Origin of the sequence: Streptomyces chengmaiensis, from assembly GCF_029846775.1 — a bacterium.
In the GTDB taxonomy this organism is placed as follows: Bacteria; Actinomycetota; Actinomycetes; order Streptomycetales; family Streptomycetaceae; genus Streptomyces; species Streptomyces chengmaiensis.
The window spans coordinates 1-57,127 of the sequence record NZ_JARWBG010000046.1 but is presented as its reverse complement, the minus strand read 5'-3'; the positions used below and the strand labels follow the sequence as shown (position 1 = coordinate 57,127).

The following is a 57,127-nucleotide window of genomic DNA, read 5'->3' as shown; positions in this document are numbered from 1 at the left end:
ACAGGCTCCGCCGAGGGCTCCCGGATCTACGCTTGGGCGTCGACAGGATCGGCGACCGCGCCGATGAGGCAGTCGACCACGTCCGAAAGGCTGGACCTGCGACGGTGGGCGGCCCGCTGCCGTTCCGCACCCGCGCCGTTCCCGCGCAGCCACTCCCACGCGACGTCGGCCTGCTCCCTGTCGCCGCTGCGCTCAAGTGCCGGGCGGACATACGCGTACAGCCGGTCGGCCAGGTCGGCGGCCGGCACCAGCCGGTCCGTGCGCACGTCCAGCGCCTGGCCGCGCAGCCCGTCCCGCGCGGCCCGCCAGTACGCGGCGCGCACCACCTCCGGGGCGGGGTTCGGCACCGGCTCCCCCCTCTCCGTCTCGCGCAGGGCGGTCGCCACCAGGGCGCGCACCAGCGACGCATACAGAACCGTGTCCCGGGCGCTCATCAGCGCGTCGGCGGTCCGCACTTCGAGGGTGGGCACATGGACGGAGGGGCGCACGTCCCAGTAGAGGCCCTGCCGGTCCATCACGGCCCCGCCTGCGAGCAGCCTGCCCACCAGTTCCTCGAAGTGCCCCACGGACTCGAAGTGGGGCGGTGGCCCCGAAACCGGCCAGCGGGCCCAGATCAGGGTGCGCCAGCTTGCGTAGCCGGTGTACCGCCCGGCCCAGAACGGGGAGTTGGCGCCGAGGGCGACGAGCACGGGCAGCCACGGTCGCAGCCGGTTGCTCACCTCGATCGCGAGCCTCCGGTCGGCAAGGCCGATGTGCACATGACAGCCAGCCGTGCCCTGGTCGTCGTTCAGCCCCCGGAAGATCTCCAGGTTGCGCGCATACCGCGCGCCCGGAGTGAGCGGCGGCGGCACGATGTCGCCGAGCACCGGCGACCCGGACGACACCACCGCCAGCCCGTGCGCCGCCGCCGCGCCCGCCGCGACGGCGCGCATCTCCCGTATCTGGTTGCCGAGTTGCCGCATCGTCGCGCACGGCGTGGTCCTCGCCTCGATATGGAAGCGGGTGAGCTCGTCCCCGACCCGGTCCTCCCCCAACTCCTTGGCGGCGGAGGCGATCACACTCTCGGCACAGGGCCGTACGGCACGCGACACGGGGTCGACGATGAGGTATTCCTCTTCCAAACCCACCGTGAGCAGTTCGTCACTGCGCATGCCTGGGAGAGTCTCACACCGGACCCCGGCAACGTGCGGCTGCTGTCGGCCAATTGCGTGGCTCAAGCACTTGGGTGCGGCATGCCGGCGAGCGGCCTCTCGAAGCAGAGGGAGCTCGGGGAGTCGGCGTACGCCCCGAAGCCGGGAATCCGGGCATAGCCGCAGCGCGTGTAGAAGCGGACGGCGTCGGGCTGTGCGTCCCCGGTCTCCAGACGCAGACTCGTCCATCCCCGCCCGCAGGCCCAGTCCTCAAGCGCGGCGAGGATGCCCTGTGCGACACCCGAGCCGCGCCGGTCGGGCACCACGTACATGCGCTTGACCTCGCCGACCCCTTCCCCCAGGGAGCGAAGCCCCCCGCATCCGACGGCCGCGCCGTCGCCGTCGTAGGCCACGAAGAACACGGCGATGTCGGCCGCCGAGGGCGCGGCGCCGGGCTCGCTGTCCGGGGTTCCGTACCGCTCGGCGATCTCCGCTCTCTGACGCGCACGCAGCGCGACGGCATCCGCGTCCCCCCACGGGACCTGCTTGATCATCACGCCGGTGACTCTGCCACCCGTCTGTTTCGCGCGGATGAACCGCCGTCGGACCCCGGCTGTGCTTCGGATGCAGGACATCACGCTCGACGGCCGCCCGGGCGTCCGGCACCGACTCCGGCTGGCCGCCGCGGGCTGAGTCAGCAGGCCGCCCAGGGAACGCGGCAGACGTGGGGCGCGGGAAGCGCGCCGCCTTGCCCCAAAGCGACCCCTTAAGCGGCATGATCAGGACAAGTTCGGGGTGGAATCAGCCCTGCCGCCCTTCGCATCCGCCTCACGCGTCTCAAGCGTGCTCTCGTAAAGCCGCATGCAGATAAGGCATGCACCATCCCACTGAGAGGGACCAGAGCATGCGAAGGAGTCTTGCCGCTCTCGCAAAGTCTCACCACGGCGTTAGCGACACTCAGCCGGCCCTGTCTACACCAAGATCCCAGTTTGCTCGACGGTGACAGCCAAGATGTCCGACTTCATCTACTACCGGTCACAGTATGTCTTCCCCTGCAACTAAACGACGCCGGGCAAGGCCCCGGAAACAATCGGTCCTGTGGATCACGATCACTGCGGTTGCGGTGGTGACCGCACTCGCTGCCACGTTGGTGCTCCTTGCCGGTTCCGGCCCCGAACGTGAAGCTGTGGGCCAACCGGATGCATCCCCCGCCGCCACGGCCCCCAGCGCCACCCCTCCCCGAACTGAGGCGACACTGTCACCTCAGCCGTCCACATCCACGCCACAGCCCGCAAAACCGCCACAGAGTCCTCAGACGCAGCAGGCTCAAGCCCAGAAACAGGACGAGATAAGCAGGCAACGGGCGGAGGCCGAGGCAGTACCCGATGCGATTCCGATCACCCCGGCTCCTCGCGAATCGGGCCCGGTCGAAGGCAGTGAGGACTTCGGCAAGGCAGTGCTCACCGACGGCGACCTGACGGTTTACCAGCCCAGGGCTCGCGCGTCCTCGACAGTGCTGCCGATGAAAGTCACCAACAGCGGCACAGAGTGGGCTGCTTACGACATCGCCGTCCGCATCACGGGGCCTGACGGCTTCGACGAGATCGTGACTCTCAACAACGGCGAACCCTTCGGAGTGTTCCCCGGAACATCGTGGCCGTCCGAAGTAACCGTCGACAGCGACGGCAAGCCGCTTCCGAAGGAACCGGCGATATCCATCGTCAAGAACAACAGACAGGAGCGACGGAGCTGGGTTCACCCGTGAGGTCGTTCGGCCTTGCAGGTTAGGGCTGCTGGAATCCCCAGGCAGACGAGATCACGGTAGAAGTTCAGGCTCCTTGAAGTACGGACCCGAACAGTTCAAGCCGAGGACGAGTGTGAAGTTACCGAGAGATCGCATGCGTTCGCCGGTCACCGTCGTCCTGGCCACCGCGCTCGCGATACCCCTGTCCATGCCCGCGCAGGCGGCGGATCCGCAGCCGCCGAATGGGGCCGCGCAGTTTCACTTCCGCCCGGCGCTCGGCGCGCCGACTCCGGCTGACCGCCGCGGGCTGAGTCAGCAGGCCGCCCAGGGGACGCGGCACGCGCGGCACGCGTCCCCTTCGGGGCACAGGGCCAGAAGGACGCCCTTGCGCAGGGAGCGCCAGACGCGCAGGGAGCAGGTGAAGCTCAGCCGCAACTCGACCGGTCTGCGGGCACCCGGGTCCTGGCCGGGCTGCTCGTACGCCCACTGCTCGGCGAGGTAGTCGCAGCTGTCGTCGTCCGGCGGGACGGGCGTCTCGGACCAGCGGATGACGCGGGCGTGGCGGGCGCGCGCCACGGACTTGACGGACTCTCTGACCCAGGCCATACCGTCCTCGTCCGCATACAGCTCAAGCAGGAGCTTCCGTTTCCTCATCCGGCACACCGTAGGCGTCCTGGACACTGCCCGTACACCCAAATTTGTACGGGTGCTGTCCAGCCAAGCCCTCGTGTGGACTCCGAACGCGAGCGGGGCGGGACCGCCGCTCGCAGCTCTTTGGTCAGCAGCTAATAAATGCGCTTCCTGACTCCTTGTAGACGGTCCGGCCGGTCGAACGGTCCTTCACCATTCCCAGCGAGTGGTACAGGCCAGACTTGGTGCAGTCGATGCTCACCGGAATCGCACCACCGGTTACGATCGACGGTGGATACCTGCATTCGCCTTTCACCGGAACCCAGCCCGGAGCGGGGAAAGGCACCCAGACCTCCAGCCAGACGCAGACCTTCGATGCGTTCGAGTAGCCCACCTTCCCGTAGATCTTCCCGCGGGACTTAGTGGGCAGATACGGGCGGGGTTCGTTCGTGGCCATGGCGATGGCGTCCGTTTCGGCAACCGCGCCCTTGTCCGACGCGGCAGCGGTTCCCGTACTGAGGAACGAGGCCGTGAGCCCGGCGGCCATGAGGACTGCGAACGATTTCCGACAGTTCATGTGAACCTTTCGTACGGAGGGTGTCAGGGGCGTTTCCTCCGACCCTTATGGGACGGATGGCATAGCGCCCCAGGCGCTTCTTGCGTCTTCGGCTGCCCATGCGCAGCCCGTGGCGGAGAAGTTAGCGAGCAGGAAATCAAGCGAGAAGGGTCAGCGTGCACAGCGACCGGGGGCGACGGTCTCGTTCTGCACACTGACGGCCCGACAGCACCGGGAGGGCGCGCGGCCGGACACGGCCCGTACACCGAATCTGCACGGGAGAGAGGTGGGTCGGATTCCCTAGCCCACCACAACCGAAACACAACAAAAGGGATTCCAGCCCCACGATTGGCTGAGATTCTTCTCGGATTTGAAAACAGTGATCCTTTAGCGTCCCAACAGGAAGCACCCAAAACGCGAAGGAATCCAAGGTGACGTTTCGTTCGAAGGTGGCAGCGCTCGCATCATGCGCGGCCCTGTTGATGTCAGCGGCAGGAACGGCAGCCGCCACTTCTCCCGACCCCGCTCCGGCACGAGCTCAGTACCAGACGTGCGGGCAAACCACCAACGGGACCCTTTGTCTCCACTCACCGGACTTTTCAAAGACGGGGGATTACACGACTGAGTACTGCCGCCACAGAGGTAAAGGAAGCATCACCGTACGCTTCGGCTACCAGATAAGAGGCAGCGACTATGTGTGGGATGGATACGACTACCAGTTCGTATCCGCAGGCTACTGCGCAGCCTTCACGAGGACCCTCAACAGCGTAAAGTCGGGAGGCCAGATACGTGGCATCATGAAGTCCGACGGGAAAGTCTACGTAACGAAGTGGAAGGGTCTCTAACCGTCAGCTGCTTCATCTGAGGACGTCCACATGCTGCTTACCGCTGCCCATATGCCCCTTTACGCCATGCTAGCCATGCTGCTTTTGCTTGCGATATTCACCGCAGTAGGCCACTGGGTGGCCGTGGCGCGCCCGGATGGCGTTCGCCGGGTGACGTGGGTCGCAGGGGCCATGTGGCTGATCAGCGTGCTTGCCGTCACGCTCACGGGCGTTGGGCCGGACGTTGGCCAGGCCTCCCCTTGGTTCTCCGACGGCATCGCCACCCTCTCCGCCCCCGCCTCACAAGCGTCGGAGACGGAGAAGCAGATGGTGCTGATGCAGTGGATGCTCAACGCTCTGCTCTTCACTCCCCTGGCCCCCGTTCTGTCGTTGGCACGGAAACGCCCCATCGCCGCTTGGCGGATGATGGCCGCAGCGCTGGCCATCTCGGTGGGCGTGGAGACGCTTCAGTGGGTACTCGCTGCCTCACGCGTGCCGGACGCGGAGGACGTGGTGTGCAATGTGCTTGGCGCGGCTGTCGGGATTGTCCTGGTGGCGGCCGTGCGCCGTGTGGTTGCCACCTACCGACGACCACGGCACGCAAGCACCACCCGCTGACAGGCGCGCGGTGTGCATGTTGCTGACGCCGCGCTCACCGTCCGGCCCGCACGTGAGGCGGCCCATCGGCTCAACTGGTCCCGCTGGCGACGCCGCCACCAGGCCCGCTCCCAAGCCAGCCGCTACCAGCGACAAGCTACAGCTGGAGTACCAGGCATGCCGGACACGGCCCGTACACCGAATTCACTTATCGGCTGAAGATCTCGGAGTTGGGTACAAAGCGGGACCTGTCCTGCGGGTCTGTGATGTCGTCGAGGTCCGTGAAGTAGATCGACCTCGACGTGCCTGCCACCACATCGAGGAGAAACCGGCTGCACAAGGCCGGATGAGCCTCCCAGAGGGGGCCGCGGCCCTCGTTGAGGAGGACGGTCCACTCTTCCGGTTCGAGGCCGGGTCGGACCAGCCAGTAGAGGAAGTGGCCAGAACCTTCCACGTACCCCCAGGGCACCAGCCGGACGTTGTCTTGCTCAAGTTCAGACGGCTTGGCCTCGCCCGCGCTCCAGAGTTCGGCGAGGATCTCCTCCCGCTCCGCAGCCTGGGCGACGAGGTCGTACATCTCATCTGGGCAACCCGGCTCCAGCAGCCGGATCGTCCCCGCGAAGAGGCCGCCTCCGTACATCTGGACGAGACGCCTGTAGTCGGCCGGCAAGGCGGTGCCCAGCGCCTCCTCGACGCCTGCCCACTCCACGGTTCGGCCGCCGACGGCAGGTGGCGGACAGAGGCGTGCCAGCGGCTCGGTGTGGCGCAGGCTCCGGGCCGTCCTGATGTCGCCGGGCAGGGCGCTGAGCCGTGGCGGGGTCCTGGAGGCGTCCAGCACTGCCGCGCGCATGCGGTCGCCGACCGCGGCGCGGGGCGCATCCGACCACCACGAAGGGTGTTTGACCTGGTCGATGAACCCGTCGCGCCCTTCTATGTCGACCACCGCCCCAACGGAGGCCACGGCCTTGACCACTACGTCGTGCTCCTGGTGATCGGCAAGCATGGGGTCCACCCTGTCACCGCGTAACCCGTACGCCGAATTTGTACGGGTGGTGTCCGGTCGAGCACCGTGTGTACGGGGAAGGGGGGTTGCCATGCACGGGAAGCGAAATGGCAACAGGCCCAAGAGGATCACCTCTTGGCATCTGATCGGGGCTCAGCTCGCGGTGTTCCGGGCTGCGGCGAAGATGACGCAGGGCGGGTTGGCGAATCTGCTGGGGGTGAGTGAGGAGACGGTCGCGTCGATCGAGCAGGGGCGCAGGCCGCTGAAGATGGACCTGGCGGTCAAGCTGGACCATCTGCTGGACACGAAGCAGGCGTTGCAGACGGCGGTGGAGAAGGTGCCGACCCGGGAGAAGTTCCCGGCCATCGCCCAGGACTTGGTAGATCATGAGCGGGAGGCGCTGACGCTCCTCTCGTACCAGAGCCAGGCCGTACCAGGGCTCCTTCAGACAGAGGAGTACGCACGAGCGGTGTTCGCGTCACTCTACCCACCGCTAGAGCAGGACGAGTTGGAGCAGTGGGTCGTAGGACGCTTGGACAGGCAGAAGGTCCTCACTCGTAAACCACCGTTGATGGCCAACTTCATCATGGAGGAGTCCGTCCTGCACCGGCCGATCGGCGGGCCGGAGGTATTGCGTCGGCAGATCAAGCATCTCCGCGACTGTGCCGAAATGCCTTCCCTCGGTCTTCAGGTCATGCCGACGCAACGTGAGGAACATGCCGGGCTGGACGGGTCGATGGTGCTGCTGGAGACGCCCGACCACGATCTTCTGGCCTATGTCGAGGGGCAGTCAGTGAGCTTCATCCACGATGACCTGGACAAGGTGAGTGTCCTCCATCAGAAGTATGGGATGCTGCGTTCGCAGGCCCTCTCCCCCAAGGAGAGCATGCGTCTGCTGGACGAGCTGCTGGGAGAATGATGAACCGCGACGCACGCACCCGCCCTCTCATAGCCCTTGACTGGTTCAAGTCCAGCTACAGCGGCAGCCAAGGCGGCGACTGCGTCGAAGTGGCCTATGAGTGGCGCAAGTCCAGCTACAGCGGCAGTGAGGGCGGCAACTGCGTCGAGGTTGCCGCCCACCCCGGCGCCGTTCACGTCCGGGACTCCAAGAACCCCGGCGGCCCCGTCCTCACCGTCTCCCCCGCCGCCTGGGTCTCCGCCGTCCGCGGAGTCGTCGTCCGTTGATCGAGGTCGGGGGCGAGGACGAGAAGCTCGATGCGCGGCTCAGCGATGAGCTGGACGCGTTCAACCGCCTCTTCAAGCAGCTCTGACCGGCTCGGTCAGAGAGAGACGTCAGAAACCGCCGCCCGCGTCGAAGCCGCCGAAGCCGCCTCCGCCGAAGTCTCCGCCGCCGCCCCAGTCGCCTCCACCGCCGAAGTCACCGGAGTCGAAGTCCGCGCCGGAGTAGTCGCCGCCGGTGAACTCGCCGCCGCCGTACTCGGCGGCATACGCGGGGGTGGCGAGCATATGGCCGAGCATGGTGCCCATCAGCAGGCCGGGAAGCAGCCCGCCGCCGAAGTAGCCGCCGGCCCAGGGGCCGTACGCCGGGCCCGCCTCCCAGTACGGGCGGCGGCCGGATTCGGTCTCGACCGTGCGGGCCATGGGCTCCTGCCCGTCTTCCAGACGGGCTGCGTCCGCCGCGCAGACGGGGATCTGTCGCGGGGAGCCGCCTGCCGGGCTCCACATGGCGTCCGCGGCCGCCGGGCCGTGACGGGGGTCGAAGAAGCAGGGCGGACGGCGGTCCGGGATCGACTCGCCCGTCCGCCGGGCGTCCAGGACCGCGAGCGAGTAGCGGCCGTCTTCGAGCTCCTGGGTGACCGCCTTGACGTCGTGCGGGCGCTCGGCCGCGCCCATCAGCGACTTGGCCTTGTCATACGAGTCGAGTGCGCGCTCGTAGTCGGAGCGCATCGCGTCGTCCGCGCCCTTCTCGGAGGGGTGGAAGTCCAGCCGGTCGAGCTCCTCGCCGTACGAGGTGATGTCCTCGTCCACGACGACCCGCAGCTTCTCCAGGGCCGCCCGCTCCTCCTCCGCCTTGCGGCGGCGGTTGCGGCGCACGATCGCGTACGCGCCCGCGCCGCCTGCCGCGGCGACCGTGCCGAGCACGATCAGCGAGGTGCCGCTCGGGCCCTCGGGGGCGCCGCCCGTGCCGTCCCAGCCGGCGGGTGCGGTGCCGCGAACCTGCGGCAGGGCCTGGTCGACGAAGTTGTTGAGCTGGGTGACGGCGTCGGCGCCCGGCGGGGTCTTGACCGCGGTCACCAGGTTCCGTACGGCGTCGTTGGACATCACGCTGCTGTCCGCGCCCGCGTTGAAGCCGTCGCCGAGGCGGATGGCGTACAGGCCGGTGATTCCGGTCTGGGTGCGGAGATCGCGCAGGACGGTGTCCTCGGGGAACTCCTCGCCCTCCGGCAGGACGGCCACGAAGACGGGCTTGTCCGCGTCGAGGATCTTCTCCGCCAGTGCGTCCGCCTCAGCGGTGGACAGCTGGTCGGATGCGCGTGGGTCCACATAGACCGGGCCCTGCTTCAGGGCGTCGGCCGCATCGGGGATTCCCTGGGCTCGCGCTCCGGCGCCGGCGGCCAGGACGAGCAGCACGGAGAGCGCCAGCGCCGCGAGGGCCGACAGGAGTGAAAACGGCCTCGTCTTCATACATCGACGCTACCTGAAGCGGGGCGTAAGTGACGAGGACGGATGCCAGGGACATGCGACCTGTGCCGCCGCTCCGGAGAGCGGCGGCACAGCGTCGTCATCCGGCCGGCCCGGCACCGTCACTCGGCCGGCCCGGCACCGTCGTCCGGTCGGCCCGGCACCGTCGTCCGGCCGGCCCGGCACCGTCGTCCGGTCGGCCCGGCACCGTCGCCCGGTCGGCCCGGCGTCGTCGTCCGGCCGACTCGACACCGTCACTCGGCCGGCTCGACACCCGCCCTGAGCAGGCCGTATGTATAGGCGTCCTCCAGCGCCTGCCAGGACGCCGCGATCACGTTGTCGGCCACGCCGACCGTGGACCACTCGCCGGCGCCGTCGCCCGTGGTGATCAGTACGCGGGTGGTGGACTCGGTGCCATGGCGGCCTTCGAGGATGCGGACCTTGTAGTCGATCAGCTCCAGCTTGGCGAGTTGCGGGTAGAACCTCTCCAGGCCGACGCGCATGGCGCGGTCGAGGGCGTTGACGGGGCCGTTGCCCTCGGCAGTGGCGACGATGCGTTCACCCTTGGCCCAGAGTTTGACGGTGGCCTCGTTGGCGTGGGTGCCGTCGGGGCGGTCCTCGACGATCGCGCGCCAGGACTCCGTACGGAAGTACCGGCGTGCCCGGCCCTCCACCTCCTCCCGGAGCAGCAGCTCGAAGGAGGCGTCGGCGGCCTCGTAGGTGTAGCCCCTGAGTTCGCGCTCCTTGACCCGCTCGACGACGCGGCCGACGAGTTCGCGGTCGTCGCCGAGGTCGACGCCGAGTTCCCTGCCCTTGAGCTCCACGGAGGCGCGGCCGGCCATGTCGGAGACGAGCATCCGCATGGTGTTGCCGACCAGCTCGGGGTCGATGTGCTGGTAGAGGTCGGGGTCGACCTTGATCGCGGAGGCGTGGAGGCCGGCCTTGTGGGCGAAGGCGGAGAGGCCGACGTACGGCTGGTGGGTGGAGGGGGTGAGGTTGACGACCTCGGCGATGGCGTGCGAGATGCGGGTCATCTCGGCGAGGGCGCCCTCGGGCAGGACGCGCTTGCCGTACTTCAGCTCCAGCGCGGCGACGACGGGGAAGAGGTTGGCGTTGCCGACGCGCTCGCCGTATCCGTTGGCGGTGCACTGGACGTGGGTCGCGCCCGCGTCGACGGCGGCGAGGGTGTTGGCGACGGCGCAGCCGGTGTCGTCCTGGGCGTGGATGCCGAGGCGCGCGCCGGTGTCGGCGAGGACGGTGGCGACGACGGCCTGGACCTGGGCGGGAAGCATTCCGCCGTTGGTGTCGCAGAGGATCACCACGTCCGCGCCCGCCTCGGCGGCGGTGCGCACGACGGACTTGGCGTAGGCGGGGTTGGCGCGGTAGCCGTCGAAGAAGTGCTCGCAGTCGACGAACACCCGGCGGCCCTGTTCGCGCAGGTAGGAGACGGTGTCGCGGACCATCTCCAGGTTCTCGTCGAGGGTGGTGCGCAGAGCGAGCTCGACATGGCGGTCATGGGATTTGGCGACCAGGGTGATGACCGGTGCACCGGATGCGAGCAGCGCCTTGACCTGCGGGTCCTCGGCGGCGGCAGCGCCCGGGCGGCGGGTGGCGCCGAAGGCGACGAGCTGGGCGTGCTTGAAGTCGATCTCCTGCTGGGCGCGGGCGAAGAACTCCGTGTCCCGGGGGTTGGCGCCCGGCCAGCCGCCCTCGATGAAGCCCACGCCGAACTCGTCGAGGTGCCGCGCGATGGTCAGCTTGTCGGCGACGGTCAGATTGATGCCTTCGCGCTGTGCGCCGTCGCGCAGCGTCGTGTCGAAGACATGAAAACTGTCGTCGGCGGGCTTGGCTTCACTGGTGGACATGGGTCTGACTCCTGTCGGATGTGGCTTCCGGAATTCCGGGATCCACTTGCCCCCATCATCGCGCGCGTCTCGCCATGGCCGGGGTGGGGCCCAACAACGAAAAAACCTCTCGCGGGTGCGAGAGGTCTGCGCGCGGGTCTGGGGCACGGTGCCGCATTGCCGCGAGGGGGTACTGCCGCGGTTCAGCGGTCACTGCGGACCGGCGCGCTGCTGCCGATAATCATGCCGAGAGCAAGCACGGTGGCAGTTTGCCACAGATGGGACGTACCTGGACGTGTGTCTCACGTAGTGAACAGCGTGTCCGCAAGGAACTCCCGGACGTGGGCGAGCGCCTGCTCACGGCCCGTGCCCGGTATGCCGACCGCCACATGGACGCTGAAGCCGTCCAGCAGGGCGCGCAGCCTGGTGGCGTACCGGTCGGGGTCCACGGGACGGAACTCTCCGCGCGAGACCCCTTCGGCGAGCAGCGCCACCAGGTCGCGGTGCCAGACGCCCTCGATGGCCGCCTGGCGGGCGCGGGCGTCCGCGTCGGCGTCCTGCGAGCGGTTCCAGACCTCCAGCCACAGCGTCCAGTGGGGGTCGCGGTGGCCCTCGGGGACGTAGAGGTCCACATATGCGGACAGTCGCTCGGCCGCCGGGGCCTGCCGGGACAGCAGCGCGCTGCGCTCCGCGCCGAGGCGGCCCTCGCTCCACTCCAGGGTCTGCAGCAGCAGTTCGTCCTTGGTGCCGAAGTAGTAGAGCAGATGGCCGCTGCTCATCCCGACCTCGCGGCCGAGGCCCGCCATGGTCAGTCCGTCGAGTCCGCGCTCCGCGATGGTGGCCATGGCGGCGGCGAGCACGGACTCCCGGGGCGGCGCGACATTGCGCCGGCGGTGAGTGGGAGCAGGGGTCATTCGGTCACCGCTGCGGTGCCGGGGAACACGTTCACCCGTATGTTCTACCTGATCGAGCGGGTGCTCGCGGCGGGTCCCGGCGGGTCGTCAGACCTTCGGCTGCTGCTGGGTGATGCAGTGGATGCCGCCGCCGCCCGCGAAGATCGTGCGGGCGTCGACCAGTGTGACCGTGCGGTCCGGGTAGAGGCGGCGGAAGGTGTCGGCCGCGATCTCGTCGCGCGGGTCGTCGAAGGCGCACAGCACGACGCCGCCGTTGCACACGTAGTGGTTGATGTAGGAGTAGTCGACCCACTCGCCGTCCTCCTCGACGACGGTCGGGGCCGGGATCTCGACCACCTCGACGGCGCGGCCCCGTGCGTCGGTCCGGGACTTCAGGAAGGCGACGTTCTCCCGACAGATCTCATGGTCGGGGTGGGACGGGTCGGGCTGGGTGTGGGCGACTATCACACCCGGCCCCGCGAAGGCGGCGACGATGTCGACATGGCCGAGGGTGCCGAAGTCATGCGGGGGGTAGTCGGCGGTCAGTCCGCGCTTGAGCCAGATCGCCTTGGTCGTGCCGAGTTGGGCGTGGATCTCGGTCTCGACCTGCTCCTTGGTCCAGCCCGGGTTCCGCTCCGGGCCGAGTTGGACGGTCTCCGTCAGCAGGACCGTGCCCTCGCCGTCGACATGGATGCCGCCGCCCTCGTTGACCAGCGCGGAGCTGTGGACGGAGACGCCCGCGAGGTCGGCGACCACGCGGGCGATCTTGGAGTCGTGCTCCCAGCTGGCCCACTCCTGGGCGCCCCAGCCGTTGAACACCCAGTCCACGGCCGCCAGGCGGGTGCCGTCGGAGACGAAGGTGGGGCCGATGTCGCGCATCCAGGCGTCGTCCAGCTCACGCTCGACGATGTCGACGTCCGGGCCGAGGAGGGTGCGTGCGTGTTCCGCCTGGCCGGGGCCGACGACCATCGTGACCGGCTCGAAGCGGCGTACGGCGCGGGCGACCGAGGCCCAGGCGCGGCGGGACTCGGCGAGGTCGTCGCCGGAGAAGGTGACGTTCGGGCCGGGCCAGGCCATCCAGGTGCGCTCGTGGGGCGCCCACTCGGGCGGCATACGGAAGGACATCAGCTGGGTTCCTAGAGGAAGTAGAGGCGGTTGAGAGAGATGGAGTCGGCGGGGCCGGAGCGCACGGGGTCGCCGTCGAGGGTGACCAGTCCGGTGCGGCCGTCGACGCGGACGTGCCCGATGCGGGAGTTGAGGCGCAGGTCGGCGGGGCCGATCCCGCGGGTGCCGCGGACGGCGACCCGGCGGCGACGCGTGGGCATCCGGTCCGCGCCCAGGTCCACGGCGGCCTGCGCGACGAACGCGACGCTGATGTCGGCGGGGGTCGCGCCGTGCGCTCCGAACTGCGGCCCCAGGACAAGGGGTTCGCAGGTGTCGGTGGCGGCGTTCGGATCGCCCGTCACCCCGTACGCGGGGAAGCCGGACTTCAGCACGAGCTGCGGCTTCGCGCCGAAGTACTGCGGCTTCCACAGCACGATGTCGGCCAGCTTCCCGACCTCGATGGAGCCGATCTCATGGGCGAGGCCGTGTGCGATGGCCGGGTTGATCGTCAGCTTGGCGACATAGCGCAGCACACGCGCGTTGTCGTCGTGCGTGCCGTCGCCCTCCAGCGGGCCGAGCTCCGCCTTCATCTTCCCCGCCATCGCGAAGGTGCGGCGCACCGTCTCGCCGGCCCGACCCATGCCCTGGGCGTCGGAGGAGGTGATGCCGATGGCCCCGAGGTCGTGCAGCACGTCCTCCGCGCCCATGGTTCCGGCGCGGATGCGGTCGCGGGCCATGGCGGCGTCGCCGGGCAGGTCGGTCTTGAGGTCGTGTACGGACACGATCATCCCGTAGTGCTCGGCGACCGCATCCCGGCCGAAGGGCAGGGTGGGGTTGGTGGAGGAGCCGATGACGTTCTCCACGCCCGCCATCTTGAGCACGTTGGGGACGTGTCCCCCGCCGCAGCCCTCGATGTGGAAGGCGTGGACGGTACGGCCGTCGAGGACCCGCAGGGTGTCCTCGACCGACAGGCACTCGTTGAGGCCGTCGCTGTGCAGGGCGACCTGGACGTCGTGCTCCTCGGCGACCCGCAGGGCGGTGTCCAGGGCGCGGGTGTGCGCGCCCATGTCCTCGTGGACCTTGAAGCCGGACGCGCCGCCCTCGGCGAGGGCCTCGACGAGCGGCGCCGGGTCGGACGACGACCCGCGGCCGAGGAAGCCGATGTTGACGGGCCAGGCGTCGAAGGCGTTGAAGGCGTGGCGCAGCGCCCAGGGGGAGTTGACGCCGACGCCCCAGACCGGGCCGAACTCCTGGCCGATGACCGTGGTCACGCCGGAGGCGAGCGAGGCCTCCATGATGCGCGGCGAGAGCAGATGGACATGGGTGTCCACCGCACCCGCCGTGGCGATCAGGCCCTCGCCGGGGACGATGCCGGTGCCGGTGCCGACGACGACGTCCACGCCGTCGAGGGTGTCGGGGTTTCCGGCCCGGCCGACGGCGGCGATCCGCCCGTCGCGGATGCCGATGGAGACCTTGCGGACGCCCTGGACGGCGTCGATGACCAGCACATTGCTGATCACGATGTCGCAGGTGTCGCGTACGGCGGCGGCCTTGAGGTGCAGTCCGTCGCGTGCGGTCTTGCCGAAGCCGGCGAGGAACTCCTCGCCGGGCTTCTGGGCGTCGGACTCGACGCGGACGACAAGGCCGGAGTCCCCGAGGACGACGCGGTCGCCGGCGCGGGGGCCGTGGACGGCGGCGTACTCGTACGGGTCGATGCCGGTCATCGCGGTCCTCCCCCGGGGTGATCGGGGCAGGGCCCGGCTGCCGCGGAGCGCCCGGGCGCGGTCGGGTCGTCGGCTTCGGCGTCGGCGTCGGCTTCGGGTGACGGCCGGCTGTCACCCCTGTGGTCCGGTGCAGACGGGCCGCGCCCGTCAGAGCCGGGGGCCGCAGCCGGGGCGGACCCGTGGTCGGCGGTGGAGGCCGCCGAGCCGCTCGCACCCTCGCCGGGCACCGGGCCGCCGGCCGAATCGGCGGCCGCGTGCTCACCGGGGGCGTTCTGCGCGGCGGGGCCGCGAACACCGGGAGCGGGTGCACCAGGGGCGCGTGCACCGGGGGCTTCCGGGCCTGCGGCGCTCGCACCGAGGTAGCCGCAGGCCGCTGCTCTGCGCAGGGCCTCCTCCTTCGCTCCGGGCGCGTCGAGGGGGCCGTCGACGAGGCCCGCGAAGCCGATCGCGACGCGGTCGCCGCCGATGGGCACAAGACCGATCTCGGATGTGCCGCCCGGGTCGAAGCGGGCGGAGGAGCCGGCGGGCACGCACAGCCTCATGCCGTAGGCCGCGGCGCGGTCGAAGTCGAGGCGGGGGTTCGCCTCGAAGAAGTGGAAGTGCGAGGTCACGCTGATGGGCACGGCGGCGGTGTTCCGCACGGTCAGCCGCAGTGCGGGCTGCTGCTCGGGGTGAGGCGGGGCGGGCAGCACGGCCCCGGGCGCGGCGGCGCCGAGACCCGCGGCACCGCCCGCAGCGTCACCGGGACCCGCGGCGGCGCCGAGGGGGGTGGAGACGACGGCGAGCCGGGAACCGTCGTCGAATACGGCCTCCACATGCACCTCGGTGACCACGTCCGCCACACCGGGCAGCACATCGTCGGGCCCGAGCACACTGCGGGCCGCCTCGATCGCCTCGGCGAGCCGCAGACCGTCGCGGGCCGCCTCGCAGACGGTGTCCGCGATCAGGGCGGTCGCCTCGGGGACGTTGAGCCTCAGGCCGCGGGCCCGGCGGGCTCTGGCCAGCTCCGCGGCGGTGAAGATCAGGAGCCGGTCGCGCTCCGTCGGGGTCAATCGCACCTCACCACACCTCCTTGTTTGAGCGCTACTCTAACCACCGGAGTCTTATCAAGCCAGGCACTGACTCTGAAATCCGAGACAGGGATGAGACGTATTGAGCGCCACTCAAACAGCGTCGAGCGTTAGGGGGCCCAGCCAAAGTGACCCACAAAGCCGCCACGGGATGATCTTGGTGAATTAGCGGTGCAGCTCGGCCGGGGCCGCGCGCCGACACCGGCCGCGGCCCCTGGGCAGTGCAGGGTGATCGGGCTTAGTCGATGTTGGTGTCTGTCTCCGGAGCCTTTCGGGCGTTGTTCCTGAGGTTGGCGAAGGGCAGAGCCCCTCCGTGGAGTTCTTTGAACTCGTCGATCAGATCCTGCTCAGCCTCACCCGCGTCGCCCTCGGTCGTCGGCCGCCAGGCGACGACCAGTGCGTCCGAGTCGGCCAGCTGCCAGATGTAGCGACCGCCCCAATGGCCAGCCAGCAGACCAGAGCCGTGGCGGCGGTAGTCGGCAAGCCGCTGATTCAGTCCGTCCTGACCCGCGGCCTTGCCGATGTACACGACCGTTGCCCCGTCCACCCAGGCATCGCTGAGCTTGTCGGCGGTCACGGATGGGTCGCGACCTTTGAGGTGTCCGGCAGGGCTGGTGGGGAGGAACAACGGGGGCGAGGTGTCCGTGCGGATCACCACGTAGATTCCGTGCCCGGTGGGGACGTTGCTGTCGGGCAGTTCACGGAACGGCACGAAGCCGCGGAAGCCGCGTGCGGTCAGGGTCCTCTGCGTCAGCTCTGGTGTCGGGCTCATACCAGGCATCGTGTCAGGCACATCTGACAGCCCTCGACCCAGTTCTCGTATAGCTACGGCCCGGGTGGCATGTCGCTCTCTGTGACGCTCAGGACTTCCCACCGACCCGACAGCAGAGCTGCCCGCAGCCTCCGTCGAACCCTTCGCTACTGGTCCTCCGGCATCTGTGGGCAGGGGCGATCAAGCAGTCTGCAGTGTCAGACGTACCCGGTAAGGTCCCCGCGATGCTGAGAGCCAGCGTGGGAGGAAGCATGGCGAGACGAATGCAAGACGAGGCGTTCCGGATAGAGCAGGAGCAGGGGCGCTACGCCCCTCACGTACGTCCGATCAATGAGATGGTCGACGCCTTGCGCGACCGGGACGGGCGTGGCTGGATGCCGCACGTCGCCCCCTGGCACGGGGGAGTGGAGGCGCGCGCCCTGTCGATCCTGCGGGACCCGGGCCCCAAGACGCAGGAGGGTGTCGGCTCCGGATTTCTGTGCGTGGAGAACGACGATCCGACAGCGGAGCTTCAGGTCCAGCTCTTCGAGGAGGCGGGGATCGCGCCGCGAGATGTCACTCCCTGGAACGCCTACCCCTGGTACATCAACCGCTCCCCGAAGGCGGCCGAGCTTCAGGCCGGCGTCGAGGTCCTGAAGCAGCTGCTGGGGTTGATGCCGAAGGTCGAGGTCGTGCTTCTCCAGGGCAGCGAAGCCCAGGACGCGTGGCGCCGCCTGCTCAAGACGCACCCGGGAGTTGTCCGTGACCGGAGTTTGAAGGTGGTCAGCACCTACCACCCGGGACGGCAGGCTCTCTTCGTGCGAGACCCGGATGAACGCGCCCGCCGCGCACAGCACAGAGTCGACTCCTGTCAGACCGTCGGTGACGTGCTCCGTGGGGTGGGCGGGCAGCTGTAGAGCTCGGCCGTTTGCCTCCGCGCCATCCAGTACACGGAGATCCGAGTGGTACCGCAGCAGCTGGACGGTGCGGATCACCCCTGGAGGGGTGGGGAAACGACACGGCCCGGCCCCGTGAGGGGCCGGGCCGAGGGGCGCGGGGCGCCGGGGCGCCGGGGCGTCAGCCCAGGGGGTGCATCCAGGCGTGGGGGTCGGGGGCCGTGCCCGTCTGGATGGCGAGGAGGGACTCGCGCAGGCGCATCGTGACCTCGCCCGGCTCGCCGCCGGACTGGGTCCACTCGCCGGAGGCGCACTTCACCCGGCCGACGGGGGTGATCACCGCGGCCGTGCCGCAGGCGAAGACCTCCTTGAGCGTGCCGTTCTCGGTGTCACGCCGCCAGTCGTCGATGGAGACGCGGCCCTCCTGAGGCTGGTGGCCGAGGTCCTTCGCCAGCTTCAGCAGCGAGTCGCGGGTGATGCCCGCCAGCAGGGAGCCCGTCAGCTCGGGGGTGACGATGCGGTCCTCGTACACGAAGTACAGGTTCATCCCGCCGAGTTCCTCGACCCACTTGTGCTCCAGCGCGTCGAGGTAGGCGACCTGGTCGCAGCCGTGCGCGGCCGCCTCCGCCTGGGCGAGCAGCGAGGCCGCGTAGTTGCCGCCGGTCTTCGCGGCGCCGATGCCGCCGGGGACGGCGCGCACCCGGTCCTCGGAGAGCCAGATGGAGACCGGCTTGACGCCGCCGGGGAAGTACGCGCCGGCGGGCGACGCGATCACGATGAAGAGGTACTCGTTCGCCGGCTTCACCCCGAGGCCGACCTCGGTCGCGATCATGAAGGGGCGCAGATACAGCGAGGCTTCGCCGCCGTGCGCCGGGACCCATGCCTTGTCCTGCTGGACCAGCGCGTCGCACGCGGCGATGAAGGTCTCGACGGGGAGCTCCGGCATGGCCAGCCGCGCGGCCGACCGCTGGAAGCGCTCGGCGTTGGCCTCGGGGCGGAACACCGCGACCGAGCCGTCCGGCTGCCGGTAGGCCTTCAGGCCCTCGAAGATCTCCTGCGCGTAGTGCAGCGTCATGTTCGCGGGGTCGAGCGAGAGCGGCGCGTACGGAACGAGCTCCGCATCGTGCCAGCCGCGACCCTCCGTCCACTTGATCGTCACCATGTGGTCGGTGAAGTGGCGGCCGAATCCGGGATTGGCCAGGATCGCCTCACGCTCCGCGTCGGACAGCGGATGCGCGGATGGCTTGAGCTCGATCGTGGTCGTCGTCATGAGTGCAGTCCTTCACCGTTTGGTTGTGTTGGACCGCGCTTCACGCCACCGCAGTTTGCTAGGACGTCCGAGCTTTCCCGCAGACACACGGCCCGGTTCCGATTATCGCTCGGGGTGAACACGGCGTGAATGCGGCCCAGGGATTGATGGTGACACCCGGAGGCCGCACAGGAGAAGCCGCCGGGTGCGGTTGCGACCCGGCGGCTGGGGTGGTATCAGGCGCGGGTCAGCTCGCTACGCGTACCGCGAGCGCGTCGCCGATCTGGTCCGTCGTACGGGGCCGGTCGGCCGTCCGCTCGGCGAGATCGGCCGCCACGGCCGTCTCGACTCGCGCCGCCTCCGCCTCGTAGCCGAGGTGGCGCAGCAGCAGCGCGACGGAGAGCACCGTGGCGGTGGGGTCGGCCTTGCCCTGGCCCGCGATGTCGGGTGCGGAGCCGTGGACGGGCTCGAACATGGACGGGAACTCGCCCGTCGGGTTGACGTTGCCGGAGGCGGCCAGGCCGATGCCGCCGGTGACGGCGGCGGCGAGGTCGGTGAGGATGTCGCCGAAGAGGTTGTCGGTGACGATGACGTCGAAGCGCTCCGGCTGGGTGACGAAGAAGATCGTCGCCGCGTCGACATGCAGATAGTCGGTGGTGACCTCGGGGTACTCCCGGCCGACCGTGTCGAAGATCTTCTTCCACATGTGGCCGGCGTAGACGAGGACGTTGTTCTTGTGCACCAGCGTCAGCTTCTTGCGCGGTCGGGCCTTGGCCCGCTCGAAGGCGTCGCGGACGACGCGCTCGACGCCGTACGCCGTGTTCACGCTGACCTCGGTGGCCACCTCGGCGGGCGTGCCGGTGCGCAGCGAGCCGCCGTTGCCGGTGTACGGGCCCTCGGTGCCCTCGCGGACCACGACGAAGTCGATGTCGGGACGCCCGGCGAGCGGGGTGGCGGTGTTCGGGAAGAGCTTCGAGGGACGCAGATTGATGTAGTGGTCGAAGGCGAACCGCAGCTTCAGCAGCAGTCCGCGCTCCAGGACGCCCGACGGCACGGAAGGGTCGCCGATCGCGCCGAGCAGGATGGCGTCATGGCTCTTGAGGGCGTCGAGTTCGGCGTCGGGGAGGGTCTCTCCGGTGCGGTGCCAGCGCTGGGCGCCGAGGTCGTACTCCTTGGTCTCCAGCTTCACATCCTGCGGCAGGACGGAGTCGAGGACCTTCAGGCCCTGGGCCACGACTTCCTGGCCGATGCCGTCACCGGGGATCACTGCGAGATTGATGCTGCGAGACATGGCGGCACCCTACTCCTCGTCCCACCCCATGACACATGCCGTCCGCCATTCGGACGTCAGCGCGAACTGCCGTTCCCGTCATGGGCGTTCCGTTGAATTCCGTTCACCCGGGCCCGGCGTCAGGCTGCCCTGGATCGGCTGCTTCGCAGTCCAGCGCCCGCGGGCGTGAGCGAAGCGCCCGGGCGGGAGGCAGTGACCCGGAGTGGGCCAGCGGCCGGGGCTCGGGGCAGCGGCCGGGGCGCGGGGCAGCAGCCGCGGGTGGGTCAGCGACCGGGGCGCGGGTCAGTGGCCGGTCGCACCGCCGTTGTCCCTGCGGTCGAGGGCGCGCTGCAGCGCAGCGGCGGCATTGCGGCGGTCGGACTCGCTGAGGCGGGCGGCGGTGTGGCGGACACGACGGACGGTCGTCTCGGGCATGGTGATCGACTCCTGGAGATCACGAGGGATATCGAGGCGCCGGAGGGGCGGGGGGACCGGTGCCGCAGGGGTGACCTGCTCGGGGCACGGCGCGCATCCGCCATTCGCTGGATCGAGCGAGACGTTCGGCTTCTACAAAGCTAAGTGAGGACCGCGCCGCTGTCTCCACAATTACTCGGACTTCCTACTATCTGAGACGGCGGCCGGGTTCGCAGCTCATGCGCCGGGGCGCGGGACCGGATTCTGCGGTGGCCCGGATGCTGCGGTGGCCCGGATTCAGCCGCCGTCGACTATGGCGTTCAACTCCCGCGTCAGGCGCTCCACGGCGTCCTCGGGTGTCTCCCGCTGGGCCAGGGTGTCGTGGACCACCGCCTGGATCGCGCTGCTCACCTGTTCGTACTGCGGGCTCTTCGGCCGCGGCTGGGCCGCCAGCACGCTGTCGCGCAGGGTCGGCAGATACGGGAACCGGCTCACCAGGGACGGGTCCTCGTATATGTCGGCCCGCACGGGTGCGAGCCCGCCCTCGGTGAGCATCCGACGCTGGACCTTCTCGCTGGTCAGATAGGCGAGCAGATCGGCTGCCGACGCCTTGTGCGGGGAGTTCGCGTTGATCGCCAGGTTCGAGCCGCCCAGGACGCCGACGGCCGACTCGTTCAGACCGGGCAGCGGGGCCACATCGAACTTGCCCGCCACCTTCGAGTCCTCCCCGCTGGCCAGCGGGTAGACGTAAGCCCAGTTGCGCAGGAAGAGCAGACGGCCGTCCTGGAAGGCCTTGCGGGACTCCTCCTCCTTGTAGGTGAGCGCCTCCCTGGGGATCCATCCGTCGCGCACGCCGTCGGCCAGGAAGGCCAGGGCCTTGCGCGTCTTCTCGGGGTCCACCGTCACCCGGGTGCCGTCGCCGGAGAGGAAGGAGCCGCCGGCCGACTGCACGGCCTCGGTGGCGTTGACCGTGAGCCCCTCATACGGCAGGAACTGCCCCGCGTACCCCTGGAGGCCGTACTCCGGCGCCACCGTCTTCGCCAGGCGCTCCAGCTCCGCCCAGGTGCGCGGTGGACTCTCGCCGGCCCGATCGAGAATGTCCTTGCGGTAGTAGAGCATCCCGGCGTTGGTGATGTACGGCACTGCGTACAGCTGCCCGTCCAAGGTGGCGGTCTCCACCACGGGCGGCAGGAATTCCTTGATCGGGAATCGGTCGGCGTCCAGCGGTGCGAGCCAGCCCGCTGCTGCGAACTCTCCCGTCCACGCCACATCGAGGTCGAGCACGTCGAAACGGTCGCTGCCCGATCGCAGGCTGCTGGCCATCTGCGCGCGCGCCTCGTCCGCAGCCCACGGGAATTGCAGCAGCGTGACCTTCTCGGCCGGGTGGGTACGGTTCCACTCGGCCACCACACCCCGCGTGTAGCCGGTCGGGTCCGCGCTCGCGACCAACGTGAGGGGGCCACGGCCATCCGATCCGCCCTGGTCTCCCGAGGAGCACGCGCCCACGGAGCCCGCAAACACCACCGTCGCCAGAAGGCCCCCGATCCAGGCGCGCTTCCACCGCATCAGTTCCTCCCGACCCCATGCCGCCTGCCGCCGTATCCGGTGCATGCCTATCGGTTAGGCAAGGCTGATAATGGATGTGGGAATGCGGCCGTGGGCGATACGGCTCACAGCCGGAGGTCTCCACTTAGCAAGAAGGTATTCCAGGAGGGAGGAGGCGGCCCGGTGCGTCTTCCCCTTCTGGCCCTTCTCGCCAAAGGCCCGGCTCACGGGTACGAACTCAAACAGTCCCTGGAGAAGCTTCTGGGGACAGCATATCCCGAGCCCAATATCGGACAGATCTACGTCACGCTCGGTAGGCTGGAAAAAGCCGGGATGATCGAGGGGACGGACGTCACCCAGTCGACCCGGCCGAACAAGCGGATCTACCAGCTGACACCTGCTGGACGCGACGCTGTGGCCTCATGGCTCAAGGAGCCGGCCGAGGAGCCGCGGCTGCGGGATGAGTTCTTTCTGAAACTCGCCCTCGCGCCCGACACGGAGGAACGGATTGCCCTGATCAACATGCAGCGGCGTCACTACCTCAACACCATGCGTGACCTGTCCAAGCTAGCCGCGACCGAGGACCGGGACAACCGATTCTCACAGCTGCTGATCGAGGGCGCGATGCTCCATCTGCAGGCGGACCTCGACTGGCTCGAGCGCTGCCAAGAGGACCTGGAATGAGTCACGAAGCCCCTCCCGTCCCGGAAGGCGGGAGCGCCCCCGCCGACGCCGAGCCGATCGTGCGAGCACGGGGACTGGTCAAGACGCACCAGGCCGACGGCGTCCCCGTCAAGGCCGTACGCGGCGTCGATCTGCGTGTGGAGCGCGGCGAGTTCCTTGCCATCACCGGACCCTCGGGAGCCGGCAAGTCGACGTTGCTCCATCTGCTCGGTGGCCTTGACCGGCCGGACAGCGGCCAGATCTGGCTCGGGGACAAACGGGTCGACACCTACGGTGAGGCACGCTGGGCCGTGCTGCGCCGCCGAAGCATCGGCGTCGTCTTCCAGTTCTTCAACCTGATATCCAATCTGACCGTGGCCGACAACGTCGAACTGCCGGCGCTGCTTGCCGGGCACTCGACCCGGGAGGCCCGTCAGGCACGCGCCGAACTGCTGGCGGACCTGGGCCTGGAGGGCAGGGAGCGCAGCGTGCCGGGCGAGCTGTCCGGCGGTGAGCAGCAGCGGGTCGCGCTCGCCCGCGCGCTGGTCAACCACCCTTCCCTGCTGCTGGCGGACGAACCCGCGGGCAGTCTTGACAGCAAGGGCACCCGGGAGGTCCTCCGGCTGCTCTCCCGCTACCACGAGCGCGGCCAGACCATCGTGATGGTGACCCATGACGCCCGTCTGGCCAGCGCCGCGGACCGGGTGATCCACCTGTTCGACGGCCGGATCGTCGACGAGGCCACGTTCGGCAAGGAGCCCCCACGCGCGGAGGGCGTGGCCGGCACGATCGAACTGAAGGGCTGAGCGGTATGAGGGCCCCGGTGCGCTGGGTACGCGCCGATCTCCGGGCGGTGCGCGGCGAAGCGCTGCTGCTGGTCCTCGCAACGGCCGGGATCATCGTCTCGCTGCTGCTCGCCAGCGCCTTCCTCTCCTACGCCACCAACCCCTGGCAGCGGGTCTTCACCCAGTCCTCCGGCGCCCATGTCTGGATCCACACCACGGCATCGGCCGACGCCCGATCACTGGCCGACATCGACGGCGTGAAGAGCGTGTCAGGGCCGTTCAGCACCGCGGAGGCCACAGCGGAGCTGCGCGGCGTCACGGCGGCGCTGGAGATGCGCGCCGCCGCCCCCCAGCCGCCGGACGTGGCGCGCCCGCTGATCGTCTCCGGTCGCTGGCTCGCATCCGACGACCCCGGGGGCATCGTGCTGGAGAGCTCGGTGGCCCGGGCGCTGGTGGCCGAGCCCGGCGACTCGCTGCAGCTGCGCGACTCCGACGGAACCGACCGCACCCTGCGCGTCGTGGGCACCGCCGACACCGCTGAACCGCGTTATCGCGCGGAGGAAACCCCCGGCGTGGGATGGGTGCTGCTGTCCACCCTCGTCAAGGAAGCGCCCGACCCCGAGCTCCGTGGTCAGACCATCGGGCTTCGGCTGGAGAATGCCGAGGACACCGACTTCGTCGTCCAGCGGGCGGTCACCGAGCTCGGCGCCGACCAGGTGACCAGCGTCTCCACCTGGCAGGAGGCCCAGGGCGAGGCCGAAGGCGGGAGCCGGCTCCTCGGTCTGCTCCTCGGGGTGTTCGGACTCGGCGCCCTGCTGGCCGCCGCCTTGGCGGTGGCGGGCGCCATCAGCACCCGCATCCGGGGGCATCTGCGTGATATCTCGGTGCTCAAGGCAATCGGCTTCACCCCCGCACAGCTGGTGCGGATGTATCTGGGGGAGCACCTGTCCCTGGCACTGGTCGGCGTCGTCGGCGGAACCCTCGCCATCGAGTTGCTGGGCCCGCTGCTGCCCGGCCGGGTCGGTGAGGCGATGCAGCTGTGGCAGGCGCTGCCAAGCCATGCGTGGGTGCCCGCGGCGATCTCGGCGGGCATGCTGCTGCTCATCGCCGCCACGACGGGGGCGGCCGCCTGGCGTGCCGGACGCGTACCGCCCGTGCCGGCCGCGCGGGCCGCGATCCCGAGCGGCCGCTGGACTTCCGGAAGCGTGCGCCGCGCTCTGGGGCTGCGCCTCCCGCCCGCCCTCGTGCTCGGCTGGCGCGGCGCCTTCGACCGCCCGGGGCGCGCCGTGGCGGCCATCGGACGACTCGCCGTACCACTGTTGCTGATCACTGTGACCCTGGGCGCCTCGACCACGCTGGACGCCTTCGAGCACCGGCCGCAGACGGTGGGGCTCGCCGCCTCGCTCACGGCGCGCAGCGAGGGTCTCGACCAGGCGTCCGCGCAACGGCTGCTGACAGCTCACCCCGAGGTGGCGGCGGCATACCCGGGCTCCGAAGTCGCGGCTCTGGTGCCGGGGCAGACCGGCACGATCAGGCTCCGGGGCCTCGGCGAGGAGGACCGTCCGTACCCGTTCGCCGTCGCCGAAGGACGGACACCGAGCGGTCCGGACGAGGCGGCGGCGGGGCAGGGCCTGCTCGATCTCCTCGATGCCGAGGTCGGCGACTGGGTGCGTGTGACGGTCCAGGGAAGCCCTCAGGTGCTCCATATCGTCGGGCGCAGCATCGAATCGGAGGACGGCGGGCGCGTGATCTCCACATCCCTGGACACCCTGCGGGAGAGCAACCCCGCACTGCGGCCGGGCTTCCACCACCTGGTACTCGAGGACGGCGCCGATGCCATCGCGGTGAAGGACGACCTGGCCGGGACCGCCGACGGCAGGATCGACGTCCGAGAGATCGGCGATCCAGCGGACGCACTCCCGCCGGTGCGCGGTGTGATCATCAGCGGCCTGATCGTCGTGCTGGGGCTGATCGGATTGGCCGACCTGTCGGCGACCACCGCCGCCGGGGCACAGAACCGACGCCGCGACCTGCTCGCGCTCAGGGCCATCGGGCTCACTCCACGCCAGATCATGTCGGTGATCGTGGCCGAGACGGGCTTTATCGCACTTGCGGCCGGCGTGATCGGAACGGTCGTCGGGGTACAGGTGTCGGACTGGCTGATCGATCTCCAAGGCCGTTCCAGCGGCATCGGCGCGGGCATCGCCCAGAGTCCCCCGCCGGCCACCCTGATCGTTGTCGTGGCGGCTGCGGTGACGGGCGCGGTCGCCGTCTCGGCGCTACCCGCCGCCCGGGCCGTACGGCAGCGCCTCGCGGACACGCTGAGCGACTCGCTGTGAGCCGAGGCCGCGCCGCTGCGGGGCGACCCCGTCGTCCGGACCGGGGACCGGTCTAGCTCGCGGCGCCGGCGCCCACCGCGGAAGTGACGCGCAGGCCGGCCCGGCTGCGCCAGCCGTCCCCTTCGGGGCCGAACTGGGCCCAGCTCGCCAGATGATCCACGATGCCCAGACCCCGGCCGTGTTCGTCCTCGGCGTCGCCATGGGCCCGGCAGCAGTCCGAAGCTCCGGTGTCGACCACATCGACGCATATCTCCCGGCCGGTCAGGGTCAGGCTGACGGTCATGTCCGTGCCGCCGTGCCGGGCGGCATTGCCGGCCAGCTCGCCGATGACGAGGACCACCGAGTCCCGGTCGGGCTCGCTCAGCCCCCAGCGGGACAGATGTGCCGCGGTGAACCGGCGGACCGTACGAACCCGGCGGTCCTCGGCCGGCAGGGTGATCACTACGCGGCGGGAGGCGACGACACCGGTCGTGAGCCGCTTCGCGGGCGACATCCAGGAACCTCCGTCGAGGAGGCGACGACCGCGCGACGCGGTGGGGGAGATTGTGGTCGGCGCCAGAGTCATGGCCTTGCCTCGCTGACCTCATCAGCAGTCCGGGCGAACGGCGTGGAATCCTCACGCCCGGCTTCTTCCGTCACGAGCGCCGATGCCCGATTCCCGTGACCATGTCCGGCGCGATGCCGTTGCCGTCCCTCGCCGAACCTGTTGTACATACATGTTAGGTATGTCCGGAAGTGCTGGTCAAGGGTTGAGGGAAGGAATCTGCCCAAGGAGCGCAAACGTCGTTCAACGTATGTGTGAGGCGTCGACGGGCGCGGCAGGCAGCGGGTACCGAACAGGTAGGTATGCCGGAAGTGCAGCTGTTCACCCGCAGGGGCTACAGCACATCTCCGTCCCGCCAGTCGAAGCAGATCTCCCGCGAAACGTCCGGAAGCACCCGGTTCCCCGCTCCGCGCACATATGTGCTGCCCGACTCCTCCGGCAGCGGGACGCGGCCCGCAGGGCCCAGGGCGGTGATGGGGCCCTGCCAGAGGCGCCAGCCGCGAGCGCGGTAGAGGAGGGCGCCGGTGTCGGAGGCGGAGAGGGCGCCCAGGGCGTAGGCGCCGTCGATCACCTGCTCCAGCACGTCCATCACACGGTCGCCGTACCCGCGGCGGCGGCGATCGGCGCGGACGGCCACCGCCTCGACATAGCCGGCCCGCAGCGAGCGGCCGTCGCAGATCACCCGGCGCTGGACGACGCTGCCGTGCGCCACCAGCTCCTCTCCCTCGTACAGCAGCGCGTGCACGCCGCCGAGCGCGTGGTCGAAGTCCTCGTCACCGAAGTCGCCCTCGAAAGCGCCCGTGAGCAGTGTGCGGATCTCCAGCAGATCGGCGGGGCTCAGTTCGTAGGTGTGGGCGGTACGCAGGGACTCGCTCAGGCTCGGCTCGCTCATGTCCGGCATTCTCTACGGCCCCTTGGCCCGGCGTGGCCGGAGCAGCAGACTTCGGCTGTGGCCTCGACATCTGGCTCCGTGACCGCCGACAATGCGACCGCCGACCGTGCGGACGTGCCGCGCTGGTCGACGGAGGACGGCCGGTCACGCTCGGTGGTCGAGTCCTCGCGTCAGATCCTCGACCCAGTGCGTGAACTCCTCCCGCCGGTGGGTCCTGCCGCCGCACAACGCCGCCACCTGCGCGTCCGTGAGGCGGTTGGGGCCCTCGAGCCGCAGCAGCCGGGCCAGCTCGTGCAGCACCGAGGCGAGTCGCCGCGCGTCGTCCGGGGCGATGGTCGATCCCCAGTGCGTATGGGCGATGGTTGTGGAACCGGGCATGTCGGGTACCTCCGTTCCGTCCCTCTGTCGGCCATCATCCCCCAACGCGGCCGCCCCCGTCCGGTGAGGGCCGGACGGGGGCGGAGCCTGGCGGGCTGGACGACGGAGAGTGTCAGCCCATGTGCGGGTAGGAGTAGTCGGTCGGCGGGACCAGCGTCTCCTTGATGGCACGGGTCAGCGTCCAGCGCATCAGGTTCTGCGGGGCGCCGGCCTTGTCGTTGGTGCCGGAGGCGCGGCCGCCGCCGAAGGGCTGCTGGCCGACCACGGCGCCGGTCGACTTGTCGTTGATGTAGAAGTTGCCGGCGGCGTAGCGCAGCTTGTCCATCGTGTGCCGGGCGGCGGCGCGGTCATTGGCGATGACCGAGCCGGTCAGCGCGTACGCGGACACCGACTCCATCTGCTCCAGCATCGCGTCGTACTGGTCGTCCTCGTAGACGTGGACGGCCAGGAACGGGCCGAAGTACTCGGTCGTGAAGACCTCGTTGGCCGGGTCGCCGCACTCGACGACGGTCGGGCGGACGAAGTAGCCGACCGAGTCGTCGTAGCTGCCGCCCGCGACGATCGTGCAGGTCGGGTCGGACTTCGCACGGTCGATGGCGGCCTTGTTCTTGGCGAAGGACCGGTCGTCGATGACGGCGCCGACGAAGTTGGACAGATCGGCGACATCGCCCATCTTGATGCCCTCGACCTCGGCCGCGAACTCCTCCTTGAAGCCGGAGTTCCAGATGGAGGCCGGGATGTACGCACGCGAGGTCGCCGAGCACTTCTGGCCCTGGAACTCGAAGGCGCCGCGGGTCAGCGCGGTCTTCAGCACGGCGCGGTCGGCGCTCGGGTGGGCGACCACGAAGTCCTTGCCGCCCGTCTCGCCGACGATGCGCGGGTAGGAGCGGTACTTCTCGATGTTGTTGCCGACCGTCTTCCACAGGTGCTGGAAGGTCCTGGTCGAACCGGTGAAGTGGATGCCCGCCAGGTCCGGGTGGTTCAGGGCCACCTCGGAGACGGCGAGGCCGTCGCCCGTCAGCAGGTTGACGACGCCCTTGGGCAGGCCCGCCTCCTCCAGGAGCTGCATCAGCAGCACGGCGGCGTGGGTCTGCGTCGGGGACGGCTTCCAGATCACCACGTTGCCCATCAGCGCGGGGGCGGTGGGCAGGTTGCCGGCGATCGCCGTGAAGTTGAACGGCGTGATCGCATAGACGAAGCCCTCGAGCGGGCGGTGGTCGAGACGGTTCCACACGCCCGGCGAGTTGGCCACCGGCTGCTCAGCCAGCAGCTCGCGGGCGTAGGCGACGTTGAAGCGCCAGAAGTCGATCAGCTCGCACGGGGTGTCGATCTCGGCCTGCTGTGCGGTCTTGGACTGGCCCAGCATGGTCGAGGCGGCCAGCGTCTCCCGCCACGGGCCGGAGAGCAGCTCGGCGGCGCGCAGGAAGATCGCGGCACGGTCGTCGAAGGACATCGCACGCCAGGCGGGGGCGGCGGCCAGGGCGGCGTCGATCGCGTCCTGCGCGTCCTGCTGCGTGGCCGTGGCGAACGTGCCCAGGACGGCCTTGTGGTTGTGCGGCTGGACCACGTTCACACGCTCGCCGCCGCCCATGCGCTTGACGCCGCCGATCGTCATCGGCAGCTCGATGGGGTTGTCGGCCAGCTCCTTGAGCTTGGCCTCCAGCCGGGCGCGCTCCGGGGTGCCCGGCGCGTAGGAGTGGACCGGCTCGTTGACCGGCGCGGGGACCTGGGTCACAGCGTCCATGGTTGCCGTATCTCCTTCAATCAGTAGGGCAGTCGGTCGGGCAGTGGGGGGATCAGCCGCGGCTGATCAGGGAACGCATGAAGAACGCGAGGTTGGCGGGGCGCTCCGCGAGACGGCGCATGAAGTAGCCGTACCAGTCCGTTCCGTATGCGATGTAGACCCGCATACGGTGCCCCTCGGCGGCCAGTCGGTGCTGCTCGCCCTCGCGGATGCCGTACAGCATCTGGAATTCGTACTCGTCGAGCTTCCGCCCGGCCTGGCGGGCGAGCTCCTGGGTGATCGCCACGATCCGCGGGTCATGGGACCCGATCATCGGATACCCGCTGCCCTCCATCAGAATCTTCAGGCAGCGGACGTACGCCTTGTCGACCTCGTGCTTGTCCTGGTAGGCGACGGTGGCGGACTCCTTGTACGCGCCCTTGACCAGGCGTACGCGCGAACCCGCGGCGGCCAGCCTGCGGCAGTCCTCCTCGGTGCGGAAGAGGTACGACTGGACGACCGCGCCGGTCTGCGGGAAGCGCTCGCGCAGCTCGGCGTGGATGGCGAGGGTCGAGTCGACCGTGGTGTGGTCCTCCATGTCGAGGGTGACCGTGGTGCCGATCTCCGCGGCGGCCTCCACGACCGGGGCGACGTTCTTCAGCGCCAGGTCATGGCCTCCGGGCAGCGCCTGGCCAAATGAGGACAGCTTCACCGACATCTCGGCGCACTCGGCGAGGCCGAGCGGTTTGACGGCCTCGATCAGCTGCAGATAGGCGTCGCGGGCGCGCAGCGCCTCGGCGGGGTCGGTGACGTCCTCGCCGAGGACGTCGAGGGTGACCTCCAGGCCGCGGTCGGCCATCGATTCGATGACCGGCAGGGTTTCCTGGACCGTCTCGCCCGCGATGAAACGCTTCACCACGGGCTTGGTGACCGGGGCCGCCGAGACGATTCGGCGCATGGCGTCGCTGCGCGACGCGGCGAGGATCACGGGACCCAGCACGGGCACCTCCACGGAGAGTCAGAGACTTAAGCCGCATCCAGAACAGAACACAACAGAACTGGAACGGCACGAAGAACCACCGTGAAACCTAAGGATCGCTCCGATCCCCCGCCATCGACAGGTGTCACGCATCCGTGTCCGGGATCTCAGACATCTGTCTGAGGGGGGTGCGAGAATGTCCGGGTGAAGGGCGATTACCAGGAGCTGGTCGATGAGATCTCCGCGCTGCTGGCATGCCCGGCGACCCTGGAGAACCGCGACTTCGGGCTGATCGCCTTCGGGGCACACGACAGCGACGACGACAGCACCATGGACCCGGTCAGGACGCGCTCCATCCTCACCCGCAAGTCGACGCCCGCGGTCCGCGCCTGGTTCGAGGGGTTCGGCATCACCCGGGCGACGGGCCCCGTGCGGATCCCGGCCTCGCCGGAGGCCGGCGTGTACCGGGACCGGATCTGCCTGCCGGTGCGGCACCGCGGTGTGGCGCTCGGCTATGTCTGGCTGCTGGACACCGACCCAGACCCGACGCCCGCGCAGCTCGCCGCGGCGATGGAGGTCACCGAGCGGATCGGCTCACTGCTCGCGGACGAGGAGCGGGCGGGCGCGGATGTGTCCCGTGAGCTCCGTGCCGTACTGGGGGCGGAGCGCGGCTGGCAGTACGACATGGCGCTGGCAGCGCTGCGCTCCGCGCTGGGCGGCGGGCCGGACGCGGCGGACGGACCGCACACGATGGTCTGCGTCACGCCCTGGCCGTCGGCCGACGTGCCCTCCGCGCGGTCCCTGCCGGGGACTGCCGCCCTGTGCACGATTCCCTGGCGCGGCGCCGACGGCCCGGTCGGGAACGCCCTCGCCCTGCTCATACGGCTGCGGTCCGCCGACAGCCTCACCCCCGCGCTGACCGCGGCGGACCGGCTGTCCGGTCCGGCGGCAGCGGCCGGGGGCACGGCAGCCGGGGGCGCCGCGGACCGGCTCTCCAGCCCAGTGGCGGTCGGGGTGGCGCAGGCCCGGCGGGGCCTCGCGGAGCTCAACGCCGCCTGGCACGAGGCGGTCTCCGCGGCCCGCGCGGCCCTGGCGCAGCCGCGGCTCGGGCCTGTGGCCCAGTGGTCGGCCATCGGCCCGTACCGCCTGCTGACGGCGCTGCCCGACGGCGCCGCCCACGACCCTGCCGTACGGGAGCTCCTCACACCCTCGCACACGGAACTGGCCCGCACCGCCGAGGTGTTCCTCGACTGCGCGGGCCAGGCGGGCCGGACGGCGGCGGCGCTGGGCATCCACCGGCAGACGCTGTACTACCGCCTCTCCCGGATCGAGCAGCTCACGGGGCTCGATCTGGGGGAAGGGGAGGACCGGCTGCTGCTGCACATGGCGCTGAAGGCGGCACGGCTGTAAGCGCCTGGGGCTTCGCCCCAGACCCCGCGCCTCAGTCTCCCCCGGCTGCCGCTGGGAGGTACTCCCGGCGGGGCTGACGTTCGGGGGGCTCCCTCCGGACCCCCGCTCCTCAAAAGCCGGAGGGGCTGTTTTTCCAGCCCCTCCGGGGGCATCTCCCGGACGGCGTCCGGGAGAGTCCGAGGACCGGGGGACGGGGGCGCGGAGCCCCCGAAACCGGGTGTGGGGCGGAGCCCCGGGGACGGTCAGTCCGTGAGGTTGACCGAGCGCGCCGATGCCGCGCCGATCTCCTCCGCGATCTCCGTCAGCACCGACTGCGGCACCGTGTCGTCCACCGTGAGCACAACCAGCGCCTCGCCGCCCTCCTCCGTACGGGAGACCTGCATGCCGGCGATGTTCAGGCCGGCCTCGCCCAGGATGCGGCCGACGGTGCCGACGACGCCGGGACGGTCCTCGTAGCGCAGTACGACCATGTGGTCGGCGAGTGCCAGGTCGACGTCGTAGTCGCCGACGGCGACGATCTTCTGGAAGTGCTTGGGGCCGGCGAGCGTGCCGGAGACCGAGATCTCCTCGCCGCCGGAGAGGGTGCCGCGCACGGTGACCACATTGCGGTGGTCGGGGGACTCGCTGCTCGTGGTGAGCCGGACCTCCACGCCGCGTTCCTGGGCGAACAGGGGGGCGTTGACATACGAGACGGTCTCGTCGACGACGTCCTCGAACACGCCCTTGAGGGCGGACAGCTCCAGCACCTTGACGTCGTGCTGCGTGATCTCGCCGTACACCTCGACGTCGAGCCGGACGGCGACCTCGCCCGCCAGCGCGGTGAAGATGCGGCCGAGCTTCTCGGCGAGCGGCAGACCGGGGCGGACGTCCTCGGCGATGACGCCGCCCTGGACGTTGACCGCGTCCGGCACCAGCTCGCCGGCGAGCGCGAGGCGCACCGAGCGGGCGACGGCGATGCCCGCCTTCTCCTGTGCCTCGTCGGTGGAGGCGCCCAGGTGCGGGGTGCAGACGACCTGGTCGAACTGGAACAGCGGGGAGTCGGTGCAGGGCTCCTTCGCGTACACGTCCAGGCCCGCGCCGGCGACCCGGCCCTCCTTGAGCGCCGAGGCCAGCGCCTCCTCGTCGACGATCCCGCCGCGCGCCGCGTTGACGATGCGCACGGTCGGCTTGACCTTGTGCAGCGCCTCGTCCCCGATCAGGCCGAGCGTCTCGGGCGTCTTGGGGAGATGGACGGTGATGAAGTCGGAGACCTGGAGCAGTTCGTCGAGCGAGAGCAGCTTGACGCCCATCTGGGCGGCGCGCGCGGGCTGCACATACGGGTCGTAGGCGACGATCTTCATGCCGAAGGCGGACATGCGCTGGGCGACCAGCACGCCGATGCGGCCGAGGCCGACGACGCCGAGGGTCTTCTCGCTGAGCTCGACGCCGGTGTACTTGGAACGCTTCCACTCGCCGTTCTTCAGGGCGGTGTTGGCCTGGGGGATGTTGCGCGCGGTGGCGAGCAGCAGACCGCAGGCGAGTTCGGCGGCGGTGACGATGTTGGACGTCGGGGCGTTGACGACCATGACGCCGGCCTTGGTGGCGGCGGAGACGTCGACATTGTCGAGGCCGACGCCCGCGCGGGCGACGACCCTGAGCTTGCGCGCGGCGGCGATGGCCTCGGCGTCGACCTTGGTGGCCGAGCGGACCAGGATCGCGTCGACATCGGCGATGGCAGGGATGAGCTCCGCCCGGTCCGCGCCGTTGCAGCGCCGGATCTCGAAGTCCGGGCCGAGGGCGTCGACGGTGGCGGGCGACAGCTCTTCAGCGATGAGTACGACTGGTTTCGAGCTCACGTGGTCCTCACATGTCCATGGGGGCCCCTCCCGCGCTCGAAGAGCTGCGGGGGAGGACGGCCGTCCCGACGGCCGCTGGCGGTGGAGGGGGGCTAGCCGCGTGGAAGACGCACGACGCTGTGGGCCTGACGCGTATGTGTTTCCGAAGTGTAATGGTGCCGCGGAGTGCGTCTTACGCCTCGTTGGCAGGATCACCCGTCCGTGGCCGGACAGGGTGGAGAAACGGTGGAGCGGCGAGCCGGGGGCAGGCGGCGCGAGGGGCCGGGAGTGCTCCCGGCCCCTCGTCGGAGACTTACGCCTCCTCGTTGTCCACCCAGCTCATCAGCTTGCGCAGTTCCTTGCCGGTGGTCTCCAGGAGGTGCTCGGAGTCCTGGGTCTTGTACTCGTTGTACTTCTTCAGACCGCCGTGGTACTCGTCCATCCAGTTCTTGGCGAAGGTGCCGTCCTGGATCTCGGTGAGGACCTTCTTCATCTCGGCCTTGGTCTGGTCGGTGATGACGCGGGGGCCTGTGACGTAGTCGCCCCACTCCGCGGTCTCGGAGACCGACCAGCGCATCTTCTCCAGGCCGCCCTCGTACATCAGGTCGACGATCAGCTTCAGCTCGTGGAGGCACTCGAAGTAGGCGATCTCCGGCTGGTAGCCGGCCTCGACCAGGGTCTCGAAGCCCGCCTTGACCAGGGCCGAGGCGCCGCCGCAGAGCACGGCCTGCTCTCCGAAGAGGTCGGTCTCCGTCTCCTCGGTGAAGGTGGTCTTGATGACGCCGGCGCGGGTGCCGCCGATGCCCTTGGCGTACGACAGGGCCAGCGCGAACGCGTTGCCCGAGGCGTCCTGCTCGACGGCGGCGATGCAGGGCACGCCGCGGCCCTCCTCGTACTGGCGGCGGACCAGGTGGCCGGGGCCCTTGGGGGCGACCATGCACACGTCCACGCCGGCCGGGGCCTTGATGAAGCCGAAGCGGATGTTGAAGCCGTGGCCGAAGAAGAGGGCGTCGCCGTCCTTGAGGTGCGGGGCGATGGACTCCTCGTAGACCTTCGCCTGGATCGGGTCCGGGACCAGGATCATGATCACGTCGGCCTCGGCAGCGGCCTCGGCCGGGGTGACGACGCGCAGGCCCTGCTCCTCGGCCTTGGCCTTGGACTTGGAGCCCTCGGGCAGACCGACGCGGACGTCGACGCCCGAGTCGCGCAGGGACAGCGCGTGGGCGTGGCCCTGGCTGCCGTAGCCGATCACCGCGACCTTGCGGTTCTGGATGATGGACAGATCGGCGTCGTCGTCGTAGAACAGCTCGGCCACTTTGGGTCTCTCCTTGGAGTGCTGGTGTTGCATCCCACCGTACGGCGGGGGTGCGGGAGGAAGTCTTCAGGTCTCGGCATCCGAGAGGATGGCGGCTTGACGAGAAGGTCTGTGCGGTGTGTCAGGCGCTGCGGTCCAGGGCGCGCAGCGAACGGTCGGTGATGGAGCGGGCGCCGCGCCCGATGGCGATGGTCCCCGACTGGACCAGCTCCTTGATGCCGAACTGCTCCAGCATCTTGAGCATCGCCTCGAGCTTGTCACTCGAACCGGTGGCCTCGATGGTGACGGCCTCCGGGGAGACGTCGACGGTCTTGGCGCGGAAGAGCTGGACGATCTCGATGATCTGGGAGCGGGTCTCGTTGTCGGCGCGGACCTTGACCAGGACCAGCTCGCGCTGGACCGCGGCGGACGGCTCCAGTTCGACGATCTTGAGGACGTTGACCAGCTTGTTGAGCTGCTTGGTCACCTGCTCCAGGGGCAGGTCCTCGACATTGACCACGATCGTGATGCGGGAGATGTCGGGGTGCTCGGTGACGCCGACGGCGAGCGAGTCGATGTTGAAGCCGCGGCGGGAGAACAGCGCGGCGATCCGGGCCAGGATGCCCGGCGTGTTCTCCACCAGGACGGAGAGCGTGTGCTTGGACATGTTTCGTGTCGTCTCTCTCAGGCGTGGTCTTAGTGGCCGGCTCAGTCGTCTTCGGCGTCGCCGAAGTCGGGGCGGACCCCGCGGGCGGCCATGACCTCGTCGTTGGAGGTGCCGGCGGCGACCATCGGCCAGACCTGGGCATCCTCGTGGACGATGAAGTCGACGACGACCGGGCGGTCGTTGATCGCGTTGGCCTCGGCGATGGCCTTGTCCAGGTCCTCCGGGGACTCACAGCGGATTGCGTGGCAGCCCATGGCCTCGGAGAGCTTGACGAAGTCGGGGACGCGGGTGCCGGCACTGGGCTGGGTGCCGTCCGCCTCCGGGCCGCTGTGCAGCACGGTGTTGGAGTAACGCTGGTTGTAGAAGAGGGTCTGCCACTGGCGGACCATGCCCAGCGCGCCGTTGTTGATGATCGCGACCTTGATCGGGATGTTGTTCAGCGCGCAGGTGACCAGTTCCTGATTGGTCATCTGGAAGCAGCCGTCGCCGTCGATCGCCCAGACGGCGCGGTCCGGCATGCCGGCCTTCGCGCCCATCGCGGCCGGGACCGCGTAGCCCATCGTGCCGGCGCCGCCGGAGTTCAGCCAGGTGGCCGGCTTCTCGTAGTCGATGAAGTGGGCGGCCCACATCTGGTGCTGGCCGACGCCCGCCGCGAAGACGGTGCCTTCCGGGGCCAGTTCGCCGATCCGCTGGATGACCTGCTGAGGGGCGAGCGTGCCGTCGTCGGGCTGGTCGTAGCCGAGCGGGTACGTCCTGCGCCAGCGGTCGAGGTCCTTCCACCAGGAGCCGTAGTCTCCGGTGCGGCCCTCGCTGTGCTCGGCCTGGACCGCCTGCACCAGATCGGCGATGACCTCGCGGGCGTCGCCGACGATCGGCACGTCCGCGGCGCGGTTCTTGCCGATCTCCGCCGGGTCGATGTCGGCGTGGACGACCTTGGCGTACGGAGCGAAGCTGTCCAGCTTTCCGGTGACTCGGTCGTCGAAGCGCGCGCCCAGCGCGACGATCAGATCGGCCTTCTGCAGGGCGGTGACGGCGGTGACGGAGCCGTGCATGCCGGGCATGCCGACATGCAGCGGATGCCTGTCCGGGAAGGCGCCCAGGGCCATCAGCGTGGTGGTGACGGGCGCGCCGGTCAGCTCGGCCAGCACCTTCAGCTCGGCGGTGGCGCCGGCCTTGATGACGCCGCCGCCGACGTACAGGACGGGCCGCTTGGCCTCGGTGATCAGCCTGGCCGCCTCGCGGATCTGCTTGGCGTGCGGCTTGGTGACCGGGCGGTAGCCGGGCAGGTCCAGCTGCGGCGGCCAGCTGAACGTGGTCTGCGCCTGGAGTGCGTCCTTGGCGATGTCGACGAGGACGGGGCCGGGCCGGCCGGTCGAGGCGATGTGGAAGGCCTGGGCGATGACGCGGGGGATGTCCTCGGCCTTGGTGACCAGGAAGTTGTGCTTGGTGATCGGCATGGTGATGCCGCAGATGTCCGCCTCCTGGAAGGCGTCCGTGCCGATGGCCTTGGAAGCGACCTGGCCGGTGATCGCGACCAGCGGGACGGAGTCCATGTGGGCGTCGGCGATCGGGGTCACCAGATTGGTGGCGCCGGGGCCCGAGGTGGCCATGCACACGCCGACCTTGCCGGTGGCCTGCGCATATCCGGTGGCCGCATGGCCGGCGCCCTGCTCATGGCGGACCAGGACATGACGGACCCTCGTGGAGTCCATCATCGGGTCGTACGCCGGCAGGATCGCGCCGCCGGGGATGCCGAACACGGTGTCGGCGCCCACTTCCTCGAGAGAGCGGATGAGGGACTGCGCACCCGTGACGTGTTCGACTGCGGCGGTCTGGTGTCCGCCGGTACGGGCCCGCGGCTGCGGATGATGGGCCCCGGTGGCCTGCTCGGTCATCGTCATTCTCTTCTCGAAGCTGAGGGTTTTGCGGTGGTTTGGGGAGTTCCAGTGCAACAAAAAACCCCTCGTGCCGTGAGGCAAGCGAGGGGAGCGCGCCGGTGATGGTCTGCAGTGCCCATGCGAGGGTCCTGCTCAGCCGACGCGCTTTCCAAGTACGAGAATTCGGGTGCGCATGGCACAGACCCTCTCCCCGGCGCACCTCCACTGTCAAGAGCGTGGGATGCGCGTCTCACTATTTGAGCCACCGTGCCCGCCGGGGAGTGCTGTGCCGGTGCGGGGCGCCACGCCGCCGGAGACCGCGTGGGCGGACACGGCCGGACCCGGGACCACAGGCCCGCCGACCCCTGCGGCGGCGCTCTCGGAGGCGGGGCCGGGCAGCGCGGAGGGCGTGCCGGCCAGGGCTGGAACCCCGGGCTGCGATCCCCCGGGAACTGCCCTCGCAGGGCTCGCGGGCCCGGCCGCCGAGGACTCCGCCGCCGGGGATACGGGTGCCGCAGAGGCCGTGACGGCCGGTGTCGCGGCCCCGTGGCGCACGGCCCCGGACACCGCCGGCACCACGACCGCGGCGGCGAGCGCGCCGCCGCGCAGCACGGACACGGCGGCCCCGTCCGGCACCGGGTACTCGCCCCGGACCAGGGCGCGGCGCAGGCGGTACTCGTCCAGGGCCCCCGAGAACGCCATGCCCTGGCCGTGGGTGCAGCCCATGGCGCGCAGTGCGAGCACCTGCTCGGGCACGTCCACCCCGTCGGCCACGGACTCCATGCCCAGATCGCCGGCGATGCGCAGCAGGCCCGCCGTGATCTTGTGCAGCCTGGCCGATTCGACGACGCCCTCCACCAGCCCGCGGTCGAGCTTGAGGACGTCCACGGGGAGCCTGCGCAGGGCGTTGATCGCCGCGTAGCCGCTGCCGAAGCCGTCCAGGGCGATCCGGACGCCGAGCTTGCGCAGGGCGGTGAGCCGCTGCTCCAGATCGTCGAAGGAGATCCGCGGGTCGCTGTCCGCCAGCTCGATGACCAGACCGCCGGAGGGGAGTTCGTACCGGGTGAGCAGCGCCTCGACCGAGCCGAGCGGCAGGGACCTGTCCAGCAGCCGGCGGGCCGGGATGCGGACGGACACGGGGGCGAGATGGCCCTGCCGGGCCCTTTCGGCCGCCTGCCGGACGGCCTCCTCGAGCATCCAGCGGCCGAGTTCCGCGGTGCGGTCGTGCTCGCCCCGCATGCCGTCGCCGCGCCCTCCTTCGCCCCGCATGCCTTCGCCCCGCATGCCTTCGCCGCGGCCGCCGTCGCGCGCGCCGTCGCCGCGGCCGCCGTCCTCCGCGACGCGCAGGAACTCGGCGGGGGTGAACAGGATGCCCTTGGCGGAGCGCCAGCGCGGCTGGGCCGCGACGGCGGCGACCCGGCCGGTGGACAGACTCACCACGGGCTGGTGCAGCAGGGTGAACTCGCCGTCGTGCAGGGCGCTGCGCAGACGGGTGGCCAGCTCCGTGCGGCGTACGGCCTCGGCCTGGAGCTGGGGCGCGTACAGCTCGACCCGGTTCTTGCCGGCGGCCTTGGCGCGGTACATCGCGAGGTCGGCGTTGCGCATCAGGCTGGTGGAGCTGATTCCGGGCTCCGCGAAGGCCACACCGATGGAGGCGGCCACCCGGACATCGTTGCCGTCGATGCGGTAGGGCTGGGAAAGGGTCATCCGCAGCCGGTCGGCGATCTCGCACACCTGGCGCTCGCGCGCGGCCCGGTCGCGGCCGCCGTCGCCGACGATGAGGGCGGCGAACTCGTCGCCGCCGAGCCGGGCGGCGGTGTCCGCGGCCCGGACGGAGTCGGAGAGCCGGCGGGCCGCCTGGATCAGCAGTTCGTCGCCCGCCTGGTGGCCGAGGCGGTCGTTGACCCCCTTGAAGCCGTCGAGGTCGATGTAGAGCACGGCCGTGCCGGGGTCGCCTGAGCGGCGTCCGGTCAGGGCCTGGCGGACCCGCTCGGTGAACAGGGAGCGGTTGGGCAGGTCGGTGAGCGGGTCGTGCTCGGCGTTGTGCTGCAACTGGGCCTGCAGGCGCACCCGCTCGGTGACATCGCGGCTGTTGAAGATCAGGCCGCCCTGGTGGCGGTTGACCGTGGACTCGACGTTGAGCCATTCGCCGCTGCCGGACTTGAAGCGGCACTCGATCCGGGTGGTCGGCTCCTCCGCGGGGTGCGCGGCGAGGAACCGCCGCACCTCGTGGACGACGCGCCCCAGGTCTGCCGGGTGGATGAGACTGGCCAGCTCGGAGCCGATCAGCTCGTCGGCGTCGCGCCCGTAGACGCCGGAGGCGGCGGGGCTGACGTACCGCAGCACTCCGGTGGGCGCGGCGATCATGATGACATCGCTGGACCCCTGGACCAGGGAGCGGAAGTGGTTCTCCTTCTGGGCCAGTTCATGGGTGAGGGCGATGTTGTCGAGCAGCATGATGCCCTGCCGTACGACCAGGGCGAGCACGACCGCGCAGCCGGTGAGGACGACGACCCGGTCGACGCGTCGGCCCTCGATCACGTTGTAGAGGATCCCGAGGGTGCAGACCGCCGCCGCGAGGTACGGGGTGAGGGCGGCCAGCGAGCCGGCGATCGGGCGGCTGGGCTGCCGGGGGCCCCGCTGGGCCGCGGCGCTCTCCTGAGGCTGCAGCGGGCGGCGCGGGCCCCATGGGGCGTAGGCCAGCAGCAGGGAGCCTGCGAACCAGCCCGCGTCGAGCAGTTGTCCCGAGCGATAGCTCTCCCGCAGCAGCGGCGAGGTGAACAGCGCGTCGCACAGGACGGTGAGGGCAAAGGCGGCGATGGCCGTGTTGACGGCGGAGCGGTTGGCGGCCGAGCGCTTGAAGTGCAGCGCCAGGACCATGCTGACGAGCACGATGTCCAGGAGTGGGTAGGCGAGGGAGAGTGCGGCGGGGGCCACGCTCTGCCCCTGCACCTGGGCCGTGTGCGCGAGGGCGAGGCTCCAGGACAGGGTCAGCAGCGAGCCTCCGATGAGCCAGGCGTCCAGGCTGAGGCAGACCCAGCCGGCCCTGGTGACGGGGCGCTTGGCGAGCACCAGCAGGCCGACGATGGCCGGCGGCGCGAAGCAGAGGAAGAACAGGTCGGCCACGGAAGGGCTGGGCACTTCGCGGCCGAGCACTACCTCGTACCAGCCCCAGACGCCGTTGCCGCAGGCGGCCATGGCGGAGGACAGCGCGAACAGCAGCCAGGCCGGCCGGAAGCGGCTCCGGTGTGTGCGCGCGTAGACGTAGCAGGAGCCGGCTGCGAGCAGGGCGGCGGCGCTCAGCCCGAAGTCGCCCATGATCAGAGCCAGTGTGGGCGACCCCCAGCCGAGGGCCGCGCCGACGCCGTATCCGGCGCACAGGCCGGCCAGCAGAAGCTGCAGCACGCCCCTGCCGGCGACGCCCGCCCCCGGGCCGCCGGGCACGCTCCGCCGCGCCACGAGCGCCCCCGGGGCGCTCATCGCCGGCCCCCTGTGGCGACCGGCTTCCACTGCCCCGGGCGACGGTGGCGACGGTGCGCCACCGGGGCCGGACAGGGCCGCGGCTCGAATCTGCGCGTCGGTGCGCGCGAGGGTCGCCGTCGGCCGCCTCGCCGCGTCGGATGGTTGGTCCAGTGGCCGTGCATCGCCCGTCGCCCCCCTCGATCTCTGATCGGCAGTCAGGTCGCTTGCCGGTACCGCCCCATGCCGGTGCAGCCCCCGTCGGGACGATACACCAGGACCGTCACTCTGGGACATAGGTCCTCTACTCTGCGTGACGGCGATAGGCATTTTAGGCACGCAGCGCATTCGGGTGATTTCACACAGTGTCCGGACGGGGTGTGCGGGGGGCAAGTGCCGGGGGTGACCTGCGATGACGCTGAGTGAGACAGCCGTCCCAGCGGCGTGGGCTAGGTCGTGAGCAGCACGTTGGACAGAGGTTCGGCCGCGGCGAAGCGAGTGAGCTGAGCCGCCAGCAGACGCTTGGCGCGGGGCCAGAACGCCGAGGTGGAGCCGCCCACATGGGGACTGATCAGCACTCCGGGCGCATGCCAGAGCGGATGTCCGGAGGGCAGCGGCTCGGGGTCGGTGACGTCCAGGGCCGCGGTGATGCGCCCGCTCGCCGTCTCGGCGAGCAGCGCCTTGGTGTCCACGACCGGGCCGCGAGCCACGTTGACCAGCAGCGCTCCGTCCTTCATCCGGGCCAGGAAGTCCGCGCCGGCGAGGCCCCGGGTGGCCTGGGTGAGGGGCGTGGAGAGGATCACCACGTCCGCCTCGGGGAGCAGCGATGGCAAATCGGCGAGCGCGTGCACAAAACCGCGCGCCGTGTTGCGCTCAGAGCGCGCGATGCGCGCCACCCGCGCGCATTCAAAGGGTGCGAGCCGGTCTTCGATGGCCGCCCCGACGGAGCCGTATCCGACGATGAGCACGGACTTGTCGGCGAGGGCGGGATAGAAGCCGGACCGCCATTCCTCCCTGTCCTGGCCGTGTACGAAGCCGGGCAGGCCGCGCAGAGAGGCGAGGATCAGCGCAAGGGTGAGCTCTGCGGTGGACGCCTCGTGGACTCCCCTGGCATTGCACAGGCGCACGCCGGAGCGGAGTGCGCCGAGCCCCGGCTCCACATGGTCGATGCCCGCGGAGAGGGTCTGGACGACCTGTACGGACGACATCCGGGCCAGCGGCCGGACGGCGACCTCCATGGGCTTCAGATAGGGGACGACATAGAAGACGCAGTCGGCGGGGTCTGCGGGGAACTCGTCGCCGCCGTCCCAGAAGCGGTAGGTCAGGCCCGTCGTGGCGGGGTCGGGGAGGCCGGCTGTCTCGTCGGCCGCGAAAGGCATCCACACATCCGAAGTCATGGCCCGAGGCTATGCGAAGAGTGATCAGGTTCATTGGTTACTTTGGGGTGCGGCCAAGGGAGGGGTACGGGGAGTTGGAGCGCAGGACAATCGGTGCGGCAGCCCTCGAGGTGGGCGCGATCGGGCTTGGCTGTATGCCGATGAGCTGGGCGTACAGCAGCTCCCAGCAGCGTGGGGACCGCTCGCTGCGCACAGTGCACACCGCGCTGGACGCCGGCTCGACCCTGCTCGACACGGCCGACATGTACGGCCCCTTCACCAATGAGCTGCTCGTCGGCCGGGTGCTCCGGCAGCGGCGCCGCGACGCCTTCGTCTCCACCAAGGTGGGGCTGCTGGCGGGTGATCAGCATGTGGTGGCCAACGGCAGGCCCGGCTATGTCAAGCGCGCCTGCGACGCCTCACTGCGCCGCTTGCAGACCGATGTGATCGACCTCTACCAGCTGCACCGCGCGGACCCCGAGGTGCCCGTCGAGGAGACCTGGGGGGCGATGGCCGAGCTGGTGGGCGCCGGGAAGGTGCGGGCGCTCGGGCTGTGCGCGGTGGGTGCGCGCGCCGCACGCCGAGCGGGCACTGCGGGCGGCGGCCGCCCCGGGGCCGAGCGGGCGGGCGGCAGGCCGGCCGGGGCGCGGCCCGACCTGTACGAGCAAACGATCCGTCAGCTCGAACGCGTCCAGCAGGTCTTTCCGGTGAGCGCGGTGCAGGCCGAGCTGTCGGTGTGGTCGCCCGAGGCGTTGTCGCGGCTGCTGCCCTGGTGCACGGCGCGCCGAGTCGGCTTTCTGGCGGCGATGCCGCTGGGGAACGGCTTCCTCACCGGCACCCTCACCCCCGGCCAGGGGTTCGAGCCGGATGACGTACGCGCCCGGCACCCCCGGTTCACCGCCGAGATGATGGCGGCGAACCAGCCCATCGTGGCCGGGCTGCGGCGCATCGCGGAGCGGCACGGACAGGGCGCGACCCCGGCCCGGGTGGCGCTGGCCTGGGTGCTGGCGCAGGGCCCCGACGTGGTGGCCGTGCCGGGTGCGAAGCGTGAGGAGTGGGCGGCGCAGAACGCGGGTGCGGCGGCACTGCGGCTGTCCCCGTACGACCTGGCCGAGATCGCGGAGCTGCCCGCGGCCCGGGGATCCTGGGACTAGGGATCGGGGATCGGGGATGCTGGAAGCAGGCGCCGCTGCCCCGGGACGGGGAGCCGGGGATCCCGGGACCGGGCAGCGCAAGAGGTTGCGATCTTGTAAGAAGGAGCGGACAGCGTGATCGCCCCATCGGACGCCGAAGTGCGCCCGGGCCACGGCAGTGCGCCCCCGGGCCGTCGAAGGGATTGCCAGCCGTGAAACGTCCTGCCGTGACGGCCGTGTGCGCCGCCGTGCTCATGCTCTCCGCCGGATGCTCCTCCGGGGAGGGCGGGGAGCCGTCCGGCGGGCAGGGGACGGCGTCGTCCGCCGCGGCCGCCCCCTCGCCGTCGGCGACGCGGTCGGGCGCGTCCCCGACGGCGCCGCCCGACAAGGGCTCCGTGACCGTGGTCTCCACCCTCACCGAGGATCTGGCGTCGCCCTGGGGGCTGGCCGCGCTTCCCGGCGGCGATCTGCTGGTGAGCTCCCGCGACGAGGGGACGATCACCCGTGTCGACGCCGAGACCGGGGAGAAGACCCTGCTCGGCTCGGTCCCGGGGGTGGCTCCCGGCGGCGAGGGCGGACTGATGGGGCTGGCCGTCTCGCCCGACTACGCCTCGGACCGGATGGTGTACGCCTACTTCACCACGGCGTCGGACAACCGCATCGCCCGCATGCTGTACGACGAGGAGAAGCCCGCCGGGCAGCAGCTCGGCGCGCCCGACACGGTTCTCCGGGGCATCCCCAAGGGCACTGTCCACAACGGCGGCCGGATCGCCTTCGGCCCGGACAAGATGCTGTACGCGGGCACCGGGGAGACCGGCGACACCGGACTGGCACAGGACAAGGAGTCCCTCGGCGGCAAGATCCTGCGCATGACCCCGGACGGCGACCCGGTGCACGGCAACCCGGAAGCCGACTCGGTCGTGTACTCGTACGGGCACCGCAATGTGCAGGGGCTCGCCTGGGACTCGCAGAACCGGCTGTGGGCGGCTGAGTTCGGGCAGAACACCTGGGACGAACTCAATCTGATCGAGCCGGGCGGGAACTACGGCTGGCCGGAGGTAGAGGGCAAGGGCGGCGAGCCCGGTTTCGTCGACCCGGTGGCGCAGTGGTCCACCGACGAGGCCTCCCCCAGCGGCATCGCCTACGCCGAGGGCTCGATCTGGATGGCGGGCCTGCGGGGCGAGCGTCTGTGGCGCATCCCGCTCGCCGGCACGGAACTCTCCGCCGACCCCCAGCCGTTCCTCCAGGAAGAGCACGGCCGCCTGCGCACGGTCCTGTCGGCAGGCGGGGACACGGTCTGGCTCGTCACCAGCGAGACGGACACCCGAGGCACGCCCGAGGCGGGGGACGACAAGATCCTCCGGCTGGAGGTCGAATAGGGGGAACCGTTGTTCAACCTCATCGAGGAGCTCTTCGCACCGGGCCGCCGGCACACGGACGAGGAACGCAAGCGGCTGGAGCTGACGAAGGCCGACGTCAACGACAACGACCCCTCGCGCGGGCCGATAGACCTCGCCTCCGGCAGGGTCACGATCCGCGTCTCACCGCAGGACCCGCCCCCGGACCGGCCGCGGGACCCGACCCCGGACCGACCGCGGGACCGCCCTGCGGAATCGCCGCAGCCGCCTCGTCCGTGAAGAGCCGCAGGCGGTGGGCCACCGCCGCGGCCTCCCCGCGCCCCGAGACGCCCAGCTTGGCCAGGATGTTGGAGACATGGACGCTGGCCGTCTTGGGGGATATGTAGAGCTCCTCGGCTATCCGTCGATTGCTGTGGCCGGCCGCGACCAGACGCAGCACGTCCCGCTCGCGCGGTGTCAGCCCGAGGGTCTCGGCCGATGTGCCGCCGTCCGCCGCGGAGGCGTCCCCCTCGGCCGCCGGCCCGGGACTCCGGGAGAGCGAGATGCGGGCTCGCCGGGCGAGCAGGGCGATGTCCTCGGCCAGCGGGCGGGCGCCCAGCCGCTGCGCGGTGTCCCACGCCCGGCGCAGCAGTCCGGCCGCCTCCTCGCGGGACGGTTCACCCGTGGCGGACGACTGGAGCAGTGCCTCGGCCCGGCGGCGGTGTACGGTCGCCAGCTCGTAGGGGCGGTCCAGACCGTCGAAGGCGGCTGCCGTCTCGGCCCAGTCGGCCGCGGTGTCCTCACCGTCGGCGCGCGCCAGTTCGGCGCGGACCCAGCGTTCGTACGCCTGCCAGACCGGGGCGGAGGTGGCCAGTCCCTTGAGCGACGCGCGGATCCGCTGCAGGGCCTCGGCCCGGTCCGCCTCCGCGGCGGGCAGGCCGCGGGCGTCGGCTTCCATGGTCGCGGCGGCGCGCAGCAGCGGCCAGGCGTAGCGCTGGGTGCCGGGCGGGAAGCCGGCGTCGACGGCGCTCTGGAACGCGGCGCGGCCGTCGAGGACCCGCCCTTCGGCCGCGGCGAGGCAGACCGCTATCTGGGCCAGCGGGATGGTGGACTGCGGCATGGGGCTGTGGGGCCCGAGATGCCCGCGGGCGGCGTCCAGATGCCCCGCGGCGGCGGTCAGGTCGCCGCGCGCCAGGGCGAGCTGGGCGAGCTTCACAAAGCCGTGTCCCCGGGGCATGGTGCTCTGTGCGGTGTGCAGGGCGCGCCGGCCCGCGGCGGCCGCCTCCTCCCAGTGCCCGAGCGACTGGTGGGACTCCGAGAGATTGCCGTGGATCCAGGCCTCGGTGTCCAGCAGGCCGTAGTGCCGGGACAGCTCGACGCCTCGCTGGAGGATCGCCACCGCTTCGTGCGAGCGGCCGATGCCTTCGAGCACGGACGGCAGATTGATGTGGGCGCGCCCCGTGGGCAGGGGGAGGCCGAGGGCGACGACCCGCTCCTTGACCGCGTACATCTCGGCCAGCCCGCCCTCGGTGTCGCCCGCGTCGACCATCAGGACGCCGAGGGTGAGGCGGGCGCGCAGCTCGATGTCCTCGTCGCCGACCATGTGCGCGTACTGCACGGCCTGCTCGGCGGCGGTCAGACTGGTCGGCCCGGGGTCGTGCAGCATGCCCCAGGCGGCGGCCTGGGCGAGGACCTCGGCATGGACGGCGGACGGAGGCAGCCCGCGGACCAGCTTCTGGGCGGTCGCCAGCTCCGCCCATCCGTCGCCGCGCCCAAGGGCGGAGACCAGCCGTGAGCGCTGGACGGAGAACCACGCCGCGCGCAGCGCATCGTCTTCCGCCTCGGCCAGCCGCTGGCCCCGCTTGGAGATCTTCAACGCCCGCTCGCGCTCGCCGCAGAGCCGGCCCGCGACGGACGCCTCCGCCATCAGGTCCAGATACCGCAGCGGGGTGGTCGCCGGGTCGCAGCCGCACGGCGGGTACACCTCCGCCTGGTCGACGGGGCGCAGCCGGCCGCGGACCTCTTCGGGTGCGCCGTCCCACAGTTCCATCGCACGCTCCAGCAGCCGCAGTTGCTCGGCGTAGGCGTGGCGCCGCCGTGCCTCGACGGCGGCTTCGAGGACGGCCGGCAGGGCCTTGGCGGCGTCATGGGCGTGGTACCAGTAGCTGGCGAGCCGCATGGCCCGCTCGTCCGCCCGGACCAGCGACGGATCGGCCTCCAGTGCCTCGGCGAGTCGGCGGTTGAGCCGGGAGCGCTCGCCGGGGAGCAGGTCGTCGCTGACGGCCTCGCGGGCCAGCGAGTGCCGGAAGCGGTAGCCGTCCCCTTCGGAGGCGGACTGGAGGATGTTCGCGCCGACGGCGGCCCGCAGGGCCTCGATGACATCGTCCTCGGGCAGTCCTGCGACGGCGCAGAGCAGCCCGTGCTCCACGGTGGAGCCGCCTTCGGCGACGACGCGGACGATGCGCTGGGCGGCCTCGGGGAGCGCCTCGACCCGGACGAGGAGGATGTCGCGGAGCGAGTCGGGCAGACCGCCGGGGCAGTCGTCCGCCAGGCTGCTCGCCAGCTCCTCGACGAAGAAGGCATTGCCGTCGGAACGCTCGAAGACCCGGTCGACCAGGGTTTGTTCCGGTTCGGCGGCGAGGATGCCGGCGAGCTGGCGGCGGACCTCCGCCCTGGTGAATCGGGGCAGCTCGATGCGCTGGACGGTGCGCATCCGGTCGAGTTCGGCGAGGAACGGGCGCAGCGGGTGGCGACGGTGGACGTCGTCCGAGCGATAGGTGGCGATGACGACGAGCCGGCCGCGGCGCAGGGTGCGGAAGAGGTAGGCGAGGAGGTGGCGGGTGGAGGCGTCCGCCCAGTGGATGTCCTCCAGAACGAGCAGGACCGTGCGGCGGGCGGCGACGCGCTCCAGAAGACGCGAGGTGAGTTCGAAGAGGCGGGCCATGTCCTCTTCGTCCCGCCGGACGCCGTGGCGGCGGGGGGCCTCCCCCAGCTCCGGCAGCAGCCGGGCGAGCTCGCCCTCCTGGCCTGCGGCGGCCTCGGCGAGCTCCTCGGGGAGCCTGCGGTGCAGGGTGCGCAGGGCGGTGGAGAAGGGCGCGAACGGCAGCCCGTCCGCGCCGATCTCCACACAGCCGCCGACGGCCACTACGGCGTCGCGGCGGCAGGCGTCGGCGATCAGCTCCTCGACCAGGCGGGTCTTGCCGACCCCGGCCTCGCCGCCGAGCAGCAGCAGCTGCGGCTCGGCGGCGGAGCCCGCGGTCTCCGGGGCGTCCCCGGAGGCGCGGGTCAGCGCAGCGGCGAGCGCGGTCAGTTCGGCGGCGCGGCCGACGAACACCGGGCTGACAGACCTGTTTTCCACGTTGCCGAGCATCGCACAAGGGTCTGACAGCGCACCGCGCACGTCCGCATGCACGACGGCGCGGGGGTCAGCCGACATGTCCGCACGCACGACGGCGTGCGGGTCAGCCGGCGGGTCGGCGCGCATGTCGGCGGGCCCGCCAGGCGGCCCGTCAGGCGGCCCGTACGAAGCTGCGGTTGTCGGGTGCCACCCGCCCCTCCCCCGCGTCTCCGGCACTTCCCCGCCCCCGCGCACGGGACGTGCGGGCCTTCCGCGCCTGCCGGGCCAGCCGCTCGGCGTCGGCCTCCCGGATGAGCTGGTCGCGGCGGTGCCGGTGGAGTTCGTAGTCGAACATGGCGTATCCCCCTGGTGACGAGATCTGCGATCGGCTGCCACCGGTGTCGGTGACGCCTTCGACTCTCGTCGGGAAGGGGGGCGGGACGCATCGGGAAGGTGCCGGATTCCTGGGCGGCGGGGGGCCTTAGGCGGGAGCGGGGGCATCAGTGCGCGGGCCTAAGGCGGTGGTTTCTCCCCTCCGCTCCCCGCCCCTTCCCGGAACTGGGGGCTCCGTCCCAGCCCCCCCCGCATCGCCTCCATCGCCGGCGGGGTTTGATTCCGTCCCGGTGCGCGGGGTGCGGGGCGGAGCCCCGGTCAGGAGGGCCGCCCGCGCCACTCGTCCGCGAGCAGGGACCAGATCTCGATGTCCTGCCGCTCACTCCGGTACGCGTACTGCTGCCGCAGCACACCCTCGCGCGTCATCCCGAGGCGCTGGGCGACCTTGATGCTGGGCCGGTTGGCCGCGGAGACGTACCACTCCACGCGGTGGATGCCGCGTTCTTCGACGGCCCAGTCGATGAGGACGCGGGTCGCGTGGGTGACGAGGCCGCGGCCCGTGGCGGACGGCTCCAGCCAGCAGCCCGCCTCGCACACGCCCTGGGCTGCGTCGAAGTTCGGGAACAGCACGCCGCCGACCAGCGTGCCGTCGAGCCATATGCCGTAGATCCGGCCGGTGTCCGCGGCCTGTTTGTCGGCGTAGCGCTGCAGGTGGGCCCGTGCGGAGTCGAGGTCGGTGACGACGTCGGGCAGTCCGACGTACCGGCCTATGTGCTCGCGTCCGCGGTCCATGTGGGCGAGGAACTCCTCGGCCCGCCAGGGTTCCAGGGGACGCAACTGTGCCTGGTCGTCGCCGAGCGACACCGCGAACATGCTTCTCCTCAGCCGGGGTTACTGCACGAGCTGGCCTTCTTCGCTCGCGCGCTGTCCCGGGATCTTCGCATGGCCGCCCGCGACGCAGTCCGGGGGCTCGATGCTGATCCTGGGCAGCCGGCGGTCGAGCCAGCGCGGCAGCCACCAGTTCGCGCCGCCGAGCATGTGCATCAGCGCGGGCACGAGCAGGGTGCGCAGCACGAAGGCGTCGAGTGCGACGGCCGCGGCGAGGGCGATGCCGAACATCGCGATGACCCGGTCGCCGCTGAGCACGAAGGCGAGGAAGACCGAGATCATGATCACGGCGGCGGAGTTGATCACACGGCTGGTCTCGGCGAGGCCGACCCGTACGGCCCGCCGGTTGTCGCCGGTCTCCAGCCACTCCTCGTACATCCGGCTGACCAGGAAGACCTGGTAGTCCATGGAGAGCCCGAAGAGCACGGAGACCATGATGACCGGCAGGAACGGTTCGATCGGCCCGGCCGCGCCCAGTCCGAGCAGCTCGCTGCCCCAGCCCCACTGGAAGATCGCGACGACGATGCCGAAGGAGGAGGCGACGGCGGCGATGTTCATCGCGGCGGCCTTGAGCGGGATGCCGATGGAGCGGAACGCGAGCAGCAGGAGCAGACAGCCCAGTGCGATGACGACGCCGATGAACAGCGGCAGCTTGCCGATGATGATCTCGGCGAAGTCGTCGTAGCTCGCGGTGAGGCCGCCGACGTACACGTCCAGGGAGGTGCCGTCCACGGCGTCGGGCAGCACATCGCCGCGCAGCCGGTCGACGAGGTCGCTGGTGGCTTTCGACTGGGGTGCGGAGTCGGGTATGACGGTGAGGACGGCGGTGTCGCCGCTGCCGTTGTAGGCGACCTGGCCGACCGACTCGACGCCCTGGGTGTCGCGCAGCGTGTCGGCGAGCTTGTCCATGGCGACCCGGTCCCCGGCGCCGTCGAGGTCTCCGACGAGGGTCAGCGGCCCGTTGACGCCCGGCCCGAAGCCGTCGGCCAGCAGGTCGTACGCCTGTCGGGTGGTCGCGGAGGCCGGCTTGTTGCCCTGGTCGGAGGTGCCGAGGTGGAGCGAGAGCGTCGGCAGGGCGAGCACCGCCATGACGACGGCGGCGACGGCGCCGAGCAGCTTGGGGTGGCGCTCGACGAACGCGGACCAGCGGGCGGCGAAGCCGGTGGGCAGCTCGGGCTGCGGACCGTGCTCCGCGAGCTGGCGGCGCTCGCGGCGGCTGAGCGCCCGCATCCCGATGAAGGACAGCAGAGCGGGCAGCAGCGTCACCGAGGCGGCGACCGTCAGCACGACGGTGAGCGAGGCGGCTATGGCGACGCCGTTGAGGAAGCCGAGCCGCAGGATGAGCATGCCGAGCAGGGCTATGCACACGGTGGCGCCGGCGAAGACCACGGCCCGGCCGGTGGTGGCGACGGCGTTGCGTGCCGCCTCCTCCACCGTGAGTCCGCGTTTGAGGCCCCTGCGGTGCCGGGTGACGATGAACAGCGCGTAGTCGATGCCGACGCCGAGGCCGACGAGCAGCCCGAGCATCGGTGCGAAGTCGGCGACCGTCATCACATGGCCGAGGAGCTGGATGCCCGCGTAGGCGGCGCCGACGGACACCAGGGCGGTGGCGATGGGCAGAGCGCTGGCGGCGAGCGAGCCGAAGGCGAGGAAGAGGACGACGGCGGCGACGGCGATGCCCACCATCTCGGCGGTGTGCCCGCCGGAGGACTCGGTCAGCGCGATGGCGCGGCCGCCCAGCTCGACCTGGAGCCCGTCGCCCTCGGCGGCCTTCGCGGTGGCGACGACCGCCTCGGCCTGCTCCTTGGGGATGTCGTTGGCCTGGTCCTCGAAGGCGACCGTGGCGTAGGCGGTGTGGCCGTCCGCGCTGACGCGGCCCTGGCCGTCGCTGCCGTACGGGCTGGTCACGGAGGCGACGCCGGGGAGCTGCTCGACCTCTTCGAGCATCCCGGAAGCGCGCTCCTGCACGTCGGCGGCGCGCACGCTCCCGCTGTCGGTGTGCCAGACGATGGTGTCGCTGTCGCCGCCCGTGCCCGGGAAGCCCTCCTGCATCAGGGCCGAGGCGCGGCCCGACTCGGTGCCGGGAACGTTGTAGTCGTTCGAGTACGCGGATCCTGTGGCGCCCGCCGCTGCCGCGACGCCGACGAGGGCGAGCAGCCACAACAGGACGGTGGCGAGTCGGTGCGAGATGCACCAGCGGGCGATGGAGGCCAAAGGACTAGCTCCCTGGGTCGAATGGGGATCTTCACCAGGGAACAGCCTGGAAAGAACTCATGACCTACGGGAAGCCACTCTGGCAGCGATTAGTGATCCTTTGTCCGTTTCGTGGCGTTACTCACAAGGGGCTGCCGGGGGAACTCAGCCGGAGACGCTGGGGCGGCCGTTCTCGATGTGCCCCATCAGGCGGCGGCGGAAGGGTTCCCCGCCCTCCACGGTGACCTCGACGTCGTACCAGCCGTGCGCGTCGGCGGCCGAGTGCACGATGCTGCGGCTGCGGCCCGGCTTGACGGTGATCCGCCGGGTCCAGTCGTCCAGGTCCGCGTCGTCGACATAGCCCAGGGGGCGCACGGTGAAGGTGATCGGCGTCCGCCCTTCGTTGCGCAGTGTGACGTGGAGGTCACGATCGTGGTGGTCGACGCGTGAGGAGACCTCGGCGGGGCTGTGGACGCTGCCGGCGAACTCGCGGCGGAAGCCGTTCGGCCCGGTGACCGTGAAGCGGTAGCAGTCCCCGGTGAGGGGCACCCTCCATTGCGCCCTGCGCCGTACCTGCTTGTGCTGGGGGACGGCGAACTCGCCCGCGTACGGATAGAGCGCGAAGGGCACGGTCGAACGCCCGGTGTTGCTCAGCGCGACGGTGAGGACACGGCCGCGGCCCTCGCGGCCGTGGCCGCCGTCGCCGTCGCCGTCGCCGTCGCGGTCGCGGTCGCGGTCGCGGTCGCGGTCGCGGTCGCGGTCGAGCCTGCCGTCGGCGTCCGGCTGGTACGGCAGCGGGCGGGCGAGGCGTACGCCGGGCTCCTGGACCGGCATGTTCTGCACCGGCGGGGGCGACGGCCGCCAGCGCCCGGTGAACGGCGGGATCTGCCCGGGGCGGGCCACCTCCGGCTGCGGCCTGCCGCGCCGGAAGTCGAAGGCCGAGGTCAGGTCGCCGGTGACCGCCCGCCGCCATGGCGTGATGTTGGGCTCCTCGACACCGGTCCAGCGCTCCAGCAACCGGATCACCGAGGTGTGGTCGAACACCTCCGAGCAGACGTACCCGCCGACCGACCAGGGCGAGACGACCAGCATCGGCACCCGGATGCCCAGCCCCGTCGGCAGGCCCTGCCAGCGCTCGTCCTCGTGCCCCGCGGCCGGCACGGGAGGCGGGACGTGGTCAAAGAAGCCGTCGTTCTCGTCGTAGTTGATCAGCAGGACGGTGTGCCGCCACACCTCGGGGTGCGAGCCGAGGGCGTCGAGCACCTTGTAGACGAGGGACGCGGAGGCGACCGGCGAGGACGCGCCGGGGTGCTCGGAGTCGACGGCGGACGGCACCAGATAGGACACCTCGGGGAGCGTGCCCGCCGCCACGTCGGCGCGGAAGGCGTCGGCGAGCGTCCCGCTCTCCACCCGGCGCAGCCCGCGTTCGAAAAGCGAGCGCTCATGGGGGTCGAGCGTGGCGACCCCCTTCTCCAGGGCCTCCAGCAGCCGCCGGCGCTCGGCAGGGTCCTCGGCGGCCCGCACGGCGGCGTAGAAGGCCTCCATGTAGGTGAAGTCGCCGGCCCCGGCCAGCGCCTTGCGCGCGATCTTCTTGAAGACGGTGAAGAACTCGATGTTGTTGTCGGTGAAGTTCTCCCACTCCGTGTACGTCTTCCAGCTGCGCCCCGCGCGCTCCAGCCGTTCCGCGTACGTCGGCCAGGGGTAGCCGGGATGGGTGTCCTCGTCGTACGCGGCGTTCGTGACCGCACGGCTGCCGTCGGCCTCGTATCCGGTCCAGCCGCTCCACAGATGGTTGCGATTGGGGCTGGTGGAGGTGTGGGTGGAGGAGTGGTAGGCGTCGCAGATGGTGAACGTGTCGGCGAGTTCGTAGTGCAGCGGCAGATCACGCCGGTCGTAGTACGCCATGGTCGCGGCGGTCTTGGCGGACACCCATCCGTCCATCCAGCCGTCGCGCCACGCCCTGGCCCCGCCGCTCCAGGAGTGGTCGAGGTCGCCGATGTACTGGAGGTCCTTGTGCTGCGCCTCGGCGGCCTCGCGCACGGGGAACGGCAGCACGACGCCCCGGGGGCCCGGCTGCTCGAAGACCGGCTTCCCCGAGGGCAGCTCCACGGCGTTGCGGTCGGAGAATCCGCGTACTCCGCGGAGGGCGCCGAAGTAGTGATCGAAGGAACGGTTCTCCTGCATCAGGACCACCACATGGCGCACCGCGCGAAGGCCGCCCGCCGGGGGCTCGGCGGCGAGCGCATCCCTCAGAGACGGAGGCAGCGCCGAGGCTGCGGCAGCCGCGCCCAGCGCGCCCGTGCCCAGGGTGAGCAGCCGCCGCCGTGACAGTTCCGTGGTCAAGAGAGCCTCCCGCTGAAAGGTGTTCCGGCGGGACGCTAGAGGGGCCGGATGTCCTGCGGAAGACCCGCGGACGGCGCATCGGTGAACGCCCACCGGCCCGCCCCAAGCGTCCAAGCCGACGCCGCGGGCGGCGCCCCGCGCAGGTCAAACCCCGGGACCCGCGGACGGGTGCGCGCGGTCGTCCGGCTGCACATCGAGCATGTCGACGGCGGCGGTGAGGCGTTCCTCCCGCCGCGCGGAGGGAGGAAGGAGGCATGAGGCCATGGCGGCCCCCCGAACCTGTGTATTGGCCGATGTGCGACACCGTTGTCAGCGACGGCTGGCACGATGGCGGGTATGGACTACAGGGGGACAGACCAACGACATGCGTTAGCGCCGCATGACGCGGCGGAGTTCGCCCGGTCGCTGTTCGAGGCGTCAGGGCTTTGGCAGGGGCAGAGACCGGTGCCCCTGCTCACCCTCGACCCGAGGGCCTCGCTCGCGGAGCGGCGGGAGTCCTTCCGGGGGGTGTACGACGCGATCGTGGACCGAATCGGCGAGCCGACGCTCTACGGCGGCTCGGCGCACGGCCCGAACATCCGCTGGCGGGACGCCGGGAGGGTGCTGCTGCTCTCCGGCGACCGCCATCAGGTGCAGCTCTCGCTGCACGACACGGAGGCGCTGGAGGACCAGGAGCGCAGGACGTTCGCCTGGGGCGGGGCCTGGTCGGCCGATGAGCCGCACGACTTCGAGTATCTGCCGTACAGCTGGCAGCTCGACCGCGGCGGCCCGGGCGAGCGCCCGCTGGAGCCGCCGGGAGGCCGCCGCGCCACCTCGCTGGAGCACTTCGAGCGCGCGCTGTCGCTGCTGCTCTCCGCCTGGGTGGAGCAGTTGTCGGTACAGGTCGGCTGGGACTGGGCGAGCTTCTGCGTGACCAGCGGAGCGGACCGGGGCCGGCAGCTCCTGGTGTCGTACAGCCTGGAGGACGGCCTGCATGTGTCGATCGACGACCGGGACGGGGAGGACACGGCGGAGCGCGCGCTGCTGATGACCTCCCGCGGCTGGCAGAGCCGCGACCGCGGCTGGTGGCAGGCGGACTTCCCCGACCCGGACCGCGCGGACGCCGCCCTGCTGGCCCGTCTCGCCCTCACCGAACTCAGCGCCCGCGGCACCCGCTCCCCGGACCAGCTCCGCGCCCGCGACGTGAGCTGCAAGGACCGCGGCGAGATGTGGCTGCCGGGGCTGGGCATACGGCACTGAGGCCGCCGGCCGGGGCGGTCGCCCCCGCCGGCGGAGGCATAGGCCCAGGCGCGGGAAGAAGCCTGGGCCGCGTCGCGGCGCTACGCCGCGCGGGCGCCCGGGTGCTGTCCGGCGCCCGGGTGCTGACGCACACGGGTGCTGGACGCGCACGGGTGCTGGACGCACACGGGCTCGCACTCGCCCCCGGGTTCGTCGAGATGCACGGGCACAGCGACCCGGCGCTGCTGTGGGACCCGGCGCAGGCGAAGACCGCGCGGGGCGTGCCCAGCCGGGCCGTTGCACACTCTTCGGCGCCGTGAGGTCACCTGGGTCGCCCCATCGCCTTCTTCGGCTTCTTCGGCCGCCGGCGGCCGGGGGGCACCCTGGCGGGGATCCCCAGCACCGCGGAGAGGCGCTGAGCCGCGTACTCACGGTTGACCAGTGTCTGCCTGCGATGGGCCTCCGGCAGCTCCGGCATGGCAAGCAGCCGGTTGCACGCCTGGTGGGAACCCCGCCAGTCCCCCACCCAGTACGCGCTGATCGAGAACTCCATCAGCAGCCCCCACCTGTACACCCAGGGACTCACGAACAGCAGGTCGTCCGGAACGGGCCGGTTGAGTCCGGCGCAGGCGAAGGCGTGCGCGGTCCTGTAGCGCCCCATGGCGCGCAGCCGTGAACACAGTTCGTAGCAGGCTTCGAGACGGTGGGGCCGGGTCTCCCAGGCCCGCACGAGCGCGTCCATGCCGCCCGCCCAGTCTCCCGTGTCGGCTCTGAGGATTCCGGTCTGGAGCAGCGAGTAGTAGACCTCTTCCGGCCAGCCGCCCATCGTGGCGCGGCGCTCGTAGAGGGCGATGGCCTCTTCCGCGCGGCCCATGTCACGCATGGTCTGGGCCAGATAGAAGACGGTGCGGGTGTTGTCGGGGTCACGCTCGAGTTCGGCGCTCAGCAGCCGCGCGTCGCGCTCGAACTTGTCCTGACGCGACCCTCCGTCGGCGTGGTCCACGACGACCAGAGCGTCGAGGTTCGCCTGGTCGGCCTGCTCGTCGGTGGTGAGGTACTCGTGGGTGACGCCTTCGTAGCGCCAGGCGATGTCGCCCCTGACCAGCCGCTTGATGCGGTATTCGAGGGCGCCTTCGTGCCGGAGCATGTAACCGGCGGCCGTGAGCGGCGGCAGGGGGCCGTTCTGCCGGATCTCCAGGTCGGCGTCGAGCAGAAGCAGGTAGTCGGCCCTGCCGCGCGCATGACCGATGTTGAGGCTCCGGTTATGGCCGAAGTCGATCCACGGCTCCTCGTAGAGCTCCCCGGGGATGCCCCTGAGCGCGCTGCGGATCAGCTCCTGCGTGCCGTCCGTGGACCCCGTATCGGAGATCACCCAGGTGGTGATCAGGTCACGGACCGATGAGAGACAGCGTTCGATCACCCCGGACTCGTTCTTGACGATCATGCAAAGGCAAATGGTCGGCTTCACGTCATCACTGATCCCCGCGTGGTTGTGCGGGCGACCTTAGGAACCGGCAAGCGCCCGAGCGGTCCGGCACGCCGATGCGTCCTCCCTTTGGACAGCCCACAGGCAGCCGCTGCGGCGAACGTCCGGCGCGCCTCCCACCACGCCCCCCAATACCGCCAAACCATGACAAACGGTACGCCCATGCGTATNGCGCCCGAGCGGTCCGGCACGCCGATGCGTCCTCCCTTTGGACAGCCCACAGGCAGCCGCTGCGGCGAACGTCCGGCGCGCCTCCCACCACGCCCCCCAATACCGCCAAACCATGACAAACGGTACGCCCATGCGTATGCGGACGGCACAGGCGGCCAACAGCAAGGACCGGCTGCCCTCATCAGGCCTCCGCGCGGCCCCGCCGGCAGTGCAGGCGCACAGCCTCATCCGCCGCAAGGGCCCGCGACCGACACCTCGGGCATGAACAGCTCGAGCTCAAGAAAGCAGGTCACTTCATGAGTCCTGACCGCAGGACTGCATCCCGCCTCGGCCCGCTTCCGAAGCGGCGCAGGTGGCTCGCCGGCGGCGCGGCCACATCGCTGGCCCTCGTCATGCTGGGCATGGCCAGCCCCACCATGGCGATGACGCCCAGCGCCCAGTCGTCCCACGTCGTGGACGACCCGACCGCGACGGAGAACGACAGGTGCGTGGTCTCGGCGAGCGCCCTCGGCGCGACCGTGGAAGGCGGGGACCGCTGCAAGGGCAAGATCGGGCCCACGGGTCCGACCGGCCCCACCGGACCCACCGGCCCCACCGGACC

47 protein-coding genes and 2 pseudogenes are annotated in these 57,127 nt (G+C 70.7%); 16 read left to right on the top strand and 33 right to left on the bottom strand.

Annotation, left to right across the window (positions count from 1 at the left end; translation table 11 throughout):
* Window positions 1-26 precede the first annotated feature (26 nt).
* Window positions 27-1,151, bottom strand: coding sequence for a carboxylate-amine ligase (locus QCN29_RS28765; protein ID WP_279931827.1), 1,125 nt, complete (start codon window positions 1,149-1,151; stop codon window positions 27-29).
* 62 nt (window positions 1,152-1,213) lie between these two features.
* Window positions 1,214-1,684 (bottom strand): GNAT family N-acetyltransferase, encoded by a 471-nt coding sequence (locus tag QCN29_RS28760; protein WP_279931834.1) that lies wholly within the window; start codon window positions 1,682-1,684, stop codon window positions 1,214-1,216.
* 572 nt (window positions 1,685-2,256) lie between these two features.
* Between QCN29_RS28760 and QCN29_RS28755 the strand changes: the two genes are divergently transcribed.
* Entirely contained in the window at window positions 2,257-2,895 is a 639-nt protein-coding gene (locus QCN29_RS28755; protein WP_279931826.1) for a hypothetical protein, read from the top strand.
* A gap of 291 nt (window positions 2,896-3,186) precedes the next feature.
* On the opposite strand, the gene QCN29_RS28750 is transcribed toward QCN29_RS28755, so the two are convergent.
* Window positions 3,187-3,528 carry a hypothetical protein gene (locus QCN29_RS28750; protein WP_279931825.1) on the bottom strand — a complete coding sequence of 114 codons (342 nt, stop codon included), beginning with the start codon at window positions 3,526-3,528 and terminating at the stop codon, window positions 3,187-3,189.
* A gap of 124 nt (window positions 3,529-3,652) precedes the next feature.
* Window positions 3,653-4,051, bottom strand: coding sequence for a hypothetical protein (locus QCN29_RS28745; protein WP_240137210.1), 399 nt, complete (start codon window positions 4,049-4,051; stop codon window positions 3,653-3,655).
* An 884-nt stretch (window positions 4,052-4,935) separates the two neighbouring features.
* Here QCN29_RS28745 and QCN29_RS28740 point away from each other — a divergent pair.
* Window positions 4,936-5,502 (top strand): VanZ family protein, encoded by a 567-nt coding sequence (locus QCN29_RS28740; protein WP_279931823.1) that lies wholly within the window; start codon window positions 4,936-4,938, stop codon window positions 5,500-5,502.
* A 187-nt stretch (window positions 5,503-5,689) separates the two neighbouring features.
* Here the strand turns inward: QCN29_RS28740 and QCN29_RS28735 are convergent, their stop codons facing one another.
* Window positions 5,690-6,484: a hypothetical protein gene (locus tag QCN29_RS28735; RefSeq protein WP_279931822.1), complete on the bottom strand. Its 795-nt coding sequence runs from the start codon at window positions 6,482-6,484 to the stop codon at window positions 5,690-5,692.
* A 91-nt stretch (window positions 6,485-6,575) separates the two neighbouring features.
* Between QCN29_RS28735 and QCN29_RS28730 the strand changes: the two genes are divergently transcribed.
* Window positions 6,576-7,403, top strand: a complete 828-nt coding sequence (locus QCN29_RS28730) for a helix-turn-helix domain-containing protein (protein ID WP_279931821.1) — start codon at window positions 6,576-6,578, stop codon at window positions 7,401-7,403.
* Entirely contained in the window at window positions 7,403-7,669 is a 267-nt protein-coding gene (locus tag QCN29_RS28725) for a DUF397 domain-containing protein (protein WP_279931820.1), read from the top strand. The genes QCN29_RS28730 and QCN29_RS28725 overlap by 1 nt, the downstream gene beginning before the upstream one ends.
* Before the next feature lie 108 nt (window positions 7,670-7,777).
* Here the strand turns inward: QCN29_RS28725 and QCN29_RS28720 are convergent, their stop codons facing one another.
* From QCN29_RS28720 to QCN29_RS28690, 7 genes and pseudogenes are all read right to left on the bottom strand, one after another.
* The gene (locus QCN29_RS28720) at window positions 7,778-9,130 is read right to left on the bottom strand and encodes a hypothetical protein (protein ID WP_279931819.1); all 1,353 of its coding nucleotides are present in this window, start codon (window positions 9,128-9,130) and stop codon (window positions 7,778-7,780) included.
* Window positions 9,131-9,381: 251 nt separating this feature from the next.
* Complete coding sequence (gene cimA / locus QCN29_RS28715; protein ID WP_279931818.1) at window positions 9,382-10,992, bottom strand: citramalate synthase; 1,611 nt, start codon at window positions 10,990-10,992, stop codon at window positions 9,382-9,384.
* 281 nt (window positions 10,993-11,273) lie between these two features.
* A complete protein-coding gene (locus QCN29_RS28710; RefSeq protein WP_279931817.1) occupies window positions 11,274-11,885 on the bottom strand; it encodes a TetR/AcrR family transcriptional regulator in 612 nt (203 codons plus the stop codon).
* Window positions 11,886-11,972: 87 nt separating this feature from the next.
* On the bottom strand, window positions 11,973-12,989 hold the full coding sequence (locus QCN29_RS28705; RefSeq protein WP_279931816.1) for an agmatine deiminase family protein: 1,017 nt from the start codon (window positions 12,987-12,989) through the stop codon (window positions 11,973-11,975).
* A gap of 11 nt (window positions 12,990-13,000) precedes the next feature.
* On the bottom strand, window positions 13,001-14,692 hold the full coding sequence (locus QCN29_RS28700) for an urease subunit alpha (protein ID WP_279931814.1): 1,692 nt from the start codon (window positions 14,690-14,692) through the stop codon (window positions 13,001-13,003).
* Between the two features lie 281 nt (window positions 14,693-14,973).
* Window positions 14,974-15,750 (bottom strand): annotated as a pseudogene (ureA, locus tag QCN29_RS28695) (urease subunit gamma); the annotation flags it as partial.
* Window positions 15,751-16,000: 250 nt separating this feature from the next.
* Window positions 16,001-16,534, bottom strand: a complete 534-nt coding sequence (locus tag QCN29_RS28690) for a hypothetical protein (RefSeq protein ID WP_279931813.1) — start codon at window positions 16,532-16,534, stop codon at window positions 16,001-16,003.
* A 251-nt stretch (window positions 16,535-16,785) separates the two neighbouring features.
* Here QCN29_RS28690 and QCN29_RS28685 point away from each other — a divergent pair, with 251 nt between their 5' ends.
* Window positions 16,786-17,430, top strand: coding sequence for a uracil-DNA glycosylase (locus QCN29_RS28685; RefSeq protein WP_279931812.1), 645 nt, complete (start codon window positions 16,786-16,788; stop codon window positions 17,428-17,430).
* A gap of 160 nt (window positions 17,431-17,590) precedes the next feature.
* Here QCN29_RS28685 and QCN29_RS28680 read toward each other — a convergent pair whose 3' ends face one another.
* The 4 genes from QCN29_RS28680 to QCN29_RS28665 form a co-directional block, all read right to left on the bottom strand.
* Entirely contained in the window at window positions 17,591-18,679 is a 1,089-nt protein-coding gene (locus QCN29_RS28680) for a branched-chain amino acid aminotransferase (RefSeq protein WP_279931811.1), read from the bottom strand.
* A gap of 226 nt (window positions 18,680-18,905) precedes the next feature.
* Window positions 18,906-19,949 carry a 3-isopropylmalate dehydrogenase gene (locus tag QCN29_RS28675; RefSeq protein WP_279931810.1) on the bottom strand — a complete coding sequence of 348 codons (1,044 nt, stop codon included), beginning with the start codon at window positions 19,947-19,949 and terminating at the stop codon, window positions 18,906-18,908.
* A 282-nt stretch (window positions 19,950-20,231) separates the two neighbouring features.
* Window positions 20,232-20,363 carry a hypothetical protein gene (locus tag QCN29_RS28670; protein ID WP_275674952.1) on the bottom strand — a complete coding sequence of 44 codons (132 nt, stop codon included), beginning with the start codon at window positions 20,361-20,363 and terminating at the stop codon, window positions 20,232-20,234.
* A 276-nt stretch (window positions 20,364-20,639) separates the two neighbouring features.
* A complete protein-coding gene (locus tag QCN29_RS28665) occupies window positions 20,640-21,908 on the bottom strand; it encodes an ABC transporter substrate-binding protein (protein ID WP_279931809.1) in 1,269 nt (422 codons plus the stop codon).
* 162 nt (window positions 21,909-22,070) lie between these two features.
* Here QCN29_RS28665 and QCN29_RS28660 point away from each other — a divergent pair, with 162 nt between their 5' ends.
* Genes QCN29_RS28660 through QCN29_RS28650 form a run of 3 tightly spaced genes read left to right on the top strand, consistent with a single transcriptional unit; the run spans window position 22,071 to window position 25,674 of the window.
* Window positions 22,071-22,571 (top strand): PadR family transcriptional regulator, encoded by a 501-nt coding sequence (locus QCN29_RS28660; RefSeq protein ID WP_240137222.1) that lies wholly within the window; start codon window positions 22,071-22,073, stop codon window positions 22,569-22,571.
* Window positions 22,568-23,356, top strand: a complete 789-nt coding sequence (locus QCN29_RS28655) for an ABC transporter ATP-binding protein (RefSeq protein WP_240137223.1) — start codon at window positions 22,568-22,570, stop codon at window positions 23,354-23,356. Before QCN29_RS28660 ends, QCN29_RS28655 begins: the two co-directional genes overlap by 4 nt.
* A gap of 5 nt (window positions 23,357-23,361) precedes the next feature.
* Window positions 23,362-25,674 (top strand): ABC transporter permease, encoded by a 2,313-nt coding sequence (locus tag QCN29_RS28650; RefSeq protein WP_279931803.1) that lies wholly within the window; start codon window positions 23,362-23,364, stop codon window positions 25,672-25,674.
* 52 nt (window positions 25,675-25,726) lie between these two features.
* Here the strand turns inward: QCN29_RS28650 and QCN29_RS28645 are convergent, their stop codons facing one another.
* From QCN29_RS28645 to QCN29_RS28625, 5 genes are all read right to left on the bottom strand, one after another.
* Window positions 25,727-26,167 carry an ATP-binding protein gene (locus QCN29_RS28645; protein WP_279931802.1) on the bottom strand — a complete coding sequence of 147 codons (441 nt, stop codon included), beginning with the start codon at window positions 26,165-26,167 and terminating at the stop codon, window positions 25,727-25,729.
* A 385-nt stretch (window positions 26,168-26,552) separates the two neighbouring features.
* Entirely contained in the window at window positions 26,553-27,119 is a 567-nt protein-coding gene (locus tag QCN29_RS28640; protein ID WP_398860150.1) for a GNAT family N-acetyltransferase, read from the bottom strand.
* Window positions 27,120-27,254: 135 nt separating this feature from the next.
* Window positions 27,255-27,488: a hypothetical protein gene (locus QCN29_RS28635; RefSeq protein WP_240137227.1), complete on the bottom strand. Its 234-nt coding sequence runs from the start codon at window positions 27,486-27,488 to the stop codon at window positions 27,255-27,257.
* Between the two features lie 112 nt (window positions 27,489-27,600).
* Window positions 27,601-29,232: an L-glutamate gamma-semialdehyde dehydrogenase gene (pruA, locus tag QCN29_RS28630; protein WP_279931799.1), complete on the bottom strand. Its 1,632-nt coding sequence runs from the start codon at window positions 29,230-29,232 to the stop codon at window positions 27,601-27,603.
* A 52-nt stretch (window positions 29,233-29,284) separates the two neighbouring features.
* Window positions 29,285-30,211, bottom strand: a complete 927-nt coding sequence (locus QCN29_RS28625; protein ID WP_279931798.1) for a proline dehydrogenase family protein — start codon at window positions 30,209-30,211, stop codon at window positions 29,285-29,287.
* A gap of 183 nt (window positions 30,212-30,394) precedes the next feature.
* Here QCN29_RS28625 and QCN29_RS28620 point away from each other — a divergent pair, with 183 nt between their 5' ends.
* Window positions 30,395-31,600 carry a PucR family transcriptional regulator gene (locus tag QCN29_RS28620; RefSeq protein WP_279931797.1) on the top strand — a complete coding sequence of 402 codons (1,206 nt, stop codon included), beginning with the start codon at window positions 30,395-30,397 and terminating at the stop codon, window positions 31,598-31,600.
* Between the two features lie 242 nt (window positions 31,601-31,842).
* Here the strand turns inward: QCN29_RS28620 and serA are convergent, their stop codons facing one another.
* From serA to QCN29_RS28590, 6 genes are all read right to left on the bottom strand, one after another.
* A complete protein-coding gene (serA, locus tag QCN29_RS28615) occupies window positions 31,843-33,435 on the bottom strand; it encodes a phosphoglycerate dehydrogenase (protein WP_240137231.1) in 1,593 nt (530 codons plus the stop codon).
* Window positions 33,436-33,727: 292 nt separating this feature from the next.
* Complete coding sequence (gene ilvC / locus QCN29_RS28610) at window positions 33,728-34,729, bottom strand: ketol-acid reductoisomerase (protein ID WP_240137232.1); 1,002 nt, start codon at window positions 34,727-34,729, stop codon at window positions 33,728-33,730.
* A 121-nt stretch (window positions 34,730-34,850) separates the two neighbouring features.
* Window positions 34,851-35,375 carry an acetolactate synthase small subunit gene (gene ilvN / locus QCN29_RS28605; protein WP_240137233.1) on the bottom strand — a complete coding sequence of 175 codons (525 nt, stop codon included), beginning with the start codon at window positions 35,373-35,375 and terminating at the stop codon, window positions 34,851-34,853.
* A gap of 41 nt (window positions 35,376-35,416) precedes the next feature.
* Window positions 35,417-37,276, bottom strand: coding sequence for an acetolactate synthase large subunit (locus tag QCN29_RS28600; protein ID WP_279931796.1), 1,860 nt, complete (start codon window positions 37,274-37,276; stop codon window positions 35,417-35,419).
* Window positions 37,277-37,480: 204 nt separating this feature from the next.
* Window positions 37,481-40,732 carry a putative bifunctional diguanylate cyclase/phosphodiesterase gene (locus QCN29_RS28595; protein ID WP_279931795.1) on the bottom strand — a complete coding sequence of 1,084 codons (3,252 nt, stop codon included), beginning with the start codon at window positions 40,730-40,732 and terminating at the stop codon, window positions 37,481-37,483.
* Between the two features lie 428 nt (window positions 40,733-41,160).
* The gene (locus QCN29_RS28590; RefSeq protein ID WP_279931793.1) at window positions 41,161-42,108 is read right to left on the bottom strand and encodes a 2-hydroxyacid dehydrogenase; all 948 of its coding nucleotides are present in this window, start codon (window positions 42,106-42,108) and stop codon (window positions 41,161-41,163) included.
* A 74-nt stretch (window positions 42,109-42,182) separates the two neighbouring features.
* Here QCN29_RS28590 and QCN29_RS28585 point away from each other — a divergent pair, with 74 nt between their 5' ends.
* The 3 genes from QCN29_RS28585 (at window position 42,183) to QCN29_RS28575 (ending at window position 44,857) form a co-directional block, all read left to right on the top strand.
* Window positions 42,183-43,241, top strand: a complete 1,059-nt coding sequence (locus QCN29_RS28585; protein ID WP_279931792.1) for an aldo/keto reductase — start codon at window positions 42,183-42,185, stop codon at window positions 43,239-43,241.
* Window positions 43,242-43,447: 206 nt separating this feature from the next.
* Window positions 43,448-44,599, top strand: coding sequence for a PQQ-dependent sugar dehydrogenase (locus QCN29_RS28580; protein WP_398860163.1), 1,152 nt, complete (start codon window positions 43,448-43,450; stop codon window positions 44,597-44,599).
* A gap of 9 nt (window positions 44,600-44,608) precedes the next feature.
* Entirely contained in the window at window positions 44,609-44,857 is a 249-nt protein-coding gene (locus QCN29_RS28575; protein WP_279931790.1) for a DUF6191 domain-containing protein, read from the top strand.
* Here QCN29_RS28575 and QCN29_RS28570 read toward each other — a convergent pair.
* The 5 genes from QCN29_RS28570 to QCN29_RS28550 all read right to left on the bottom strand — a co-directional run bounded on the left by QCN29_RS28570 (window position 44,748) and on the right by QCN29_RS28550 (window position 53,651).
* Window positions 44,748-47,927 (bottom strand): helix-turn-helix transcriptional regulator, encoded by a 3,180-nt coding sequence (locus tag QCN29_RS28570; RefSeq protein ID WP_279931789.1) that lies wholly within the window; start codon window positions 47,925-47,927, stop codon window positions 44,748-44,750. The two genes, QCN29_RS28575 and QCN29_RS28570, sit on opposite strands and share 110 nt — an antisense overlap.
* 139 nt (window positions 47,928-48,066) lie before the next feature.
* On the bottom strand, window positions 48,067-48,249 hold the full coding sequence (locus QCN29_RS28565) for a hypothetical protein (protein ID WP_279931788.1): 183 nt from the start codon (window positions 48,247-48,249) through the stop codon (window positions 48,067-48,069).
* A gap of 296 nt (window positions 48,250-48,545) precedes the next feature.
* Window positions 48,546-49,100, bottom strand: coding sequence for a GNAT family N-acetyltransferase (locus QCN29_RS28560; protein WP_279931787.1), 555 nt, complete (start codon window positions 49,098-49,100; stop codon window positions 48,546-48,548).
* Between the two features lie 18 nt (window positions 49,101-49,118).
* Complete coding sequence (locus QCN29_RS28555) at window positions 49,119-51,329, bottom strand: MMPL family transporter (protein WP_279931786.1); 2,211 nt, start codon at window positions 51,327-51,329, stop codon at window positions 49,119-49,121.
* 144 nt (window positions 51,330-51,473) lie between these two features.
* Window positions 51,474-53,651: a phosphocholine-specific phospholipase C gene (locus QCN29_RS28550; RefSeq protein ID WP_279931785.1), complete on the bottom strand. Its 2,178-nt coding sequence runs from the start codon at window positions 53,649-53,651 to the stop codon at window positions 51,474-51,476.
* 48 nt (window positions 53,652-53,699) lie between these two features.
* Here QCN29_RS28550 and QCN29_RS28545 point away from each other — a divergent pair, with 48 nt between their 5' ends.
* The 3 genes from QCN29_RS28545 to QCN29_RS28535 all read left to right on the top strand — a co-directional run bounded on the left by QCN29_RS28545 (window position 53,700) and on the right by QCN29_RS28535 (window position 55,189).
* Window positions 53,700-53,909: a hypothetical protein gene (locus tag QCN29_RS28545; RefSeq protein WP_279931784.1), complete on the top strand. Its 210-nt coding sequence runs from the start codon at window positions 53,700-53,702 to the stop codon at window positions 53,907-53,909.
* Between the two features lie 186 nt (window positions 53,910-54,095).
* Window positions 54,096-54,890: a hypothetical protein gene (locus tag QCN29_RS28540; RefSeq protein ID WP_308295475.1), complete on the top strand. Its 795-nt coding sequence runs from the start codon at window positions 54,096-54,098 to the stop codon at window positions 54,888-54,890.
* Window positions 54,860-55,189: a hypothetical protein gene (locus QCN29_RS28535; RefSeq protein WP_398860142.1), complete on the top strand. Its 330-nt coding sequence runs from the start codon at window positions 54,860-54,862 to the stop codon at window positions 55,187-55,189. Before QCN29_RS28540 ends, QCN29_RS28535 begins: the two co-directional genes overlap by 31 nt.
* Before the next feature lie 2 nt (window positions 55,190-55,191).
* Here QCN29_RS28535 and QCN29_RS28530 read toward each other — a convergent pair whose 3' ends face one another.
* Window positions 55,192-56,313, bottom strand: coding sequence for a glycosyltransferase (locus QCN29_RS28530; protein WP_279931782.1), 1,122 nt, complete (start codon window positions 56,311-56,313; stop codon window positions 55,192-55,194).
* 509 nt (window positions 56,314-56,822) lie between these two features.
* Here QCN29_RS28530 and QCN29_RS28525 point away from each other — a divergent pair.
* Window positions 56,823-57,127: pseudogene (locus QCN29_RS28525) on the top strand (hypothetical protein); the annotation flags it as partial.

Bases quoted from the DNA above. Each gene is read 5' to 3' on its own strand.
- QCN29_RS28765 (WP_279931827.1), bottom strand. From the start codon at position 1,151: ATGCGCAGTGACGAACTGCTCACGGTGGGTTTGGAAGAGGAATACCTC.
- QCN29_RS28760 (WP_279931834.1), bottom strand. From the start codon at position 1,684: ATGATCAAGCAGGTCCCGTGGGGGGACGCGGATGCCGTCGCGCTGCGT.
- QCN29_RS28750 (WP_279931825.1), bottom strand. From the start codon at position 3,528: ATGAGGAAACGGAAGCTCCTGCTTGAGCTGTATGCGGACGAGGACGGT.
- QCN29_RS28745 (WP_240137210.1), bottom strand. From the start codon at position 4,051: ATGGCCGCCGGGCTCACGGCCTCGTTCCTCAGTACGGGAACCGCTGCC.
- QCN29_RS28740 (WP_279931823.1), top strand. From the start codon at position 4,936: ATGCTGCTTACCGCTGCCCATATGCCCCTTTACGCCATGCTAGCCATG.
- QCN29_RS28735 (WP_279931822.1), bottom strand. From the start codon at position 6,484: ATGCTTGCCGATCACCAGGAGCACGACGTAGTGGTCAAGGCCGTGGCC.
- QCN29_RS28730 (WP_279931821.1), top strand. From the start codon at position 6,576: ATGCACGGGAAGCGAAATGGCAACAGGCCCAAGAGGATCACCTCTTGG.
- QCN29_RS28725 (WP_279931820.1), top strand. From the start codon at position 7,403: ATGAACCGCGACGCACGCACCCGCCCTCTCATAGCCCTTGACTGGTTC.
- QCN29_RS28720 (WP_279931819.1), bottom strand. From the start codon at position 9,130: ATGAAGACGAGGCCGTTTTCACTCCTGTCGGCCCTCGCGGCGCTGGCG.
- cimA (WP_279931818.1), bottom strand. From the start codon at position 10,992: ATGTCCACCAGTGAAGCCAAGCCCGCCGACGACAGTTTTCATGTCTTC.
- QCN29_RS28710 (WP_279931817.1), bottom strand. From the start codon at position 11,885: ATGACCCCTGCTCCCACTCACCGCCGGCGCAATGTCGCGCCGCCCCGG.
- QCN29_RS28705 (WP_279931816.1), bottom strand. From the start codon at position 12,989: ATGTCCTTCCGTATGCCGCCCGAGTGGGCGCCCCACGAGCGCACCTGG.
- QCN29_RS28700 (WP_279931814.1), bottom strand. From the start codon at position 14,692: ATGACCGGCATCGACCCGTACGAGTACGCCGCCGTCCACGGCCCCCGC.
- QCN29_RS28690 (WP_279931813.1), bottom strand. From the start codon at position 16,534: ATGAGCCCGACACCAGAGCTGACGCAGAGGACCCTGACCGCACGCGGC.
- QCN29_RS28685 (WP_279931812.1), top strand. From the start codon at position 16,786: ATGGCGAGACGAATGCAAGACGAGGCGTTCCGGATAGAGCAGGAGCAG.
- QCN29_RS28680 (WP_279931811.1), bottom strand. From the start codon at position 18,679: ATGACGACGACCACGATCGAGCTCAAGCCATCCGCGCATCCGCTGTCC.
- QCN29_RS28675 (WP_279931810.1), bottom strand. From the start codon at position 19,949: ATGTCTCGCAGCATCAATCTCGCAGTGATCCCCGGTGACGGCATCGGC.
- QCN29_RS28670 (WP_275674952.1), bottom strand. From the start codon at position 20,363: ATGCCCGAGACGACCGTCCGTCGTGTCCGCCACACCGCCGCCCGCCTC.
- QCN29_RS28665 (WP_279931809.1), bottom strand. From the start codon at position 21,908: ATGCGGTGGAAGCGCGCCTGGATCGGGGGCCTTCTGGCGACGGTGGTG.
- QCN29_RS28655 (WP_240137223.1), top strand. From the start codon at position 22,568: ATGAGTCACGAAGCCCCTCCCGTCCCGGAAGGCGGGAGCGCCCCCGCC.
- QCN29_RS28650 (WP_279931803.1), top strand. From the start codon at position 23,362: ATGAGGGCCCCGGTGCGCTGGGTACGCGCCGATCTCCGGGCGGTGCGC.
- QCN29_RS28645 (WP_279931802.1), bottom strand. From the start codon at position 26,167: ATGTCGCCCGCGAAGCGGCTCACGACCGGTGTCGTCGCCTCCCGCCGC.
- QCN29_RS28640 (WP_398860150.1), bottom strand. From the start codon at position 27,119: ATGCCGGACATGAGCGAGCCGAGCCTGAGCGAGTCCCTGCGTACCGCC.
- QCN29_RS28635 (WP_240137227.1), bottom strand. From the start codon at position 27,488: ATGCCCGGTTCCACAACCATCGCCCATACGCACTGGGGATCGACCATC.
- pruA (WP_279931799.1), bottom strand. From the start codon at position 29,232: ATGGACGCTGTGACCCAGGTCCCCGCGCCGGTCAACGAGCCGGTCCAC.
- ilvN (WP_240137233.1), bottom strand. From the start codon at position 35,375: ATGTCCAAGCACACGCTCTCCGTCCTGGTGGAGAACACGCCGGGCATC.
- QCN29_RS28600 (WP_279931796.1), bottom strand. From the start codon at position 37,276: ATGACGATGACCGAGCAGGCCACCGGGGCCCATCATCCGCAGCCGCGG.
- QCN29_RS28595 (WP_279931795.1), bottom strand. From the start codon at position 40,732: ATGAGCGCCCCGGGGGCGCTCGTGGCGCGGCGGAGCGTGCCCGGCGGC.
- QCN29_RS28590 (WP_279931793.1), bottom strand. From the start codon at position 42,108: ATGACTTCGGATGTGTGGATGCCTTTCGCGGCCGACGAGACAGCCGGC.
- QCN29_RS28570 (WP_279931789.1), bottom strand. From the start codon at position 47,927: ATGCTCGGCAACGTGGAAAACAGGTCTGTCAGCCCGGTGTTCGTCGGC.
- QCN29_RS28565 (WP_279931788.1), bottom strand. From the start codon at position 48,249: ATGTTCGACTACGAACTCCACCGGCACCGCCGCGACCAGCTCATCCGG.
- QCN29_RS28560 (WP_279931787.1), bottom strand. From the start codon at position 49,100: ATGTTCGCGGTGTCGCTCGGCGACGACCAGGCACAGTTGCGTCCCCTG.
- QCN29_RS28545 (WP_279931784.1), top strand. From the start codon at position 53,700: ATGTCCTGCGGAAGACCCGCGGACGGCGCATCGGTGAACGCCCACCGG.
- QCN29_RS28530 (WP_279931782.1), bottom strand. From the start codon at position 56,313: ATGATCGTCAAGAACGAGTCCGGGGTGATCGAACGCTGTCTCTCATCG.